Origin of the sequence: Arthrobacter ipis (assembly GCF_014694315.1) — a bacterium.
Taxonomy (GTDB): domain Bacteria; phylum Actinomycetota; class Actinomycetes; order Actinomycetales; family Micrococcaceae; genus Arthrobacter; species Arthrobacter ipis.
Genome location: NZ_JAAOXD010000001.1, coordinates 1 through 57671 on the forward strand (window position 1 = coordinate 1; position 57671 = coordinate 57671).

General features: G+C 66.9%; 46 protein-coding genes and 2 tRNA genes (1 of these 48 running past the window's edge). 29 read left to right on the forward strand and 19 right to left on the reverse strand.

Annotated elements, in window-relative coordinates:
• Nucleotides 1-49: 49 nt before the first annotated feature.
• From G9E11_RS00005 to hemL, 4 genes are read left to right on the forward strand one after another with little or no spacing between them, the layout of a single operon-like run.
• Nucleotides 50-175 carry a hypothetical protein gene (locus tag G9E11_RS00005; protein WP_414635172.1) on the forward strand — a complete coding sequence of 42 codons (126 nt, stop codon included), beginning with the start codon at nucleotides 50-52 and terminating at the stop codon, nucleotides 173-175.
• Nucleotides 176-217: 42 nt separating this feature from the next.
• Nucleotides 218-1198, forward strand: a complete 981-nt coding sequence (gene hemB, locus G9E11_RS00010; protein WP_190601858.1) for a porphobilinogen synthase — start codon at nucleotides 218-220, stop codon at nucleotides 1196-1198.
• Nucleotides 1198-2325, forward strand: a complete 1128-nt coding sequence (locus G9E11_RS00015) for an LLM class flavin-dependent oxidoreductase (RefSeq protein ID WP_190601860.1) — start codon at nucleotides 1198-1200, stop codon at nucleotides 2323-2325. The genes hemB and G9E11_RS00015 overlap by 1 nt, the downstream gene beginning before the upstream one ends.
• Nucleotides 2326-2354: 29 nt before the next feature.
• Nucleotides 2355-3686 (forward strand): glutamate-1-semialdehyde 2,1-aminomutase, encoded by a 1332-nt coding sequence (gene hemL, locus G9E11_RS00020; protein ID WP_190601862.1) that lies wholly within the window; start codon nucleotides 2355-2357, stop codon nucleotides 3684-3686.
• Nucleotides 3687-3776: 90 nt separating this feature from the next.
• On the opposite strand, the gene G9E11_RS00025 is transcribed toward hemL, so the two are convergent.
• From G9E11_RS00025 to G9E11_RS00040, 4 genes are all read right to left on the reverse strand, one after another.
• Complete coding sequence (locus G9E11_RS00025) at nucleotides 3777-4622, reverse strand: MetQ/NlpA family ABC transporter substrate-binding protein (RefSeq protein WP_190601864.1); 846 nt, start codon at nucleotides 4620-4622, stop codon at nucleotides 3777-3779.
• Between the two features lie 97 nt (nucleotides 4623-4719).
• The gene (locus tag G9E11_RS00030; RefSeq protein ID WP_190601865.1) at nucleotides 4720-5391 is read right to left on the reverse strand and encodes a methionine ABC transporter permease; all 672 of its coding nucleotides are present in this window, start codon (nucleotides 5389-5391) and stop codon (nucleotides 4720-4722) included.
• Nucleotides 5388-6458, reverse strand: coding sequence for a methionine ABC transporter ATP-binding protein (locus G9E11_RS00035; RefSeq protein WP_190601866.1), 1071 nt, complete (start codon nucleotides 6456-6458; stop codon nucleotides 5388-5390). Before G9E11_RS00035 ends, G9E11_RS00030 begins: the two co-directional genes overlap by 4 nt.
• A 297-nt stretch (nucleotides 6459-6755) precedes the next feature.
• Nucleotides 6756-7466 carry a 3'-5' exonuclease gene (locus G9E11_RS00040; RefSeq protein ID WP_190601867.1) on the reverse strand — a complete coding sequence of 237 codons (711 nt, stop codon included), beginning with the start codon at nucleotides 7464-7466 and terminating at the stop codon, nucleotides 6756-6758.
• Nucleotides 7467-7610: 144 nt separating this feature from the next.
• On the opposite strand from G9E11_RS00040, the gene G9E11_RS00045 reads away from it, so the two are divergent.
• The 3 genes from G9E11_RS00045 (at nucleotide 7611) to G9E11_RS00055 (ending at nucleotide 14901) form a co-directional block, all read left to right on the forward strand.
• Nucleotides 7611-8027, forward strand: coding sequence for an MGMT family protein (locus tag G9E11_RS00045; RefSeq protein ID WP_190601868.1), 417 nt, complete (start codon nucleotides 7611-7613; stop codon nucleotides 8025-8027).
• A 140-nt stretch (nucleotides 8028-8167) separates the two neighbouring features.
• The gene (locus tag G9E11_RS00050; RefSeq protein ID WP_311764268.1) at nucleotides 8168-11416 is read left to right on the forward strand and encodes an ATP-dependent helicase; all 3249 of its coding nucleotides are present in this window, start codon (nucleotides 8168-8170) and stop codon (nucleotides 11414-11416) included.
• Nucleotides 11413-14901, forward strand: coding sequence for an ATP-dependent helicase (locus tag G9E11_RS00055; RefSeq protein ID WP_190601869.1), 3489 nt, complete (start codon nucleotides 11413-11415; stop codon nucleotides 14899-14901). The genes G9E11_RS00050 and G9E11_RS00055 overlap by 4 nt, the downstream gene beginning before the upstream one ends.
• A gap of 67 nt (nucleotides 14902-14968) precedes the next feature.
• Here G9E11_RS00055 and G9E11_RS00060 read toward each other — a convergent pair whose 3' ends face one another.
• Complete coding sequence (locus G9E11_RS00060; protein ID WP_311764269.1) at nucleotides 14969-16297, reverse strand: macrolide 2'-phosphotransferase; 1329 nt, start codon at nucleotides 16295-16297, stop codon at nucleotides 14969-14971.
• A 164-nt stretch (nucleotides 16298-16461) separates the two neighbouring features.
• Here G9E11_RS00060 and nudC point away from each other — a divergent pair, with 164 nt between their 5' ends.
• The 3 genes from nudC to G9E11_RS00075 all read left to right on the forward strand — a co-directional run bounded on the left by nudC (nucleotide 16462) and on the right by G9E11_RS00075 (nucleotide 20326).
• Nucleotides 16462-17514, forward strand: a complete 1053-nt coding sequence (nudC, locus tag G9E11_RS00065) for an NAD(+) diphosphatase (protein WP_190601870.1) — start codon at nucleotides 16462-16464, stop codon at nucleotides 17512-17514.
• An 86-nt stretch (nucleotides 17515-17600) separates the two neighbouring features.
• Nucleotides 17601-19733, forward strand: coding sequence for an ATP-dependent DNA helicase UvrD2 (locus G9E11_RS00070; protein WP_190601871.1), 2133 nt, complete (start codon nucleotides 17601-17603; stop codon nucleotides 19731-19733).
• Nucleotides 19733-20326 carry a M48 metallopeptidase family protein gene (locus tag G9E11_RS00075; RefSeq protein ID WP_190601872.1) on the forward strand — a complete coding sequence of 198 codons (594 nt, stop codon included), beginning with the start codon at nucleotides 19733-19735 and terminating at the stop codon, nucleotides 20324-20326. Before G9E11_RS00070 ends, G9E11_RS00075 begins: the two co-directional genes overlap by 1 nt.
• 75 nt (nucleotides 20327-20401) lie before the next feature.
• Here the strand turns inward: G9E11_RS00075 and G9E11_RS00080 are convergent, their stop codons facing one another.
• Entirely contained in the window at nucleotides 20402-21832 is a 1431-nt protein-coding gene (locus G9E11_RS00080; protein WP_190601874.1) for a zinc-dependent metalloprotease, read from the reverse strand.
• Between the two features lie 223 nt (nucleotides 21833-22055).
• On the opposite strand from G9E11_RS00080, the gene G9E11_RS00085 reads away from it, so the two are divergent.
• The 5 genes from G9E11_RS00085 to G9E11_RS00105 all read left to right on the forward strand — a co-directional run bounded on the left by G9E11_RS00085 (nucleotide 22056) and on the right by G9E11_RS00105 (nucleotide 27860).
• The gene (locus G9E11_RS00085; protein ID WP_190601876.1) at nucleotides 22056-23216 is read left to right on the forward strand and encodes a YlbL family protein; all 1161 of its coding nucleotides are present in this window, start codon (nucleotides 22056-22058) and stop codon (nucleotides 23214-23216) included.
• A 130-nt stretch (nucleotides 23217-23346) separates the two neighbouring features.
• A complete protein-coding gene (locus G9E11_RS00090) occupies nucleotides 23347-26334 on the forward strand; it encodes a UPF0182 family membrane protein (RefSeq protein ID WP_190601878.1) in 2988 nt (995 codons plus the stop codon).
• A gap of 153 nt (nucleotides 26335-26487) precedes the next feature.
• Nucleotides 26488-26561, forward strand: a tRNA-Met gene (locus G9E11_RS00095).
• 124 nt (nucleotides 26562-26685) lie between these two features.
• A tRNA-Met gene (locus tag G9E11_RS00100) sits at nucleotides 26686-26762 on the forward strand.
• A 162-nt stretch (nucleotides 26763-26924) separates the two neighbouring features.
• Nucleotides 26925-27860, forward strand: coding sequence for a cytochrome b/b6 domain-containing protein (locus G9E11_RS00105; protein WP_190601880.1), 936 nt, complete (start codon nucleotides 26925-26927; stop codon nucleotides 27858-27860).
• A 30-nt stretch (nucleotides 27861-27890) separates the two neighbouring features.
• Here the strand turns inward: G9E11_RS00105 and G9E11_RS00110 are convergent, their stop codons facing one another.
• The 3 genes from G9E11_RS00110 to G9E11_RS00120 all read right to left on the reverse strand — a co-directional run bounded on the left by G9E11_RS00110 (nucleotide 27891) and on the right by G9E11_RS00120 (nucleotide 32381).
• Nucleotides 27891-29318, reverse strand: coding sequence for a cryptochrome/photolyase family protein (locus G9E11_RS00110; protein ID WP_190601883.1), 1428 nt, complete (start codon nucleotides 29316-29318; stop codon nucleotides 27891-27893).
• Between the two features lie 90 nt (nucleotides 29319-29408).
• Nucleotides 29409-30203 carry a PspA/IM30 family protein gene (locus G9E11_RS00115; RefSeq protein ID WP_190601885.1) on the reverse strand — a complete coding sequence of 265 codons (795 nt, stop codon included), beginning with the start codon at nucleotides 30201-30203 and terminating at the stop codon, nucleotides 29409-29411.
• 108 nt (nucleotides 30204-30311) lie between these two features.
• Entirely contained in the window at nucleotides 30312-32381 is a 2070-nt protein-coding gene (locus tag G9E11_RS00120; protein ID WP_190601886.1) for a TPM domain-containing protein, read from the reverse strand.
• Nucleotides 32382-32688: 307 nt separating this feature from the next.
• On the opposite strand from G9E11_RS00120, the gene G9E11_RS00125 reads away from it, so the two are divergent.
• The 4 genes from G9E11_RS00125 (at nucleotide 32689) to G9E11_RS00140 (ending at nucleotide 37077) form a co-directional block, all read left to right on the forward strand.
• Nucleotides 32689-34272 (forward strand): trypsin-like peptidase domain-containing protein, encoded by a 1584-nt coding sequence (locus G9E11_RS00125; RefSeq protein ID WP_190601888.1) that lies wholly within the window; start codon nucleotides 32689-32691, stop codon nucleotides 34270-34272.
• 252 nt (nucleotides 34273-34524) lie between these two features.
• Complete coding sequence (locus tag G9E11_RS00130) at nucleotides 34525-35325, forward strand: electron transfer flavoprotein subunit beta/FixA family protein (protein ID WP_190603515.1); 801 nt, start codon at nucleotides 34525-34527, stop codon at nucleotides 35323-35325.
• Between the two features lie 14 nt (nucleotides 35326-35339).
• The gene (locus G9E11_RS00135; protein WP_190601889.1) at nucleotides 35340-36293 is read left to right on the forward strand and encodes an electron transfer flavoprotein subunit alpha/FixB family protein; all 954 of its coding nucleotides are present in this window, start codon (nucleotides 35340-35342) and stop codon (nucleotides 36291-36293) included.
• A 4-nt stretch (nucleotides 36294-36297) separates the two neighbouring features.
• The gene (locus G9E11_RS00140; protein ID WP_190601890.1) at nucleotides 36298-37077 is read left to right on the forward strand and encodes a PIG-L deacetylase family protein; all 780 of its coding nucleotides are present in this window, start codon (nucleotides 36298-36300) and stop codon (nucleotides 37075-37077) included.
• 19 nt (nucleotides 37078-37096) lie between these two features.
• Here the strand turns inward: G9E11_RS00140 and G9E11_RS00145 are convergent, their stop codons facing one another.
• The 5 genes from G9E11_RS00145 to G9E11_RS00165 all read right to left on the reverse strand — a co-directional run bounded on the left by G9E11_RS00145 (nucleotide 37097) and on the right by G9E11_RS00165 (nucleotide 41135).
• Nucleotides 37097-37870 carry a MerR family transcriptional regulator gene (locus tag G9E11_RS00145; RefSeq protein WP_190601891.1) on the reverse strand — a complete coding sequence of 258 codons (774 nt, stop codon included), beginning with the start codon at nucleotides 37868-37870 and terminating at the stop codon, nucleotides 37097-37099.
• A 78-nt stretch (nucleotides 37871-37948) separates the two neighbouring features.
• A complete protein-coding gene (locus tag G9E11_RS00150; protein ID WP_190601892.1) occupies nucleotides 37949-38839 on the reverse strand; it encodes an anti-sigma factor in 891 nt (296 codons plus the stop codon).
• 2 nt (nucleotides 38840-38841) lie between these two features.
• Nucleotides 38842-39447, reverse strand: a complete 606-nt coding sequence (locus tag G9E11_RS00155) for a sigma-70 family RNA polymerase sigma factor (RefSeq protein WP_190601893.1) — start codon at nucleotides 39445-39447, stop codon at nucleotides 38842-38844.
• A gap of 216 nt (nucleotides 39448-39663) precedes the next feature.
• Nucleotides 39664-40131, reverse strand: coding sequence for a tRNA (cytidine(34)-2'-O)-methyltransferase (locus G9E11_RS00160; RefSeq protein ID WP_190601894.1), 468 nt, complete (start codon nucleotides 40129-40131; stop codon nucleotides 39664-39666).
• Between the two features lie 59 nt (nucleotides 40132-40190).
• Entirely contained in the window at nucleotides 40191-41135 is a 945-nt protein-coding gene (locus G9E11_RS00165) for a J domain-containing protein (protein ID WP_190601895.1), read from the reverse strand.
• 207 nt (nucleotides 41136-41342) lie between these two features.
• Here G9E11_RS00165 and G9E11_RS00170 point away from each other — a divergent pair, with 207 nt between their 5' ends.
• The gene (locus tag G9E11_RS00170; RefSeq protein WP_246468623.1) at nucleotides 41343-41990 is read left to right on the forward strand and encodes a hypothetical protein; all 648 of its coding nucleotides are present in this window, start codon (nucleotides 41343-41345) and stop codon (nucleotides 41988-41990) included.
• Here the strand turns inward: G9E11_RS00170 and G9E11_RS00175 are convergent.
• The gene (locus tag G9E11_RS00175) at nucleotides 41960-42406 is read right to left on the reverse strand and encodes a DoxX family membrane protein (RefSeq protein ID WP_190601899.1); all 447 of its coding nucleotides are present in this window, start codon (nucleotides 42404-42406) and stop codon (nucleotides 41960-41962) included. The two genes, G9E11_RS00170 and G9E11_RS00175, sit on opposite strands and share 31 nt — an antisense overlap.
• A 92-nt stretch (nucleotides 42407-42498) precedes the next feature.
• Here G9E11_RS00175 and G9E11_RS00180 point away from each other — a divergent pair, with 92 nt between their 5' ends.
• Entirely contained in the window at nucleotides 42499-43188 is a 690-nt protein-coding gene (locus tag G9E11_RS00180; protein WP_190601902.1) for a helix-turn-helix transcriptional regulator, read from the forward strand.
• Nucleotides 43189-43223: 35 nt separating this feature from the next.
• A complete protein-coding gene (locus G9E11_RS00185; RefSeq protein ID WP_190601904.1) occupies nucleotides 43224-44453 on the forward strand; it encodes a cysteine desulfurase family protein in 1230 nt (409 codons plus the stop codon).
• A 7-nt stretch (nucleotides 44454-44460) separates the two neighbouring features.
• On the opposite strand, the gene G9E11_RS00190 is transcribed toward G9E11_RS00185, so the two are convergent.
• On the reverse strand, nucleotides 44461-45717 hold the full coding sequence (locus G9E11_RS00190) for an NAD(P)/FAD-dependent oxidoreductase (RefSeq protein ID WP_190601906.1): 1257 nt from the start codon (nucleotides 45715-45717) through the stop codon (nucleotides 44461-44463).
• Between the two features lie 169 nt (nucleotides 45718-45886).
• Between G9E11_RS00190 and mnmA the strand changes: the two genes are divergently transcribed.
• The 7 genes from mnmA (at nucleotide 45887) to G9E11_RS00225 (ending at nucleotide 54555) form a co-directional block, all read left to right on the forward strand.
• On the forward strand, nucleotides 45887-47026 hold the full coding sequence (gene mnmA, locus G9E11_RS00195; RefSeq protein WP_190601908.1) for a tRNA 2-thiouridine(34) synthase MnmA: 1140 nt from the start codon (nucleotides 45887-45889) through the stop codon (nucleotides 47024-47026).
• A 247-nt stretch (nucleotides 47027-47273) separates the two neighbouring features.
• On the forward strand, nucleotides 47274-48908 hold the full coding sequence (locus G9E11_RS00200) for an ABC transporter substrate-binding protein (RefSeq protein ID WP_190601910.1): 1635 nt from the start codon (nucleotides 47274-47276) through the stop codon (nucleotides 48906-48908).
• Between the two features lie 129 nt (nucleotides 48909-49037).
• Nucleotides 49038-50129, forward strand: coding sequence for an ABC transporter permease (locus G9E11_RS00205; protein WP_190601912.1), 1092 nt, complete (start codon nucleotides 49038-49040; stop codon nucleotides 50127-50129).
• A 2-nt stretch (nucleotides 50130-50131) separates the two neighbouring features.
• Nucleotides 50132-51154, forward strand: a complete 1023-nt coding sequence (locus G9E11_RS00210) for an ABC transporter permease (RefSeq protein ID WP_190601914.1) — start codon at nucleotides 50132-50134, stop codon at nucleotides 51152-51154.
• On the forward strand, nucleotides 51151-52866 hold the full coding sequence (locus G9E11_RS00215; protein WP_190601916.1) for an ABC transporter ATP-binding protein: 1716 nt from the start codon (nucleotides 51151-51153) through the stop codon (nucleotides 52864-52866). The genes G9E11_RS00210 and G9E11_RS00215 overlap by 4 nt, the downstream gene beginning before the upstream one ends.
• Nucleotides 52867-53088: 222 nt before the next feature.
• Entirely contained in the window at nucleotides 53089-53511 is a 423-nt protein-coding gene (locus G9E11_RS00220) for a chorismate mutase (protein ID WP_190601918.1), read from the forward strand.
• Nucleotides 53512-53514: 3 nt separating this feature from the next.
• Nucleotides 53515-54555: a uroporphyrinogen decarboxylase/cobalamine-independent methonine synthase family protein gene (locus tag G9E11_RS00225; protein WP_190601920.1), complete on the forward strand. Its 1041-nt coding sequence runs from the start codon at nucleotides 53515-53517 to the stop codon at nucleotides 54553-54555.
• Between the two features lie 31 nt (nucleotides 54556-54586).
• Here the strand turns inward: G9E11_RS00225 and G9E11_RS00230 are convergent, their stop codons facing one another.
• The 3 genes in view from G9E11_RS00230 to G9E11_RS00240 are tightly spaced (at most 47 nt apart) and all read right to left on the reverse strand, a layout consistent with a single transcriptional unit that may run on beyond the window.
• A complete protein-coding gene (locus tag G9E11_RS00230; protein ID WP_190601922.1) occupies nucleotides 54587-55306 on the reverse strand; it encodes a DUF4166 domain-containing protein in 720 nt (239 codons plus the stop codon).
• A gap of 47 nt (nucleotides 55307-55353) precedes the next feature.
• Nucleotides 55354-56646: a DUF58 domain-containing protein gene (locus G9E11_RS00235; RefSeq protein ID WP_190601924.1), complete on the reverse strand. Its 1293-nt coding sequence runs from the start codon at nucleotides 56644-56646 to the stop codon at nucleotides 55354-55356.
• Between the two features lie 4 nt (nucleotides 56647-56650).
• Nucleotides 56651-57671, reverse strand: the 3' portion of a protein-coding gene (locus tag G9E11_RS00240; protein ID WP_194717733.1) for an AAA family ATPase. 35 nt of this gene lie beyond the right edge of the window; only the last 1021 of its 1056 coding nucleotides appear in the window; the start codon falls outside the window, past its right edge; it ends in the stop codon at nucleotides 56651-56653.

The window sequence follows — 57671 nt, forward strand, 5'->3', positions numbered from 1 at the left end:
GGTGCGGCGCATCGGCGCCACGCTGGCGCCGCTCGGCTCGTGCCGCCTCGTGGCCATCGGCCCGGCGACAGCGGCGGAGGCGGAAGCCCTGGGGCTCGTCGTGGCGGCCACGGCCCGGGAGGCCACGCCGGACGGGCTCGTGGCGGCCGTCATCCGGGCCGTTGAAGCCCCCTAAGCATCCAATCATCAACAGCAGGCCCACAGTGAAGGACAGGACATGAGCTTTCCGCAACACCGCCCCCGGCGGCTCCGCACAACCCCCGCCATGCGCAGGCTCACGGCGGAGCACCGGCTTGCCCCGGCAGACCTGATCCTTCCCGCGTTCATCCGCGAGGGGCTGTCGGAGCCCAATCCGATCGCCTCCATGCCGGGCGTCGTGCAGCACACCACCGACACCCTCAAGAGGGCGGCAGCCGAAGCCGTGGAACTGGGCGTCGGCGGCATCATGCTGTTCGGCATTCCCGAGACCCGGGACGCGGAGGGCACCGCCTCGCTGGACCCGGACGGGGTCCTCAACAAGGCCATCCGCGACGTCCGTGCCGAAGTGGGGGACAGCCTCGTGGTGATGAGCGACGTCTGCCTGGACGAATTCACTGACCACGGCCACTGCGGCGTCCTCGACAGCGACGGCTACGTGGACAACGACGCCACGCTGGAGATCTACGCGAAGATGGCGGTGGCCCAGGCCGACGCCGGCGCCCACGTGCTGGGCCCGTCCGGGATGATGGACGGACAGATCGGCGTGATCCGCCAGGCCCTCGAGGACGCCGGGCACGTGAACACCGGCGTGGTGGCTTACGCCGCGAAGTACGCGTCGGCGTTCTACGGGCCGTTCCGGGAAGCGGTGGACTCGCAGCTCAAGGGCGACCGCCGAACCTACCAGATGGACGCCGCCAACCGCCGCGAGGCCATCCAGGAGGTGGAACTGGATCTTGCCGAGGGCGCGGACATGGTGATGGTCAAGCCGGCCATGAGCTACCTCGACATCCTCGCCGACGTCGCCGGGATGAGCCCCGTGCCGGTCGCCGCCTACCAGATCTCGGGGGAGTACGCCATGATCGAGGCCGCCGCCGCCAACGGCTGGATCGACCGGCGTGCCGCCATCACCGAATCGGTCCTTGGCATCCGCCGCGCCGGGGCCAACATGGTCCTCACGTACTGGGCCAGCGAAATCGCCGGCTGGCTCAAGGAATCCTGATGCCGGAGCAAACCCCGGGCCAGACCGCAGAACCGGCCGGGGGACCCACCGCTCCGGTGGGTCCCGGGCAGATCCTGCTGGGCCTGAACACGTTCGGCGACGTCGGAGTCGACGGTGCCGGCGAGCCGAAGCCGCATGCCCAGGTGCTGCGTGAGCTGCTGGACCAGGCGGTCCTGGCTGACGCCGTCGGCCTTCACTCCTTTTGCGTGGGGGAGCACCACCGCCGCGACTTTGCCGTCTCCGCGCCCGAGGTGTTCCTGGCGGCCGCCGCGGCCAGGACCACCAACATCAGGCTCGGTTCGGCCGTGACCGTCCTGAGTTCGGACGACCCCATCCGGGTATTCCAGCGTTTCTCCACCGTGGACGCCCTGTCCGGCGGCCGCGCCGAGGTGATGCTGGGCCGCGGCTCGTTCGTCGAGTCCTTTCCGCTGTTCGGACTGGACCTGGCGGACTACGAGGTGCTGTTCGAGGAGAAGCTCGAGCTGTTCGACAGGGTGCGGGCGCAAAAGCCGGTCCACTGGGAAGGGCGCACCCGGCCTTCCCTTGCCGGGCTGAGCGTGTATCCGCCGCTGGAGAACCACCTGCTGCCGGCCTGGATCGGCGTGGGCGGCACCCCTGAGTCCGTCCTGCGCTGCGCGGAGTACGGCTACCCGATCATCTTTGCCATCATCGGCGGCCAGCCCCGTGCCTTCGCCCCACTGGTTGACCTGTACCGCGAGGCGATGGCCAAGTACGGCCAGCCCATGCAGCAGATCGCCACCCACTCGCCCGGCCACATCGCCGACACCGATGAGGCGGCCCGCGAGGAGCTCTTTCCGCACTGGCTTGCCCAGCGCAACAGGATCGGTGCCGAGCGGGGCTGGGGCCCGGGAAACCGGCGGGAATTCGACGCCATGTGCGGGCCCGAGGGCGCCCTGTACGTCGGCTCACCGGAGACGGTGGCGCAGAAGATCGCGCTGCTCAAGCGGAGCCTCGGCGTCGACCGCTTCGACCTGAAATACGGCAACGGCACGCTGCCGCACGAATCCATGATGCGCTGCATCGAACTCTTCGGCACCGTGGTGGCACCGCGGGTGGCCGAGCTTCTGTCCGGCGACATTAATGACTCCAAGGACACTGTCCGGTGACCCTCCCGCTGACTGAAAGAATGGGAACCATGACTTCCAGTACTCCTCGCAACGAGGAACTTTTCGACCGCGCCCGCCAGCTGATGCCCGGCGGCGTGAACTCCCCGGTCCGCGCCTTCGGTTCCGTTGGCGGCACGCCCCGCTTCATGGTGGCGGCCAAGGGCCCGTACCTGACCGATGCCGACGGCAAGGACTACGTGGACCTGGTCTGCTCCTGGGGCCCGGCCCTGCTGGGGCACGCCCACCCTGCCGTCCTCGATGCCGTGCATGCCGCGGTGGACCGCGGACTCTCCTTCGGTGCCTCGACCCCCGATGAGGCCAACCTGGCGGCCATCGTCAAGGAACGCGTTTCCGCCGTTGAACGGCTGCGCATGGTTTCCACCGGCACGGAAGCCACCATGACGGCCATCCGGCTGGCCAGGGGCTTCACCGGCCGCAACCTGGTGATCAAGTTTGCCGGCTGCTACCACGGCCACCTCGACGGGCTGCTCGCGTCCGCAGGCTCCGGCGTGGCCACTCTCGCGCTGCCCGGCTCCGCCGGTGTCACGGCCGCCACCGCCGCCGAGACCCTGGTGCTGCCCTACAACGACCTCGCCGCCGTCGAGGCCGCCTTCGCCGAGCACGGCCCCAACATTGCCGCCGTCATCACCGAGGCCGCACCCGCCAACATGGGCGTGGTCACGCCGGCCGAGGGCTTCAATGCGGGCCTCTCCCGGATCACTACCGCCCACGGCGCCCTGCTGATCGTCGACGAGGTCCTGACCGGCTTCCGCACCGGCTACTCCGGCTACTGGGGCCTCACCGGCGGCGCCGCCGACGCGACGGAGAAGTGGACCCCCGACCTGCTGACGTTCGGCAAGGTGATCGGCGGGGGCATGCCGACGGCGGCCCTCGGCGGACGTGCCGACGTCATGGACTACCTCGCCCCGCTTGGTCCCGTTTACCAGGCGGGAACCCTGTCCGGTAACCCGGTGGCCATGGCGGCCGGCGTTGCCACCCTGACCCACGCCACCCGTGAGGTGTACTCGTTCGTGGACGCGCGGTCGCTGGAACTGTCCGGCGCCCTGTCTTCGGCCCTGGCTGCGGCCGGCGTGGACCACTCCATCCAGCGGGCGGGCAACCTGTTCTCGGTGGCCTTCGGTACGTCCGAGCAGGGGGTCCACAACTACAGCGACGCACTGAAGCAGGAGTCGTTCCGCTACGCGCCCTTCTTCCACTCCATGCTGGATTCGGGCGTCTACCTGCCGCCGTCCGTCTTCGAGGCCTGGTTCCTGTCCGCGGCGCACGACGACGCCGCCATGAACCGGATCTTCGAGGCATTGCCCGCCGCCGCTGAGGCGGCCGCCGCAGCGAAGGCTTAAGCCGCCGTCGGACTTGTTCCCTGATTAAACAACTCTGGCACCCGCCGCGGCGGGTGCCAGAGTTGTTTTGGTTCTCGGTGTCCTGTTGGCCTAGAAGGCTACGGTCACGTCACCGTTGGGCCATTCCTTCTGGATAAAGGCCTTGACCTCCGCGGAGTGCAGGAGCTCGTCCAGCTTCTTGATGCGCGGGTCGTCCTTGGACTCCGAGCGCCAGGCCAGGAAGTTGGCGTAGGGGTTGTTTTTGGTCGATTCCACGGCCAGGGCATCGGTGGTGCTGAGCCCGGCCTTGAGGATGAAGTTGCCGTTGATCAGGGCCAGGTCCACGGAGGGATCCTTCAGGTCGTTGATCAGCAGTTCAGGCTGGTTCTCGGAAAACTTCAGCTTTTTCGGGTTCTGGGAATCTGTCAGGCTGATGACGGAGGTGTCATCCTTGATGTCCTTGACCAGGCCGGCCTTTTCCAGCACCCGGAGCGCGCGGACCTGGTTGGAGGGATCGTTGGTGATGGCGATCTTGGCGCCGTCCTTGATCTCGCTGATGTTCTTGACCTTCTCGGAGAAGGCGGCGTACGGCTCGATGTGGACGCCGGCGCCGTGGCCAAAGTCGTAGCCCTTGGTCTTGACCTGGTCCTCGAACCACGGCAGGTGCTGGTAGTAGTTGGCATCCAGCGAGCCGTCGCTCAGCGCCGTGTTGGGCGTCTGGTAGTCCTCGATCTCCTTGATGTCCAGCTTGAGGCCGGCCTTCGGGGCGAGGTCCTGGTTGAGGAACTCAAGGATCTTTGCCTGCGGAACGGGGCTGGCGCCGACGGTGAGGGTGACGGGCTTGGCCGGGTCAAGAGCCTGGCTCGACTCAGCGCTGGGGGCGGAGGAACCGCCGCACCCGGTCAGTGCCAGGGCCGCGGCGATGCCGGTGGCGAGGAGGGTGAGTGATTTACGCATGGGATGCGTTCCTTTCGAAATAACCTGGATCCCGACGGCGGCGCCGGGGAGATCCAATTCAGGTGCAGTGAGCGGCTACTCGCTGCCGTGAAGACTTTTAGCGGTGGTCCAGGCTGCGGGAGATCCATTCGCCCGTGAGCTGGATGAGCTGGACGAGGACAATGATCAGCACGATGGTGACGATCATGACCGTGACGTCGAAGCGCTGGAAGCCGTAGTTGTAGGCGAGCTTGCCCAGTCCGCCGCCGCCGACGAGGCCGGCCATGGCGCTGTAGCCCACCAGGGTCACAACAGTGGTGGTCGCGGCTGCAACGAGCGCGGGCAGGGATTCGGGCAGCATCACCTTGCTGATGACCTGCATCCGGGTGGAGCCCATCACCTGGGCAGCGTCGATCTTGCCGTGGTGGACGTCGCGAAGGCAGGCCTCCACCAGGCGGGCGAAGAACGGAATGGTTCCGATGGAAAGCGAAACAGAGGCCGCCACCGGTCCGAGGCTGGTCCCCACGAGGAGCCTGGCGAGCGGGATCAGGGCCACCATCAGGATCGCAAAGGGGATGGATCGGGTGATGTTCACGACGATGTCGCTGACGATCCGGTTGACCACCGGCAGGGGCCGCAGCCCGCCGGGAACGGTGACGTGCAGGAAGACGCCGAGCGGCAGTCCGATCAGCACGGTGAAGAAGGCAGAGATTCCCACCATCTGGAGGGTCTCGACGATGGCCTCCGGCAGTGCCTTGGCCAGGACAGGGTTGCTGAAGATCTCGTTCACTTGGAGTCTCCCGTCTCGGCGGCGAAGTCAGTGTCCGCCGGGGCGAATTCAGCCAGTTCCGCCTCGTTGGCGATGGAACCGGCCAGCTTGACGCTGATGCCTCGGCTGCGGAGGTAGCCCAGGACGGCGTCGCAGTCGGCGTCGTCGCCCAGCTGGACCCGCAGGTGGCCGAACTGCTGGCCGCCGAGGGTTTCGACGCTGCCGGCAAGAACGTTCAGGTCAATGTCGAAATGACGTGCCACTCCCGTGAGCACTGGCTCCTTGGCGCCGTCGCCGGAGAAGAGGATTTCCAGTACCGGCCCGGCCTGGAGCGCACCCTTGATGGGTTCCGACGCCGGCAGGGGCAGAAGTGCACGCGCCAGCTTGCTGTCCAGGTCCGAGGCGACCTCGGCGAGCGGGCCTGACTCGATGACACGCCCCTTGGACAGCAGGGACACGGACCCGCAGACGCGCTTCACCACGTGCATCTCGTGGGTGATGATGAGCACCGTGAGCTGCAGGCGGCGGGTCAGGTCCTGGATCAGGTCGAGGATTTCATCGGTGGTGGCGGGATCCAGTGCGGACGTGGGCTCGTCGCACAGCAGGACGTCCGGGTCCGATGCCAGGGCGCGGGCGATGCCAACGCGCTGGCGCTGTCCGCCGGAAAGCTGGGAGGGGTAGGCATTCTCGAAGCCTTCGAGGCCCACAAGCTTCAGCAGCTCGGCGACCTTGGCCCGGATCTTGTCCTTCGGCGCCTTGACCAGTTCCATGGGGTGGGCCACGTTTCCGGCGGCCGTGCGCGAATCCATGAGGTTCGCGTGCTGGAAGACCATGCCGATGCGGCGGCGGGCGGCGCGGATTTCCGAGTCCCTGACAGAGCTCAGTTCGGTACCGTCAATGTTGACCGACCCCGACGTCGGGCGGTCCAGCAATGTCAGGCAGCGCACCAGGGTGGACTTGCCCGCTCCGGAATGGCCGATAATGCCGTGGATGGAGCCTTTAGGGACAGAAAGCGATACCCCGTCTAGGGCCACCACTTCCTTTTTCCCCTGACGGTAGACCTTGCGCAGGTCGGTGACTGTGATCATTTATCCTCAGGAGGTAGGACTTGGGCAGGGCATAGCACAAGCAGGGTTCTGAACTAAATTATGTCAGCGCAGGGAAATGCCAGCCACTTCCGAACATCGTTCGGCCCTGGCCGCCCTGGTTGCACTATTGACTACTGTTCGCGCCTGCGGACCGCGTGAATGGCGGCCCACAACGGACTTCCTGAATCAGGAGGGCGGCGAGACGGCTTCCCTGGCTTTTGCCGGGTGCTGTGATCTTGGTCCCAGCGGCTTCCGTTCTGTTCCAGCCGTGCTTTTCGGGCTTACGGCCGCCTGGATCTAGAAGCCGCCGCGGCTGGCGTCCTCCGGCGGCAGGACCGGCCAGTCGCCCTCGATGACGGCCGCGGGTTTGGTCTTGCGGAGGTACTGCTGGAAGTCGGCGGCCTGGCTCACGGCCCAGTCCACCTGGAGCTGGTGCAGCTGGCTGGCCGGCATGTTCAGCTTGGGGAACTTGCCGGCCATGGCATCGAGCATGCGCAGCGTTGCCAAGGCGTCCGCGGCCGATGTGTGGGCGTTTTCCAGGTCCACGCCGTACTCCTCGCACAGGGCGGTCAGCGTCCGCTTGCCCTTCCGGTACCGGTCCACCTGCTTGTTCATGATGTACGGGTCCAGGACGGGGAACCGGCTCAGCTGCGGCACGCCGTAGCGGGCCGACTCGGCGGCCAGGACGGTGAAGTCGTAGCTGGCGTTGAACGCGATCACCGGGACGTCGTCATCGAAAAGCCCCTGGAGCACGGCAGCGACTTCCTTGGTGACCTCAGCCGCAGGCCGGCCATGGCTGCGCGCGTGTTCGGTCGTGATCCCGTGGACCTCGCTGGCCTCCGCCGGAATCTCAACGCCCGGATCAGCCAGCCACTCATGCTCCCGAATCACGTTCCCGGAACTGTCGACCACGGTGACAGATGCCGTCACGATCCTGGCGGCACGGGAGTTGCGTCCCGTGGTTTCGAGGTCGAACGCGGCCCGGGGGAGAGTGTTCCAAGTGCTCATGGCTCCAAATTACCCGGAGGCACCGACAGTCAAGGTCCTTGCCCCGCGCGTGTCCGGCAGGGTGTGGGAAGACACGCTGTGGGAAGAGGCACACGGCGCCCGTCCTGGCGGCCGCTGATGCGTGCCGGCCGATAGTCTGAGGGCATGCGGGCGGAGTACGTGGAGGCGGTTTTGGCGGTGGTTGACCTCATTCCGGCCGGTTCGGCGGTGGCTTATGGCGACGTCGCTGAGCTTCTTGGCGCCGGAGGGCCGCGGCAGGTGGGGTCAGTGCTGAGCCATTACGGCAGCGGTGCGCCATGGTGGCGGGTGCTGCGGGCCAGCGGACTGGCCCCGGACGGCCACGAGTCCGAGGCCCTCAACCACTACCTGCAGGAGGGCACGCCCCTGCGCGGGGACTATCGCGAGTTTGCGAGGACGGGCGAAGGACGGTGGCGCGTGGATCTGACCGCCGCGCGGTGGTCGCCGACGGACGCCGACTTCGATGCCCTGGACGTGGTTGCCGAGCGGCTGGAAGCGTCGCTGCGAAAATTGTCAGTCCCGGGTGATGGAATGTCTGTGTGACCGCAACACTCGACCAGACTTCAGCCGATCAGACTTCAGCCGATCAGGCATCCGCACCCACTTCGGAGCGGGGCCACGCGGACTCTTTCTCCGCCGCCCCGCTTCGCCCTGCGGGTCTTCGTTTGCTGCCCCCTCGCCAGGTGCACTCCCGCGTTCCGGTCCTCACAGCGGACCAGCGGGCCGCCGTCGAAGTGCCCCGGGGAGCTGGCCCCGTACTGGTCCCCGGAGCGCCCGGCACCGGCAAATCCACCGTGCTCATCGAAGCGGCAATCCGCCGGGTGGAGGCGGAAGGGGTGGACCCCGAGCGGATCCTCGTACTCGCCCCCGGACGCCTTGCGGCCGACACCCTGCGGGACCGGTTTACTGCCAGGCTGAACCGGAGCCTGAGCACCACCCCGGCCCGCACCTGGGCGGCGTATGCCTTTGACCTCATCCGCCGTGCCAAGGCAGAAGGGCTCCTGCCGCTGTCGAAGGCGCCGCGGCTCCTGTCGGGCCCCGAGCAGGACCTCATCATCAAGGAACTGCTGGAGGGTCACGCCCTGCCGGGCCTCGGGCTGCCCTGGCCCGATGATCTCACGGCCGCCCTGCCTACGCGCGGGTTCCGGCACGAGGTCCGCCAGCTCTTCGACCGGATCACAGAGACGGGCCGCACCGCCGAGGACCTCGCCGGCCTGGGCCACGCCTGCGGACGGCCGGACTGGATCGCCGCTGCAGCACTGTATGCCGAGTACCGCGATGTCCTCGACCTCCGCATGCCGGAGGCGTTCGATCCCGCGGGCATCATCACCGCAGCCCGCCAGCTCTTTCAGGACTTCCCGGACTTCCTTGCGGCCGAACGCGACCGTCTCCAGCTGATTCTTGTGGACGACATCCAGGAGGCCAATCCCGCCGTCTTCGAACTCCTGGCCGATGTGGCCGCCGGCAAGGATGTCTACGTGACGTCCGCACCGGACACTGTGGTGCAGGGGTTCCGCGGAGCGCGGCCGGACCTCGTGGCCGAGCTCCCGGGCCTGCTCGGCGGCGAGGAACGGACGGCCATTGAGACGCCGCTTTCCTGTGCCCACCGCCATCAGCCGGCGGTGGCCCGGGCCTGGCTAGGGGTGGCGGACCGGATTTCCCTCCGGGCCGGCGGCCAGCTCGCCCGCCGTCTGGACCCGGTTGGCTCCGACCATGCTGACAATGCCGGAGAACCGGGTGACGCCACCCCGCCGTCAGGCGGCACCGTGGAAGCACATCTTCTGCCCTCGGCTGTGCATGAGCAGCGATACGTGGCCCAAAGAATTCTCGAGGCGCACCTCAGGGACGGGCGGTCGTTCGAGGACATTGCCGTCATTGTCCGGAACGGCGGCCAACTGAGCCAGCTGCAGCGCTACCTTTCCGGCCAGGGCATTCCGGTGCGGATTCCGGTGGCGGAATCCGCCGTGCGCGATGAAGTGGCCGTCCGTCCGCTGCTCGACGCCTACGCGGTGGCCCTGGATCCGGAAATCCTCACGCCGGAGTCCGCTGTGTCGTTGCTGACATCCCGTATCGGAGGGGCGACGTCCCTCGAACTGCGCCGGCTCCGCCAGTCGCTGCGGCGGGAGGAGCTGCTCGGCGGGGGCGGCCGCTCCAGCGATTCCCTGCTCGTGGAGGCGCTCCTTGAACCCGGCGCGCTCGGCTCACTCGGCATCGAGGGCCGCTCGGCCCGCAGGGTCGCGCGGATGATCCAGGCCGGGCGGAAGGCCGTTGCCGAACCCGGGTCCAACGCAGAGACAGTGCTGTGGGCCCTCTGGCACTCCACCGGCCTCGCGGCGGCATGGACGGCCGCCGCCCTTGCAGGCGGGCTGGTCGGAGCCCGGGCTGACCGGGACCTGGACGCCATGATGTCGCTGTTCCACACGGCCGAGCGCTACGTGGACCAGATGCCCGGATCCGGCCCCGAGCAGTTCCTCGAATACCTGCTCAACCAGGAACTGCCCATGGACACCCTGGCGGCGCGGGCCCAGGTCGACGACGCCGTCGAGCTCATGACCCCTGCCAGCGCCGCCGGCCGGGAATGGCCGTTCGTCATTGTCGCCGGCCTGCAGGAAGGCGTCTGGCCCAATACCCGCCTTCGCGGCGAGCTCCTTGGCAGCACACTGTTCGCCGACGCCGTCGAACATGGCGTGGAGTATGCGCTCCAGCTCGGCCCGCTGAGCCGGCTGCGGGAGATCCGCTACGACGAACTCCGCAGCTTTTCCACGGCGGTATCCCGGGCCAAGGACGTGCTGCTGTGCACCGCCGTGTCGTCGGAAGATGAGCAGCCGTCCTCCTTCCTGGACTACGTCGCGCCGCTGCTGCCGGACCAGGAGGGGCGCGGCTACACCCCCGTGGAACGGCCCCTGACGCTGCGAGCGCTCGTGGCCGAACTCCGCCAGCACGCCCAGCTGGACGGCCGGCTGGCCGCAGAGGCGGACGAGGCCGTTCGTGTCCTGGCCCGGCTTGCCACGGCGGAGCCGCCAGTTCCCGGAGCCCATCCGGACACCTGGTGGGGGCTGGCCCCGCTCACGTCCGTGGACCGTGTTGTGCCTCCTGGCGGGACCGTCTACGTTTCGCCGTCCAAGGTGGAGTCGGTGCAGCAGTCGCCGCTGGACTGGTTCGTCCAGGCCGCCGGAGGCGAGGCGGCCACGGACTTCGCCCGCAGCCTCGGCACCCTGGTGCACGCCATCGCCCAGGACCTCCCCGATGCCAGCGGAGCTGAATACCTTGCCGAACTCGTCCAGCGTTGGCCGGCCCTGGGCATGAAGGACAACTGGGAAGGCAAACTGGACTTCCGCCGGGCGGAAGCCATGGTCCGGAAACTGGCGCAGTACATCCTGGTCATGCGCAGCGAGGGCCGGCGGCTGGCTGGCGTCGAGCAGGACTTCGAAGTGAGTCTGCCCGAGCCTGGGGCTGTTCCCCGCGGGGATGTTCCCACTGATGAAGGGCCCCGGTCAGCCGTCCTGCGCGGACAGGTAGACCGGCTGGAAATCGATGGCGAGGGGCGGCTGGTGATCGTCGACCTCAAGACGGGCAAACGGCAGCCGGGCAAGGCCGAACTGGGCAGGCACCCGCAGCTGGGCGCCTACCAGGCGGCCGTTCTGGCCGGTGGCTTTGGCGCCACCGCAGCATCCGAGGCCGGGCCCCAGCCCGGCGGCGCCGTGCTGGCCCAGCTGGGCACAACCACCAAGAGCCCGGGCATCCAGCACCAGGATCCGCTGGACCCGGCGGACAACTGGGCCATGGAAATGGTGAACGACGCAGCCGCCGTGATGTCCGGCCACGAATTTGAGGCAAGGCACGATCCCGCCAAGGCCGGTTTCGGCGGCCACGGTTGCCGGCTGCCGGAGGTATGTCCGCTGTGTGCGCGGGGAAAGCAGGTTACCGAATGAGCCGGACGGCGGAGCTGCCCGAGCCCAGGTTCAGTCCCGAAGAGTTGACCGTCCTGCTGGGAGAGAAAAACCTCCCGACGGCGGAACAGTCGGCCATCATCTCCTCGCCGCTGGCGCCCCGGCTGGTTATCGCCGGCGCGGGCTCGGGCAAGACCGCCACTATGGCCGACCGCGTCGTCTGGCTGGTCGCGAACGGTTGGGTCAGGCCGGAGGAAGTCCTCGGTGTCACCTTCACCCGGAAAGCTGCCGGTGAGCTGGCCAGCCGCATCCGCGCCAAGCTCAGTGCGCTGCAGCGGACTGCCATAGGTGACGCCGCCGGCACTGGAAACTCTGGTGGTGCCGTGGCAGGGGCGCTGCTCAGCGCCGATGCGCTGGAGCCGAAGGTTTCCACCTACCACTCGTTTGCCAGCGGCATAGTCTCCGACTACGGCCTGCGGCTCGGGATCGAGCGGGACGTGGTGCTGCTGGGCGGCGCGCAGGCCTGGCAGCTGGCAAGTGAGGTGGTTGAAGCGTTCGACGGCGAGTACTCGCACTTCAGGGTGGCCAAGTCCACCCTCGTCAAAGCCGTCATCCAGCTCGCGGGGGAGTGCGCGGAACACCTCCAGGACCCGGACGGTGTCCAGGGCTGGCTGATGCAGCGGCTGGCCGAGTTCGAGGCCCTGCCGTATGCGGCAGGGGCAAAGAAGAACCCCAGCCAGGCCGCGGGCGAGCTGGGAGCCATGCTCCGGACGAGGGCAAGCGTGGCGGAGCTCGTGGGGCGGTACGCCGAAGCCAAGAGAGCACGCGGAGCCCTGGACTTCGGCGACCTCGTGGCGCTCGCGGCCCGCGTGGCCCGCGAGGTGCCCCTGGCCGCCGAGATGGAGCGCCAGCGCTACAAGGTGGTGCTGCTGGACGAATTCCAGGACACGTCGCACGCCCAGCTGGTGCTGTTCTCCAGGCTCTTCGGGGACGGCCACGCCGTTACGGCCGTGGGTGATCCGAACCAGTCCATCTACGGCTTCCGCGGGGCGTCCGCCGGGCAGCTGTTCCACTTCGTCAACGAGTTTCCGGTCTGCGAGGACGGCCCGTCAGGGACGGCGTCCCGGCGTCCTGCCCCCGTTTCATACCTGACCACCGCCTGGCGGAACGGCCGCAACATCCTGGCCGCCGCCAACCTGATCTCGGCGCCGCTCAGCGCCGCCGCGGCCCAGGCCGGACCTGCTGGGCAGCGTTCCTCCAGCGCGGCCGTGGAAGTGCCTGCGCTGCGGCCCAGCCCCGCTGCGGTGCAGGGCCGGGTGGTGATCGGCCGTTTTGCCACCGATGAAGATGAAGCAGCGGCGATCGCCAAGGATCTCCTGAGGTTCCGTGCCACGGATTTCGACGGTTCCTCCTCGGAACCGCGTGTCCAGCCGGCCATGGCAGTCCTGTGCCGCAGGCGCGCGCAGATGGAATGCCTCCGCAAGGAGTTCGAGGCCACTGGGATCCCTTATGAAATTGTGGGCCTCGGGGGCCTGCTGGACACTCCCGAAATTGTGGACCTGGTGTCCACATTGCGGGTCCTGGCCGACCCCGGCCGGTCGGATTCACTGATGCGTCTCCTGGCCGGAGCCCGGTGGCGGATCGGTCCGGCTGACCTCATGGCGTTCCGGGACTGGTCCGCGTTTCTGGCCCGGCGCCGCGGCGTGGCGGATAGCGGCCGCGGCATGGTCGATAGCGGCCGCGGCCCAGGCGGAAACGATCCGTCCGCCCAGGAGGATGCGGAGGCCTCCGACGTCGTTATCGAGGGCGACATTACCGACGCCGCAAGCCTCGTCGAAGCGCTGGACTGGCTGCCCAAGGAAGGGTGGACGTCGGCGCACGGCCGCAGCCTGACCCCTCCTGCACTGGAGCGCCTGCAACGCCTGGGCACGGAGCTGCGGCAGCTTCGGGCGCTGATGGGGGAAGATCTGACCACCCTGCTGGGCGAGGTCGAACGTGCGATGCTGCTGGACATCGAGGTCGCAGCGAGGCCCGGCTTCAGCATTCACCAGGCGCGGCGGAACCTGGATGCGTTCCAGGACGCGGCCGCCGGGTTCCTGCAGACATCGCACCGTGTGGACGTCCTGGCCTTCCTTTCTTGGCTGGAAGCGGCGGCATCGGAGGAGGGCGGCCTGGACGTGCCGCCCGCGGAGGTCAACCACGAGGCCGTGCAGCTGCTGACGGTGCACGCCTCGAAGGGGCTCGAATGGGACGTCGTGTTCGTGCCCGGCCTGAACTCGGGGGCGTTCCCCAGCAGCCGTGACTCGAGGTGGAGCAGCGGCTCCGCGGCCCTGCCCTGGCCTCTGCGCGGGGACCGTGCCGACCTTCCGCAGTGGGATCTGGACCAGCCGGACCAGAAGGGCTGGCTGGACGCCGAGAAGATGTTCAAGGGCGACGTCCAGGCCCACGGGGAGGCTGAGGAACGGAGGCTGGCCTACGTTGCCTACACCCGGGCCAAGCACGTGCTCTGGGTGTCCAGCGGGGCCTGGGTGGGCGGGCGCGGCGGGATGGCGGAGATGTCGCCGTTCCTGGCCGAGCTGGCGCCCCTGGCAGAGCAGGAAACTGCGGAAATCCACCCTGGCTCTGTCGATGAGGAATCCCTGCCCCAGGAAAGTCCCCTGACCCGGGAGCTGGAGGTGGCGGCCTGGCCGTACGATCCGCTGGAAGGACCTGTGGACCCCCGCAGCGGGAACCGTTTGCGGCTAATGCCGGGACGACGGGAAGCGATGGACCGTTCCGCCGGTCGGCTGCTCGCCGAGATCGCCGCGGTCGAAGCCGGTACGCCGGGGCTCCCCGCGGGCCAAGGGCTCCGTCCCCAGGCCGCAGGCTGGGAACGCGAAGCCGCACTCCTTCTGGAACGCCGCTTGAGGCGGGCCCGGAGCCGTGACGTTCATCTGCCCGGGCACATCTCAGCGTCCACTCTGGTGGACCTGGGGGAGGACGCCGAGGCCGTGGTGCAGCGGCTCAGGAGGCCTGTCCCGCGCGAACCGGGGATGTCTGCGCGCAAGGGAACTGCCTTTCATGCCTGGGTGGAAGAGTACTTTGGAACGGCGGGAATGCTGGACCTCGGCGAAGCGCCCGGCTCTGACAACCACATCGACGAGGCCTACGGCCTCGACGACATGGTTGCCACCTTCAAGGACTCACGCTGGGCACACAGATCGCCGGCCTACGTGGAGGTCCCCGTGGAGACCCGGATCGGCGACGTCGTTGTCCGCGGCCGTATTGACGCAGTGTTCCGGGACGCCGACGGCGGCTGGGACCTCGTGGACTGGAAGACCGGACGCCGGCCGTCCGCAGGGCAGCTGAAGACCAAGAGCGTGCAGTTGGCTGTCTACCGGCTGGCCTGGGCCAGGCTTAAAGGCGTTCCGGTGGAGGAGGTCCGGGCTGCCTTCTTCTACGTGGCTGACAACCATGTGGTGCGCCCCCACGACCTCGCGTCAGGCGACGAACTCGAAGGGATCGTGGCTGCCGCCCTCGCCGGTTAGGAAGCGCACCGGTCAGGAAGACTGGCCGGTTGGGATGGACAGGCCGGCCAGGCCGCCCCCGGGAAGGCTAGGTCGTCTTCGCGTCGACCACCGTGAGGGCAACAGTGGAGGTGTCGGCGCCAGAGGGCTTCGGGGCCGGGACGTCGTCCTGGGTCCCGTCTTCCGAACCGGCGGATTCGGCACTGTCAGATGCGCCAGCATCCTCCGCCGCGTCATCATCCGCTGCATCGTGCGAGGCGTCCTGGCCAGACGGCTGGTCGGTGGTGCCCCCGGCGTTCTCCCCGTCAGCCGGGATGGGCGTCACCTCGACGGGGATCGGTGTCACGTCAACAGGGATGGGCGTGACGTGGACGGCGGGCATGGCCTCGGAAACGTCGGTGGCTGCCGGGGCATCCACCAGGCCGGGAGCGGCCGCTGCCTGGCCCGTTGGCGGGGAGTCGGGCTTGGCCGGGGGCAGCGGCTCCACGCTAATGGGCTGGCCGCCGTATTCGGCGATGTCGTCGGCCAGCGTGGAAAGCATGCCTTCAGCCTCGGCGATCATGTCGGCGTCGGCCGCCGCGATGCCCTTGACGAGGTACTGGGCCAGTGCAAACTCCGCCGAGAGCGCGGCGCGGCGCAGCAGGTGGTTGTCCGGCGCGTCGCGGCGTTTCGCGGTGTAGTGCTTGACCACGGCGTCGACGAACTCGTGCTCATTGGATGCCACGAGCCATGCGAGGTCGTCCGCGGGATCGCCGATGCGCAGGTCGGTCCAGCCGGTGACTGCAGTGACGCGGTGGTCCTCGACCAGCAGGTTGTCCTCGTGCAGGTCACCATGCACCACGCAGGGGTTGAACCGCCAAAGCGAGACGTCCTCCATGGCGTGCTCCCAGCGCCGGAGCAGGAGGGCCGGGATCTTGCCCGTGGTGGCGGCCATGTCGAGTTCATTGAGCCTGCGCTGCCGGAACTCGTTCGGGGTGTAACTGGGAAGGTCGGCGTTGCTCACCAGCGCGCGGGGCAGGTCGTGAATGGCTGCCAGCGCGGTGCCGATCTCCTTCGCCAGCTCCTGCGGTCCTGCCGTCAGCTCTTCAACGGTGCGCGTGGTGCCTTGGAGGTGGGAATAAACGAAAGTGGTCAGGTCCTGCTGCCGGACGGTGCCGGCCACGGTCGGCATGAGAAACGGCAGTTCGGCCCGGATGGCGGGCACGAAGGCGCGCAGTACCAGGAACTCGGTCTCCAGCCTGGTGCTTGCTTCCGCGTGCCGGGGTGAGCGGACGCGCCAGCGCTTGCCTTCGGCATCAAGAAGGAGGGCCGAATCAAAGTCTGCCGGGTCATCCGGGGCAGAGCTCACTGCAGTCGGGCTCAGTCCGGGGACTGCCGCGGTGGCCACAGCTGCCAGTTCGATTGGTTCTCTTCTCACGGTTCCACGGTAGATTGAGCGGCGTCCAAGACAACGATGTGTCGCGGCGAGTCTTGAGATCCGCCCAAATATGGGTACCGGGCGGCGAGTGGAAACGCACAGTCCGGGCCTGCCGATGCCCTCCCGAAATGTAAATTGTCACTGCTAGTCAGTACGGTGGATACATGAGTCATGCGGAGGCCGCTGCGCCGGTCGGTCAAGCGGCGGGCGCCACCACGGAAAACCAGCTGCCGGCAGGCCAACTGCCGGCCAACCATCTCTTCGATACCGTGCTGCCGGTTCGGCCCGCAATGGTCAACAGGGGGTCGGTTGAACGGATGAGCCCAGGCCTCATTCCGGACCTGCTTGCCGCGGGAACGGCCAAGGCGATGCTCCTGTCCGGCCGGCACGCGCTGGTGGACGGGGACGCGCTCGTCCTGGCGGAGGCCGGACCACTGCTGGACCGGCTTGAGGGAACGGCGTCCGGCCCGGCGCACGTCATCTATCTCGGCGCGGCCCTCGGCTCGGAGGACCTGCCGGCCGGAACGGGTGTCCTGCTCTTCATTCTGCCGGAACCGGTGGACCCCGGTACTGCCGGCCTGCCCGCCGGCGCCACCTGGGAAGGATTCCGGGACGTCGCCGCGCAACTGGACGCGACGCACACCGCCCTGTTCGTTGAGGCCAGTGCCATTGCCAACTGGCACGCCACCCACACCCACTGCCCCCGGTGCGGCGCCGCCACAAACGTGGAGGCCGGCGGATGGGTCCGGCGGTGCCCGGCCGACAACTCCGAACACTACCCGCGCACGGACCCGGCCATCATCGTCACGGTGGTCGGCCCGGACGGCCGCGTCCTGCTGGGCGGTGGCGGTCCGCTGGACGCGAAGAACTACTCCACGCTGGCAGGATTCGTCGAGCCAGGGGAATCCCTCGAACAGGCCGTCGTCCGGGAAATCCAGGAAGAGGTGGGCGTGCGGGTGAGGGCGTGCCAGTACCTCGGCTCCCAGTCGTGGCCGTTCCCGGCGTCCCTTATGCTCGGCTTTACAGCCGTCACCGACGACACAGAAGCGAAGCCCGACGGCGTCGAGGTCACCAGGGCACGCTGGTTCAGCCGGGAGGAACTCCAGGAGGCAGTGCTCAGCGGCGAAATTACCATTTCCACCAGGCTCTCCATCGCCAGGTCCCTCATCGAGCACTGGTACGGCGGCGTGATCCAGGACCGTCCGGCTGACGACTGACCAGCAGGCCCGGCCGGCAACATGCACACCGTTGACGCCACCATGGCGGACCAGCCCATCCATCCACATGAAGCAAGCAGCAAGAAGTGACGACAGAAAATCCTGATGGCAGCGCCTCCCTGGAGGACCGGATCCTTGGAGGCCTCGACGCGGAGCAGCGGGAAGTGGCCACCACCCTGACCGGCCCGCTCTGCGTGCTCGCCGGAGCCGGCACCGGCAAGACCCGCGCCATCACCCACCGGATCGCCTACGGCGTGCACTCGGGGGTCTACAGTCCGCAGCGGCTGTTGGCGGTCACATTTACGGCACGGGCGGCAGCGGAAATGCGCAGCCGGCTCCGCGATCTTGGGGTTGGGAACGTCCAGGCCAGGACGTTCCACGCTGCCGCGCTGCGGCAGCTCCAGTTTTTCTGGCCGCAGGCGGTGGGCGGAGCGCTGCCCAACTTGCTGGACCACAAAGCACAGATGATCGCCGAGGCCGCCCGGCGGCTTCGGCTGAGCACCGACCGTGCTTCCATCCGAGACCTGGCGTCGGAAATCGAGTGGGCCAAGGTATCCATGCTGACGCCCGCCAACTATCTGGAAAACGCGCAGGACAGGGGCGCGCCGGGAGGCTTTGACCTTACGGCCGTGGCCCGCGTGTTCCAGGCCTACGAGGACGTGAAGACCGACCGCAACGTTATCGACTTCGAGGACGTCCTCCTGATTACTGTGGGCATCCTGCAGGAAGACCCCAAGGTGGCGGCGACGGTCCGGGAACAGTACCGGCACTTCGTGGTGGACGAATACCAGGACGTTTCCCCGTTGCAGCAGCGCCTCCTGGAGCTCTGGCTCGGCGGCCGCAACGAGCTGTGCGTCGTGGGTGACGCCAGCCAGACCATTTACTCGTTCACCGGCGCATCCCCGAAGCACCTCCTCGGGTTCAAGGCCCAGTACCCGGACGCGAACGTGGTCAAGCTGGTCCGGGACTACCGTTCCACTCCGCAGGTGGTCAAGCTGGCCAACGATCTCCTCGCCTCGCGCCGGAGCGGCGGACCGGCGGCCGATGCTGCCTGGGCCGCGCCGCTGAAGCTCGTGGCCCAGCGGGACCCGGGACCCCTGCCCCAATTCACGGAATGCACGGATGACGAGGCCGAGGCTGCAACCGTCGCCGGCAAGATCCGCACACTCCTCGACGACGGCGTGCCGGCGAGTGAGGTCGCTGTCCTGTTCCGCACCAACGGCCAGTCGGAGGCCTACGAGCAGGCTCTGGCGTCGGCCGGGATCGGCTACCAGCTGCGCGGCGGCGAGAGGTTCTTTGCCCGGAAGGAGGTCCGCGACGCGATCCTGCAGCTCCGTGCGGCCACCCGTGCCGTATCCGAGTCCGATCCCCAGCCGCTGGGCCAGCTGGTGCGCGACATCGTCGCGTCGCTGGGTTACACGGACACCGCCCCGCACAGCGGGGGTGCCCTGCGGGAACGCTGGGAATCCCTGGCCGCGCTGGTGGCTCTGGCGGACGAGCTGGCGCAGAACCGGGGGCCGCAGTTCGGCCTGGCTGACTTCGTGAACGAACTTCAGGAACGCTCCGTTGCCCAGCACGCCCCCACCGTCCAAGGGGTCACGCTGGCGTCCCTGCACGCGGCGAAAGGCCTTGAATGGGACGCGGTTTTCCTCGTGGGGCTTAGCGAAGGGCTCATGCCCATCTCCTTCGCGGACGATCCTGCCGCGGTGGACGAGGAACGCCGGCTGCTCTATGTCGGCATCACGCGGGCCCGCGAGCACCTGTCCCTCTCGTGGTCCACCGCCCGGACCCCCGGCGGGCGTGCCAACCGCAAACCGTCCCGCTTTCTCGACGGGCTGCGCCCGGACTCCGTGGCCAGTTCGAGCGCACGGGGGAGGGGACCCGCGCCGCGCCGCAAGGCGGCCGCCCCCGCATCCTGCCGGGTCTGCGGCAGCATGCTGGCCAGCGGAGCCGAACGGAAGGTTGGCCGCTGCAGCCAGTGCCCGCCCAGCTATGAAGAGCAGACGTTCAACGCGCTCCGTGAATGGCGCAAAGAAGTCGCACATTCCGCCGACGTCCCGGCCTTCGTGGTTTTCACCGACGCAACCCTGACTGCCATCGCCGAAGCCCGGCCGTCCTCGCTCGAGGAACTGGCCCGGCTCGCGGGCGTAGGTCCGTCCAAACTCGAGCGGTACGGCGAGGCAGTCCTCGCGGTGCTGACGGAAAGCAGCACATTCTGATGCGCGGAAACCAAGAGACCGGCAGGCCACTGACCACCCATGACGGGGCTCCGGTTGAGATCCGGCGCTCTGCCCGCCGGCGCCGCACGGTCGCAGCCTTCTGGGAGAACGGCACCGCAGTCGTCGCCATCCCCGCCCACTTCAGCCGGGCGCAGGAGGCGGACTGGGTTCACCGGATGCTGGAGAAGCTCCGGACCCAGGGGGAGAAGCGTTCCAGCGGTGCGGGGCGGCGGCCTTCCTCGGACGCGGCGCTGGCCGCGCACGCTGCCCAGCTCTCGGCCAGGTACTTGGGCGGCAGGTCGGCCCCGACATCGGTCCGGTGGGTCAGCAACCAGAACTCCCGCTGGGGTTCAGCCACCCCCTCGGACGGATCCATCCGGCTTTCGGACAAGCTCCGGCCCATGCCGCAGTGGGTCATCGACTACGTGCTGCTGCACGAACTGGCTCACCTGCTGGTGGCAGGCCATAACGCCGCGTTCTGGAAGCTGCTGGAGGCCTACCCCGAAACGGAGCGGGCCAAGGCTTTCCTGGAGGGCGTGTCGTTTGCCACGTCGCGCGCCCTGCCGGCAGGCGAGGCTGAACCGGCTCTCTAAAGACCGCGGGTTGAGCAGGCCCCGCTGGTTGAGCTTGTCGAAACCATTCGACGAGCTCAACCAGCGGGGTTTCGACTAGCTCTTCGGCGCGGAGCCGTCGTCGCCGGACGGCTTTTCGCCTTCGTCCTCATCGGTCTTTTCCCCAGCGCCCTCGTCGGGGCTGTCAAATCCGCCGTTCAGCAGCTTCTGAAGGGCATCGTCCACTTCGCTGTCACTGGCCTCGGCGAGCTTGCGGCGTTCGCTGAATCCCTTGGGATCGTCAAGGTCCTCGGCGGTGGGGAGCAGGTCCGGATGCTTCCAGATGGCGTCGCGGCCGTCGATGCCGCGCTCGGCCTTGAGCGACGCCCACAGCGTGGCGGCTTCGCGGAGGCGGCGGGGCCGCAGCTCCAGTCCGACGAGGGAAGCGAACGCATGTTCCGCGGGACCGCCGGTGGCCCGGCGGCGGCGGACCGTTTCGCGGAGCGCTGCGGCAGAGGGGAGGACCTTCTCCGTGGCGGCAGCGGTGAGCTCGTCCACCCATCCCTCGACGAGGGCAAGGGCCGTCTCCAGCTTCTGCAGGGCCTGGTCCTGTTCCGGCGTGCGCTGCGGCATGAAGACGCCCTGTGAGAGGGCCTCCTGGATCCCCTCCGGGTTGCTGGGATCAAGGTCCCGCGCCAGCTCCTCGATCCGGGACGTGTCAATGTGGATGCCGCGGGCGTAGGCCTCAATGGCACCCAGCAGGTGCCCGCGCAGCCACGGAACCTGGACGAACAGGCGGGCATGGGCGGCCTCGCGGACGGCGAGGAAGAGCCGGATGTCGTTTTCGGGAAGGCTGAGCCCCTCGCCGAATTTGGCCACGTTGCCGGGAAGCAGCGCCATCTCCAGATCGGCCAAGGGAACTCCGATGTCCGTGGAGCTGACCACATCGGTGGACAGGGCTCCGATGGCCTGGCCCAGCTGCATGCCGAAGATGGCACCGCCCACGTTCTGCAGCATGGACGAGGCGCCGCCCATCATGGACTTCATCTCCTCCGGCATCTGCTCCGTCATGGCGGTGGAGAGGGCGTTGGCCACACTGTTGGCCACGGGCTCTGTCAGCCGCTTCCAGGTGCCGAGTGTCTCCTCCACCCATTCGGCGCGGGACCACGCCTTGCCGATGAGGCCTGTAGCGGGCAGGTCGGTGACCTGGTCGAGCCACAGTTCGGCGAGCCGCAGCGCCTCATCCACTTCACGTGACTGCGCGGGCGTGACCGAGGGGTCGGAGCTGCCCGCGGCGACGCGGCGGGCGTTCTCATGGGCGAGCTTCCAGTTGACCGGGCCCTCCGAGGGCGCGCTCATCATGGCCTGCACCTGTGAGAACATCTGGGCCAGCAGGTTGGGATCGTTCGGCAGTCCGGCTGCTTTGGCCAGTTCTGCGGGGTCAATGTCACCCAGGCCCTTGCCGCCCATGAGGTTCTGCAGCATCTCTGCGAGCGGATCCTTTGGATTTTCGTCGCCATTGGACGGATTGAGTGGATTGGAGGTCATGATCCCGCCGATCGTCGGTGTGACTATTAATCAACTTCACGCTACCCCTGTGCGGGAGCGGCTGTCTGCCGAAAGCGGGGACGTTCGCTGTAGGCAAAGAGCTAACGGCAGGCCCGGACGCGTACTGTTAGAAGCCGGAACGTATGTAGGCTGCGCCCCGGGCCGTTCGCCGGGCTGCGGCCGCGGTGCAGCGCTGAACGACGCGGTGCGGAGAGGTCCTTCAGTGACGATTACCAAGGGCGGCCAGCCCGCAGAGGAGTCCCCGGCGCCCGCCGCCGGTGGCAGGAATGCCGACGGAACCGGGGACACCCGCCGGTCCGGGCGTGCCCGGGGCAGGGATCCCCGCATCTCCGCCATGACATTGTCCGGGCTCCTGGCGCTCGGGCTGGGCGTGACGGCCGCAGTCCTTCCGGTCCCGTATGTGGTGGAATCGCCGGGGCCGACGTTCAACACCCTGGGCACGGAGAATGCGACGCCAGTGATCAGCGTTTCCGGCCGCGAGACGTTCCCGGCCAAGGGGAACCTTGATCTGACCACTGTCTACGTCGACGGCGGCCCCAACGGTCCCGTAAGCGTCTTTGAGGCGTTCTCGGCCTGGCTGGACGGCTCCAAGTCGGTGTATCCCGAGGAACTGATCTTCCCGGCGGGTGTGACCAAGGAAAGCTCCCAGCAGGAGAGTGCCGTGGCCATGGCCACGTCGCAGGAGAACGCGGTGGCGGCGGCCCTGAAGGGGCTCGATATCGCCTACACGCAGAAGCTCGAAGTGGCGGACCTGTCCGAGGGGTCGGCCGCGCAGGGCAAACTGCTGAAGGGTGACATCTTCACCTCCATCAACGCCAAACCTGTCACCTCGCTGGAGGTGATCCAGGACGAACTGGCCGCTGGAAAGGGGAAGCCCGCCGTCGTCGTCGTAAGCCGGGACGGCAAGCAGGTCACGGAAACCGTGACGCCGGCGAAGAACCCGTCCGGACGGTACATCCTGGGCGTGCTGCTGCAGTACCGCTTCACCTTTCCGTTCGACGTGAAGATATCCCTGGACAAGGTGGGCGGCCCGAGCGCCGGGATGATGTTCGCCCTGGGAATCATGGATACCCTGACGCCCGGGGATCTCACCGGCGGAAGACACATCGCGGGGACCGGCACCATCAGCCCCGACGGCGTGGTGGGCCCGATCGGTGGCATCGCGGTGAAGATGCACGGTGCCCGGGACGACGGCGCCACCATGTTCCTCGCCCCGGCGGCGAACTGCGCAGAAGTTGTGGGGCATATTCCTGACGGGCTGCAGGTGGTCAAGGTGGAAAACCTGGACGAGGCAAAATCGGCCGTGGAGCTGGCCGCCAAGGGCGCGGACACGTCGGGTCTTCCGGGCTGCACCAACAACTAGACTAAATCGAGGAACTAAGGCCCCGGTCCGCTCGTGGCACTTATTGACAGCCGGTGCCGGCGCTATGCAGGCGTTCCACTGAAAACTTAAAATTAATACCAGCAACTGACAAAAGCTATGAGGTACGAGTTTGTCCCGTCCTGCCAGCCCCACCCCGCCCGGAAAACTCCAGACAAGGCGAGGTGCCTTGACGCCCACGCTCATCGTCGTTGCGCTGGTTGTTGTCGGGTTCATCTTCTTCGCCAATGTATGGACGGACGTCCTGTGGTACCAGCAGCTTGGCTACTTCGAAGTGTTCCTGACGGAGAACCTGGCCCGGATCGGCATATTTGCCACCGGCTTCCTCCTCATGTTCGCGGCCGTGTTTTACGCGATCCGCATCGCCTACCACGCCCGGCCCGTCTATGCGCCGGACTCAGAGATCCGGGATAACCTCAACCGCTACCAGGCGCAGCTGGAACCCGTACGGCGTGTGGTCATGATCGGGCTGCCTGTGCTGTTTGGGCTCTTCGCCGGCAGCGCCGCCTCCAGCCAGTGGCAAAAGGTCATGCTGTTCTTCAACCAGGAGTCCTTCGGCCAGAAAGATCCGGAGTTCGGACTGGACATCGGTTTCTATCTGATGACGCTGCCGTTCCTGGGCTTCGTCACCGGGTTCCTGATCAGCGTGGCCATCGTGGCCGGCATCGCGGGCATCCTCACCCACTACCTCTACGGCAGCATCAGGATCATGGAACGCGGCATCTTCACCAGCCGCGCCGCGCAGATCCACCTCGCCGTCACCGGCGCTTCGTTCCTGATTCTGCTGGGCATCAACTTCTGGCTGGACCGCTACTCCGCACTGCAGAACAGCGGGGGCCGCTGGGCCGGCGCGCTGTACACCGACGTCAACGCCGTCATTCCCACGAAGGCGATCCTGGCCGTGGCGGCGGCACTGGTCGCCATCCTCTTCATCATCGCAGCCGTCATCGGCAAGTGGCGGCTTCCGGTCATCGGCACGGCGATGCTGGTCATCACCTCCATCCTTGCCGGCGGCGTCTACCCGTGGGTCATCCAGCAGTTCCAGGTCCGCCCCTCCGAGCAGACCCTTGAACGGAAGTACATCGAGCGCAACATCGGCATGACCCGGGCAGCCTACGGCCTGGACCAGGTCAAGGTGGAGCGGTACAACGCCACCACCACCACGACCGCCGGCGCCCTGGCTCCGGACGCCCAGACCACAGCCAACATCCGGCTCCTGGACCCCAACCTGATCTCGGACGCCTTCTCGCAGCTCGAGCAGTTCCGTCCGTACTACCAGTTCCCCAAGGCGCTCAACGTCGACAGGTACATGGTGGACGGCAAGATGCAGGACACCGTCATCGCGGTGCGCGAGCTGAACCCGGACGGCCTCGCCGCCGACCAGCAGTCCTGGCTGAACCGCCACATCGTCTACACCCACGGCTACGGCGTGGTCGCCGCGAAGGGCAACAAGTTCACGGCCGACGGAAAGCCAGAGTTCCTGCAGTCCGGCATTCCGTCCACCGGCGTCCTCGGCAATGACCAGACCTACGAACCCCGCATCTACTTCGGGGAGGACTCGCCGGAGTACTCGATCGTAGGTGCCCCGGAAGGCGCGGCGCACCGTGAGCAGGACCGCCCGGCGTCCAAGGAAGGCGGCGAGACCCAGTACACCTTCACCGGCAACGGCGGGCCGAACGTCGGCAGCTTCTTCAACAAGGTCCTGTACTCAATCAAGTTCCAGTCCTCGGACCTGCTGCTGTCCGACGGCGTGAACGACGCCTCCCAGATCCTGTACGAACGCAACCCGCGTGAACGCGTGCAGAAGGTGGCACCCTACCTGACGGTGGACGGCAATGCCTATCCCGCCGTCGTTGACGGCCGGGTCAAGTGGATCGTGGACGGCTACACCACGAGCCAGTACTACCCCTACTCGCAGCAGGAACAGCTCTCCGACGCCACCACGGATTCGCAGACCACCGCCGGCCGCAACGTGGCACTGCCCAACAGCTCCGTCAACTACATCCGCAACTCGGTCAAGGCAACCGTTGACGCCTATGACGGCTCCGTGACTCTCTACGCCTGGGACGACCAGGACCCGCTCCTGAAGGCCTGGCAGAAGGTGTTCCCTTCCACGCTGAAGCCCTATTCGGAGATGTCCGCCGCTGTCATGAGCCACGTCCGCTACCCGGAGGACTTGTTCAAGGTGCAGCGTGAGCTGCTGGGCCGCTACCACGTGACGGACCCCGTGAGCTTCTACAAGAACGACGACGCGTGGAGCGTTCCGAACGATCCCACCGTGTCCGAAGAGGTCAAGCAGCCGCCGTTCTACATGTCACTGCAGATGCCGGACCAGAAGGCCCCGGCGTTCCAGCTGACGTCGTCCTACATTCCGCAGGTGGTCAACAATAACGCCCGCAACGTTCTCTACGGCTTCCTCGCGGCGGATTCCGACGCGGGTTCGAAGAAGGGCGTCAAGGCGGACAGCTACGGGCAGCTCCGGCTGCTGCAGGTTCCGCCCGAAGCCCAGGTGCCCGGCCCCGGCCAGGCACAGAACAAATTCAACTCGGATCCCACCGTCTCGCAGGCGCTGAACCTGCTGCGGCAGGGCGCATCGGATGTGCTCAACGGCAACCTGCTGACGCTTCCTGCCGGCCGGGGCATGCTGTACATCCAGCCGGTGTACCTCAAGTCCACGGGTGAAACGTCCTATCCGACGCTGCAGAGGGTGCTCGTGGCCTTTGGCGACAAGATCGGTTTCGCGCCCACCTTGGACGAGGCTCTGAATCAGCTGTTCGGGGGCCGGTCCGGAGCGACGGCCGGTGACTCCGACAACAATGGGCAGACGCCCGCAACGCCGGGCGGCGGAGGCGCCACACCGGCCCCCGCGGCAGACGCCAAGGCGGCGCTGAAGGCCGCGCTGGATGAAGCAAACGCGGCCATCAAGGCCGGCCAGGACGCGCTGGCCAAGGGCGACTTTGCGGCGTACGGCGAGCAGCAGAAGAAGCTGTCGGCGGCACTGAAGAAAGCGCTCGACGCCGAGGCCAGGATTGGCAGTACCGGCACGGCCAGCAGTCAGACCTCGCCGTCCGCGACGCCGACGCCGACACCCAGCAGCTGACTGAAGGCAGCTGAGTAAGTGAAAGGCCGGCCCTCCCCGCGACGGGGATGGGCCGGCCTTTCGTGCATTAGCCGGGCCCAGGGTTCCCGAGACGCAGATCACGTCGTTTGGATTTGGCCTCCTGTTCACCGGCCGGTAGAGTAGTTCTTGCGACGCGGGGTGGAGCAGTTCGGTAGCTCGCTGGGCTCATAACCCAGAGGTCACAGGTTCAAATCCTGTCCCCGCAACTGAAGAAAAGACCCGGATCACCGCATGGTGGTCCGGGTCTTTTGTTGTCCGGAGAGTTTCTGGCCCAAGCGAAACAGCAGTGGTCAAAGCCTCCGCAAAAGTAGGGTATTGTTGATCAAGCGACGCGGGGTGGAGCAGTTCGGTAGCTCGCTGGGCTCATAACCCAGAGGTCACAGGTTCAAATCCTGTCCCCGCAACCAGAAGGAAGCCCTGGCCACAATGTGGCCGGGGCTTTCTGCATTACCGGAGCATTTGTTCATGTGCTCGGGGTTCCTAGTATTCTCTTTCGCAGGGCCCGGAATTCCTGGCCGCCGCAGGGCGCCTACACTGGTCAGTCATTCTCGAGAGGAATGGATAGCTCGATGTCCACAACGAAGAACAAGTCCGGCACTGCCAGGGGCAAGCGCGCCAGGCTGTACTGGGCGGTGCCTGCAGCGCTCGTGGCACTGGTGCTGGTGGTGCTCCTCGCAAAGTGGATCACGGGACTGCCCGCCGTTGCCTCCTTCATGGAGGACTACCCCGGACATTCCGAGCTTCCCGCCGGCGCCCCCGTGGGCTTCCCGGCCTGGCTGGCCTGGCAGCACTTCCTGAACGCCTTCTTCCTGCTGCTCATCATCCGTTCAGGCTGGCAGGTCCGTACCACCACCCGCCCGGGCGGCTACTGGACCCGGAACAATAAGGGCCTTGTCAGGACCCGGACGGCTCCTACCAAGATCAGCCTGGAGCTATGGTTCCACCTCACCCTTGATGCGCTGTGGATCCTGAACGGGATCGTCTTTGTGATCCTGCTGTTCGCGACCGGCCAGTGGACGCGGATCGTTCCCACATCATGGGATGTTTTCCCGAACGCCGTCTCGGCCGCCCTGCAGTACGCTTCGCTGAACTGGCCCACGGAGGACGGCTGGGTCAACTACAACGCCCTGCAGCTGCTGACCTACTTCGCCACGGTTTTCATCGCCGCTCCGCTGGCCTTCATCACGGGCCTGCGGATGTCGGCCGCGTGGCCCAAGAAGGCCGCCGGGCTGAACAAGGGCTTCCCCATCGAGGCCGCCCGCGCAGTGCACTTCCCGGTGATGATCTACTTCGTGGCCTTCATTGTGGTGCACGTGTTCCTGGTCCTGGCCACGGGCGCGCTCCGCAACCTCAACCACATGTACGGCGGCAGCGACGACGTGAGCTGGGTCGGTTTCTGGTTCTTCGCGGCATCAGTTGCGGTGATGGTTGCGGCGTGGTTCCTGGCGCGGCCTCTGTTCCTGCGCCCGATCGCGTCCCTCATGGGCAAGGTCACCAGCCGCTAGCCCGCCGGCATTGCTGCCCGCCGGGGCAGCTCACCTGTCCTTGAGCCGCTGGTAAGTGTCCAGCGCCCTTTCACGGGATTCCTGCAGGCCCATCAGCGGTTCCGGGTAGCCCGGAGCCGCCGCTGCGTTCTTCCACGGCTCGTGCACCGTCCGGTCATCCAGGTCGGCGAGTTCCGGTATGTAGCCGCGCAGGTAACTGCCTCCGGCGTCGAACTTCTTGCTCTGCGTCACCGGGTTGAAAATGCGGAAGTAAGGCGACGCGTCCGCGCCCGAGCCCGCCACCCATTGCCAATTGGCCGGGTTGTTTGCCGCGTCGGCGTCGACCAGGGTGTCCCAGAACCAGGCCTCGCCCACGCGCCAGTCCGCAAGCATGTTCTTCACCAGGAACGACGCCGCAGCCATCCGCACCCTGTTGTGCATCCACCCGGTCTGCCACAGCTGCCGCATTCCGGCGTCTACCAGGGGATAGCCTGTGTGCCCCTGCTGCCAGGCCTCCAGTTCGGCGTCCGACGGCGTTTGCCAGGCGAAGTTGTCGAACTCCCGGCGGTAGTTTTGCGTGGCCAGGTCCGGATTCTCGTACAGCAGCTGCCAGCAGAACTCACGCCAGCCGAGCTCGCTGCGGAAGATCCCGACGCCGGCCGGTGCGTGCCGGGGAAAGCGTTCCCGCAGGGAATGCCAGACACGGAAGGGACTAATTTCGCCAAAACGCAGGTGCGGCGAGAGGCGGCTGGTTCCCTCGACGGCCGGCAAATCGCGGCCCCTGCCGTAGTCCTCCACGGGCCCACCGAGAAAATCTTTCAGCCGGTCGTGGGCGCCGTCTTCGCCGGGGGTCCACGTCGCGGCGAGACCGCCGCTCCAGTCGGGCTTGCGGGGGAGGAGCCGCCAACCGTCCAGCCGGTCACCGGCCGGCGGGCGTCCGGACGTTCCGGCTGCTGCGGGCTGCGGCAACTGGTCCGGGGCATCGGTGGGAAGGCGCGGTTCGGCACCGGCCAGGCAGGAACGCCAGAACGGTGTGAAGACCTTGTACGGCCCGCCTGAACCGGTGCGCACCGTCCACGGCTCGAACAGCAGGTTTGCCTGGAAGCTGGTGCTCTCAATGCCCTGCCCGGCGGCCCACTCCTCGATGCCTGCGTCGATGGTCCGCTCCGGCAGGCTGTAACGCCGGTTCCAGAACAACCTGCCGGCGCCGGTCGCAGCCGCCAAATCCTCGATGACCGAAGCGGCGGCGCCCCGGCGCAGCAACAGCCGTGACCCGCGCGCCTCGAGGCTGGCGGCGAGGGCGGACAGGGAGTGGTGGAGCCACCATTTCGCTGCCGCGCCCAGCGGGCGGATGCCGGGGGAGTCCTCGTCGAGGATGTACACCACCGTCACCGGATCCGGCAGTGCAGCCGCGGCGGCGAGGGCGGGATTGTCGTCGAGGCGGAGGTCGTCACGGAGCCAGACAATGGTGGAAGCCATGGATTCACGCTACAGGTCCTGGAGACGGCAGGGGCCGGGATCCATGTGGATCCCGGCCCCGTAGCGGTGCGCCCAGGTTTGAGTGCGCGACTACAGCTTGTCGAAGTCCGCCTCGTCCACCGTGTTCGCGGATGCGGATGCCGCGGTGCCTCCTGCTCCAATGGCCGGCTTCGCGTTCCCAGACTTCAGTGCCGCCAGGCGGGCCTCGATTTCCGTCTGCTCGCCGAGGTCCTCAAGCTGGTTGAACTGGGCGTCAAGGCTCGACTCCGCGAGCTCCTGCTGGCCGCGGACTTTGGCTTCCTCCCGCCGGATCTTCTCTTCGAACCGGCCAACCTCGCTTGTCGGGTCCATGATGTCGATGCTCTTCAGCGCATCGTGGACCTGGGATTGGGCAGCCGCGGTCTTGGAGCGGGCGACCAGTTCATTGCGCTTGCTCGTGAGCTGGTTCAGCTTGCCCTTCATCTGGTCGAGTCCGGTCTTAAGGCGGTCCACCACGTCGGCCTGTGACGCGATGCTCGGTTCCGCGGCCTTGGCCTCGCTTTCGGAAGCCATCTGGCGCTGCAGGGCAACCTTTGCCAAGTTGTCGAACTTTTGGGCATCAGAGGCGTTGCCATTGCTGCGGTACTCATCGGCCTTGCGTGAAGCCGCAAGAGCCTTGTTGCCCCAGTCCTGGGCGTTCTTCACGTCCTCGTTGTAGTCGTCCTGCAGCATCCGCAGGTTACCGATGGTCTGCGCCACTGCGGACTCGGCCTCGGCGATGTTGTTGCTGTAGTCCCGCACCATCTGGTCGAGCATCTTCTGGGGGTCCTCGGCCTGATCGAGCAAGGAATTGATGTTCGCTTTAGCGAGCTGCGCCATGCGGCCAAAAATGGACTGCTTAACCATGGTGTTACCTTTCGTCCTGCTCCGTGTGTGCCACTGAATACAGTGAACTGTTGTTATACCGCTTCTATCCGCCGGCCCGGTGGCCGGGCCGGCCCTTAGTAATGCCGGTTAGAAACTTCCCGAGTCCCCGCCGCCGAAGTCGCCCCCGCCGAAGTCTCCTCCGCCAAAGTCCCCGCCGAAACCGCCGGAGTCGCCGCCCCAGCCACCGCCGTCACCGTGTCCGCCGCCCCAGCCGCCGCCGCTGCCGCCGTTGAGGATGGAGTTGATGAGGATGCCCCCAAGGATCGCGCCGCCCAGGCCGCCGCCTCCGCCGCCGCCGAACATGCCGCCGCGGCCGTATCCCTGGCCGTACCCTTGGTTGGCGTAGCCGAAGCTGTCGACGTCAGACTGTGCCAACTGGGCCGCCTGGGCAGCCAGCGCATGCGCCTGCTGCGCGTAGGTCAGCGCGGTCAGGGGGTCATTGCGGGAGATGGAGAGCGCGTAATCGAGGTTGCGCTGGGCCTCCGCCAGCCGGGTCCGGGCCTCGGTGCCGACGCCGCCGCGGCGGGCGGTGATGTAATCCGACGTGGCGCTGATCTGCGCCTGCGCCGACATGATGGTCTGCTGCAGGGACGCCTGAGCCCTGCGGGCCTGTTCCTGCTGGTCCCGGATCCCGCCCAGGGCTTGGTCGAGGGCCTGGTGCGCCGACTCAACCCGCTCCAGAGTGGCAATGGGGTCGATCTTGCCGCTCTGGATTTCGCTCTTTACCCGGGCAAGGGCTGCTTCCACTCCGGCAACAGGTCCCTCAAGTTCGCGGTGGGCGCCGGACTGGATCATGGCTCTCGCCTGGGCAAGGTCCTGGGAGGTGTCCACAACAGCGGATTCCAGTCCCTGACGGGCCGAGTCCAGGTTGCCGGCCACCTTGGAGATTGCATCGAGCAGCACGTTCGTCTGGTGCAGGCTCTCCTCCGATGCCCGGACGGCCACGGCGGCGAGGCTTCCCTCTCCGGCCGCGAGCTTTTCACGTGCAGCGGCGCTGGCGTTCTGCACGAAGGCCAGCCGTTCCTTGGCCTGGCTGATGTTGTCCGACACCTGGGCCAGAGCGCTGTCCGCGTACTTGCCGCGCAGTTCGGCCAGGGTCAGGTCGGCCCGGGCGATCTTTGCGTCCGCGTCCGTGGCGCCGGCGTCCACTGCTGCGAGCGCCTGCGGCGCGTTCTTCTCGAGTTCGCGCAGCGAGTCGAAGTCGGCCTTCTGCTCCTGCAGCGACGCCAGAGCCGCTTCCGACCTCCTGATGATTTCGCCGAGCCAGCTGCGCTGCTGTTCTTCGGTGTCGGGGATGTGGTCGTCCAGCTGCTGCTGCAGCTTGAACGACTCAGACATGTGCGCCTTCGCCTCCTGGAGAGCTTTGGTGAAGTTGCCCACGGCCGCTTCCCCGTATTGCGCCTCGGCGAAGCCCAGTTCCTGCTCGCTCGACTTGATCGCGTCGTCGGCTTCAATCAGCAGGGAGCCGCTCTTCCGGCGCAGGTCGTCGATGCTCATGCCAGCTAGGGGATCGAGCTCCGCGCCCTGCGGGCCGTAGCTTGCGCTGGACGCCTGCCCAGCCTTCTTGCGCCTGTTGCGCAGGTAAAGGTACGTGCCCGCGCCACCGGCGGCCACGATGCCGGCGCCCACCAGGACGGCCGTGCCTGCACCGGCGCCCGAAGGTACTGTTCCGCTTCCGCCGCCTGCCGCGTCTCCGATGGCCCCCGCAGTATCAATGGCAGCCTGGGCAAAGTCCCTCTTGCCGCCGCCGAGGTTGGCCGCAATGGCGTTCTGCGTGATGTTCCCGGTCTTCGACGCTATGGAGCTCGCCGAGTTGGGGGCGAAGTAATAGTGCCCATCGGTGGAGATAGCCAGCAGAACGTCTGCCCTGCCCATGCCCTTTTTGGTGGCCACAGCCTGTCCCCATGATTTGCCATCAGCCGGATTTTCGAATGACTTCACGGTGACCACGTACAGGTTGTACTTGTGGTCCTTGAGGAGCTTCTGGATGGAGTCCTCAACTTCGCCCTTGCGGCTGCCGAGGACGTTGGCGTCGTCGACGATGTTTTGGCCGGAGGGGATGGTTACCGGATCGTCCGCCCAGGCTGCCGCGGCCGGAGCCGCCAGCATTGCCGTCAGGCCGATCACGGCGAGAACACGTTTCAACATTGACCGCATGGCAACCCTTCAGCACGCCGCGGCTGGTTCGGGACGAACAGCCGTCATAGAATGCAGCAGCGCCCCCACGCCGGGTGTAAAGCCGCAGGTCGCTGTGGCAATTCTTCTTGATTCTATGGTGCACTAGCGGGAGCGTCCACGGCGGGGAATATGCCACCAGCGAAAAGCGCCGGAGACCTTGGTGGTGTCCCGAACACTGGTCAGGTACACCATCCCGGCGGCCATTCAGGAACCTCCCAGCAAACGTCGGTTTTAGTTTCAGTCGGATCGTCCATAGTTAATGCAGACGAGGATGAAAGGAAGTCCAATGACTGAGCACCCAGTACCGGGCGCAGCACCTGAGAACCGAGATCCTTCAGGGCGGCCTGTTGATCCGAACCCTCGGCCTGAGCCCGCTGAGGGTCTCCAGCCTCCTGCGCAGCAGGACGGCGGGCACGGCACCGCCAACGCTTCGGAAAACCCCACGGTGCGCCTGGACTCCGAAAGGAACCCCACCATGCCGCTGTACCGGCCCGCGCAGGACCCAAACCAGCAGCAGCGTTCCGACGGCCCGCACCCCGTCTACCCGCAGCATGCCCCCTTCTACGGGCAGCAGTCGGCTCCGGGCACCCAGCCGATCGGTACCCAGTACTCCCAGCACAACCCGCATTCCCCGTACCAGGACACTCGTGGCAGCCAGCCCAAGCGCAAGGCGACGTTCGGTGTGGGGACCCTCGTGGCCAGTATCCTCGCCGCGGGCCTCGTGGGCGGCGGTGTTGCAACCGTTGGCTCCGGCAACCTGTTCGACGCCGGCGGCACCGCACCGGCCGTCAGCTCCGGCAGCCAGCCCGGCACCGTGATCGTGAACAACCAGGACTCGGTCAACGAGATCACGGCAGCGGCCGTCAAGGCGTCACCGAGCGTTGTGACCATCAAAGCCACCAGCGGCAGCGACGGCGGCACGGGCTCGGGGATCATCCTCGACGACCAGGGCCACATCCTCACCAACACCCACGTGGTGACGCTGGACGGCGCCACCGCCAACGCGGAAATTCAAGTCCGCACGAACGACGGACGCGTCCTCAGTGCCAAGGTGGTTGGTACGGACCCGCTTTCCGACCTCGCGGTCATCAAGGTGGACGACCCGTCAGGGCTCACGCCGGCAGCCCTGGGCGATTCCAGCAAGCTGAACGTCGGGGACACGGCTGTTGCCATCGGTTCGCCGCTGGGCCTCACCGGCACGGTGACGGACGGCATCGTCTCCACGCTGAACAGGACCATCAGCGTCGCATCCTCGGCAGCCCCGAAGCAGGGGACGGACAACTCCCAGGGCGGGGGCCAGGGCTTCGAGTTCGCTCCTCCGGGCCAGGGGCAGGGCCAGAGCTCGGCCAGCAAGGGATCGATCTCCATCAATGTCATCCAGACGGATGCGGCCATCAACCCGGGCAACTCCGGTGGTGCCCTGGTGAACAGCAAGGGTGAAGTGATCGGCGTCAACGTCGCGATCGCCTCCGCGGGTGGCAGCTCCGCTGCAAGCGGAACAGGCAACATCGGCGTCGGCTTCAGCATCCCGATTAACAGTGCAAGGCGCGTGGCGCAGGAAATCATCGACAACGGCAAGGCCACGCACGGCCAGCTGGGCGTGAGCGTCCAGCCGAAGGCGGAATCGGAGGCGGGCTTCTCGACGGGTGCCGATGTGGCCTCGGTGGAGCAGGGCTCCGCGGCGGCCAAGGCAGGAATCAAGGCGGGCGACGTGGTGACGCGTTTCAACGATCTGGTGATCAGTGACCCGAACCAGCTGACGGCAGCCGTCCGCGAGCAGCCGTCCGGCTCGTCAGTGAAGATCACGGTCCTGCGCAACAATCGCGAACAGCAGCTGGACGTCACGCTCGGCGCAGCCGCAGAGCAATAGGCAGCAGAGCAATAGGCGGCAGAGCAGTAACTGCGCCCAGCACGACGGCGGGCCGCACTTGGGGTGCGGCCCGCCGTCGTCGTCCCTGCCCTTGGCTCTGGCCTTTGACACAGGCGTTAACGGGACGTCATATGACGGGCCCAATATGGTTAGCTAGGAGCTACCCGTATCCCGGGCGTTCCACGGCCACGACCTCACCCGGCTGGCTATCCACAAGCACGGAAGGCTGCTGTAAACACAGTGGAAGAGACATTGAAGATCGTCGTCCTGGTCAAGCATGTGCCGGACGCCCAGTTCGACCGGCACCTCACCGGCGAGGGCCACACCACGGACCGCGACGAAAGCATCCTGTCTGAACTGGATGAGTACGCCCTGGAGGCCGCGCTTCAGCTGGCCGAAGCCCGCGGCGGTGCCAAGGCCGGCAACAAGGTGATCGCTTTGAGCATGGGTCCGGCGGGCGCTGTGAACGCCATCAAGAAGTCCCTGCAGATCGGTGCCACCGAAGGCGTGCACCTCACCGACGGGGCCCTCGCCGGCTCTGATGCGGCCGCCACGTCCCTGGCGCTCGCGGCCGCCGTCCGCCACCTCGGCGCGGACACCCCCGTGGACCTCGTGCTGACCGGCATGGCCTCCACCGATGGCGAGACCTCCCTGGTGCCTGCGCAGCTCGCCGAGCGTCTGGGGCTTCCGCAGGTTACGTTCGCGTCCTCCCTGGAGGTCGACGGCGGACGTGTCTCGGCACGCCGCGATGCCGACACCCACTCGGAGACCGTAGAGGCGTCGCTTCCCGCCGTGGTTTCCGTGACCGACCAGATCAACGAGCCGCGCTACCCGAACTTCAAGGGCATCATCGCGGCTAAGCGCAAGAGCATCACCACCCTGTCCCTGGCTGACATCGGAGTGGATTCCTCGCAGGTGGGCCACGCCGGGTCCTGGACCCGCGTGACGGCGGCCGAGGAACGCCCGCCGCGCACTGCCGGCACCATCATCACGGACGAAGGCGACGCCGGCATCAAGCTGGTTGACTTCCTGGCCGCCCAGAAGCTGCTCTAAGGGGATTCCACAACATGGCAAACGTACTGGTATTCATTGACAACCCCGGGCAGGCTCTCAAGAAGAGCAGCCTGGAACTCCTCACCATCGCCCGCTCCCTCGGGGAAACTGCCGTGGCGGTCAACGGCGAACTGTCCGACGACGTTGCCGGCACCCTGGGCGCCTACGGTGCGGCCACCGTCTTCCGGCCGTCCGCAGCGGACCTCGACGATTACCTGGTCGCGCCGAAGGCCGCCTTCCTGGCTGCCGTAGCGGACAAGTCCGGTGCCACCATCGTCCTGCTCGAGAACTCGCCTGAGGGCAAGGAAATCGCGGCACGGCTCGGCATCCGTCTGAGCGCCGGCGTCATCACCGACGTCGTCGCGGTCGACGCCGACGGCACCGCCCACAAGTCCGTGCTGGCAGGTTCCTACACCACGACGGCGAAGGCCACCACCCCGGTCACCGTGCTGTCCGTGAAGGCCAACACCGTGGACCCGGAACCCGCGGCGGCTCCCGGCGCACCGGAAACCCTTACCGTTGATGTCCCTGCCGACGCAACTGCCGCGGCAGCCCGCATCACGTCCCGGGAACAGAAGGTCGCCAGCGGCCGCCCGGACCTCACCGACGCACGCATCGTGGTGGCGGGCGGACGCGGCCTCGACGGCGATTTCGGCCCCGTGGAGGAGTTGGCGGATGCACTGGGTGCGGCCGTGGGCGCCTCCCGCGCGGCAACTGACGCCGGCTGGATCAGCCATGACGCCCAGGTCGGACAGACCGGCAAGACCGTTTCGCCGCAGCTGTACATCTCCGCCGGAATCTCCGGTGCCATCCAGCAGAAGGCGGGCATGCAGACCGCGAAGGTGATCGTCGCCGTGAACAAGGACGCCGAATCGCCGGTGTTCGAAATCGCGGACTTCGGCATTGTGGGCGATCTCTTCCAGGTGCTGCCGCAGGCAACTGAAGAAATCAAGAAGCGCAAGGCCTGAATCCTTGACCCCAAACGCTGCATCAGCGCAGAGCCCGTTCAATCCGGAACAGCACCGGATTGAGCGGGTGCTCTGTTTCTCAGCCCATCCCGACGACATCGATTTCGGCGCAGCCGGCACCATCGCCGGGTGGACGGCGGCCGGCGTCCAGGTCAGCTACTGCATCATGACCGACGGCGACGCCGGCGGTTTCGATCCCCGGCAGCGCGCCGAAATCATCGCCCTCCGCGCGGCCGAGCAGGAGCGTGCTGCGGCCCTGGTCGGCGTCACGGACATCCACTACCTGCACCAGCGGGACGGGTACCTTGAGCCGAATCACGAGGTGATGCGCGGAGTAGTGAAGCTGATCCGCGAAATCCGGCCCGACGTCGTGCTTTCCATGCATCCGGAGCGCAACTGGAAGCGGATCCAGAAGAGCCATCCTGACCACCTGGCGGTGGGGGAGGCGGTGACCCGTGCCGTCTACCCTGCAGTGGAAAACCCGTTCGCTTACCCGGACCTCGCCGAGGCCGGCATGGAGGCCTTCAAGCTTCCGTGGCTGTGGCTCTACGCCGGTCCGGAGGAGCGGGAGAACCACGTTGTGGACGTCACGGACCATGTGGAGAGCAAGCTCGAGGCGATCCACGTGCACGTCAGCCAGCATCCCGACGCCGAGGCCATGGAGGCAACGGTCCGGCGCGGCATGCAGGTGAACGCCGAACGCTCCGGCCTCCCCACTGGCCGGAGCGCCGAGGCGTTCCACGTGGTCATGGTCAACGGGCCGGGGACCATCGCCGGCTTCTAGGCAGACCTCTGGCGTGCCGTCACCCTCCGGCTGAACTGAGCTGCGACGCCGCGTAGACCTTGATCCCCTCCAGCAGGTAGGGGGCGAGGCCTGCGCGGCTCTTGTCGTAGAAGGCAGTGAACCGGGGATCCTCGACGTACATCCGGCCCAGGCCAACGTACCTGTCCGCATCCGGGGTCCAGCTGACGCAGACCCAGCGGTAGTGGCGTTCGACGGCGGCCTGCACCCGGGCGTCGTCCGGCGGCAGGCCGGCGTCCAGGCACCGGGCCAACTCCTCGTTGATTGCACCGGCGTCAGCCATGAAGGCCTCCTTGTCGGCAGCGCTGAGCGCGGCGTGGCGCGCCTTGCTGTCCTCGACTGCGTTACCGCCCCACCGCTGGCGGGCCTCCTCCTCGTAGGGGTTGGTGTCAAAGTCCTTGAAAATTTCCTCGCCTGACATGGCGTCTCCTCGCTGCAGTGCCGATATGGTGGCGCCGACGGTCCTGGCCATGCGGTCCAGGCGGTCGCGCTCGGCCAGCAGCCATTTCCGGTGCACGTTCAGCGCATCCAGCTGGTCTGCCTTGCCGTCCAGAACCTGGCCAATGGTTTCCAGGCCAAGGCCAAGTTCGCGGAGAAGCAGGATCCGCTGAAGACGCAGCAGTTCAGGCTGCGTGTAGTAGCGGTAGCCGTTGTGCCCGGTGTAGGCAGGCGGCAGCAACCCCACCTGGTCGTAATGCCGGAGGGTCCTGGACGAGACCCTGCTCAGCTTCGCCAGTTCGGCGGTGGACCAGCTCCGGAGTTCTTCCTGCTTCATGCCTCCAGCGTAGAAGTTGACGCAACGTCAACGTCAAGCCTGCATGAAGTAGCTCTGGTCCAGGTGCGTCGGCCGGGCTCAGGTGTTCAGCGGAGCGGCAGCCACAGTGGGGAGCGTCGGCGTAGCGGACCCGCCGACGGGTTCGACCGTGATGCCGAGCGCAGCCGCGGAGCCGATGCCCTTGACCAGGGCCGGCTTCGACAGTGCCTCCGCGTCCATCAGGCCCTGCGAGACAGGGGTGGAGCCGTCCTTGGGAATCAGCCACATCTGGTAGACCTTGCCCGCGGGCGGCGGCGGCACATCCTTCATCCGCACCACCAGCGCATCATGCGACTGCGAGATCGAAACGGTCGCCGTCCCTCCGCCATTGACGTCGACAGTCGCCTGCCGCGCGTCCTGTGCCTCGATGACCTGGTTGAAGGGATCGTTCTGGTTGGCCAGGTAGGCCCCGATGCCAACACCGCCGAGCGCGATCACGGCAGCAGCCGCAACACCGATCAGCCAGTTGCGGAGCCCGGACTTCCGGCGTCGTACTTCACGGCGTTGGCGTGCAGCGGAAAGTTCGTCGGCAGCGTGGGCGGGCTCGGCCGCAGGCAGGGCAGCCGGCGCGCCGGCGACGGTGGTTTCCGCCGTAGCGGCATGTGGCCTGGCCTGCCCCTCCGCCGGTGCAGCGGCGGGAAGCTGCGCGACAATCCGGGCGAACAGGTCCGCAGGAGGCTCCTCCTCGGCCGTAAAGGACAATGCCAGAGTCTCCCTGGCTTGGCGGACGCGGTCGTTGAAGGAGTCGCGTTCAGCCTCGGGAGCGCCGCTGACGTAGGCGTCGATGGCCTCCCGCTCTGCGTCGCTGATGGCGTCCAGGGCGTAAATTTCGGCCAGTTCCACTGCCCGGCCGGCCGCCAGGTCGGTGGGAATATCGGCAGCAAATGCCCTGGGCAGCTGGCGACCGCGGGAATCATTCGTATCGGTCATTGTCAGCTCACCCCCAGGCAGGTCTTGAGTCGGATCAGTCCGTCACGGATGCGGGACTTGATGGTCGGAATGGCCGCGTTCAGCTTTTCAGCCACTTCACGGTAGGTGAGGCCGCCGTAGTAGGCGAGCCGCACGGATTCCTGCTGCGTCTCGGTCAGCGTCTCCAGGCAGCGCACCACGGCTTCGGCCTCCAGCCGGCTGTCCACCTCGTCCGATACCGAGTCATGGTCGATGTCCTGGCTGTTGGCGCCGTACCTGGCCTCGCGGTCGCTCGCGGACTGCGAGGACCGGACCTTGTCCACGGCCCTGCGGTGCGAAATGGTCATGAGCCAGGCCAGGGGACTTCCGCTCGCGGGATCGAACTTGGCGGCGTTTTGCCAAACCTGCAGGAAGACCTCCTGCGTGGTGTCCTCGCTGAGCTCCGGGTCGATCAGCACCCGGCGCGCCATGCCGAACACCCGCCGCGACGTCAGCCGGTAGAACTCGGCGAAGGACGCCTGGTCGCTGTCGGCAATCCGCCCCAGCAGCTGTGCCAGCTGCTGGTTAAGGTCGACGGCGGTGCCGGGCGGCGCTGGAGCGTCAAAGTTCGGCGCGTTGGGAGTTTCCATCACTCTCAAGCATAGGTTGCCTGCCGGCGGGTGCTGCACACGGGTTTGGGCTGTGGCAGCATCGTGCCGGGCAAAACGGAATGCCGCGTTGCCCGGTTGGAGTGTTTTCACCTGCCGCTCCTTACGCCCTGTGGATGTGCGCGCCCTTTGGGCGTGCTCAGGAGGGATTCGGTGCGGCACCGGCTTTGGATGGGTGCCCGTGCGCGCGGGCCGCCCTCAGAGCTGTGCGCCGCTGAAACCCTGCTGGCGCCAGGCCTCGTAGACGGCAATGGATGCCGCGTTTGCCAGATTCAGCGACCGCAGCGACGGCAGCATGGGCAGGCGGACCCGGGACGTGACGTGGGGATCGCGCTTCACGTCATCCGGCAGGCCCACCGACTCCGGGCCGAACAGCAGGACATCGCCCGGCACGTAGGCGATGTCCGTGTAGGACACCTCGCCGTCGGAAGTGAAGGCGAAGACGCGCTCCGGCTGCAGCGCCTCCCAGGCGGCCTCGATGTTGGGATGGACGGTGACCACCGCCAGGTCGTGGTAGTCCAGGCCGGCGCGGCGGAGCTTGGCATCGGAGAAGTCAAAGCCCAAAGGCTCCACGAGGTGGAGTTCGGCGCCGGTGATGGCGGCAAGGCGGATGGCGTTGCCCGTATTGCCGGGAATTTCGGGCGTGTGGAAGAGAATGCGGAACACGGTTCAATCCTAGCGTCGGAAAATCCGGCACTCTTCGGGCAGGACCTCAGTGCACGGCTTTAGTGCATGCCCCTGAGCAGCCTGGCGAGTACTTGGACATTGACGGTGTTCGGCGCCGGACCGGAGGCCAGGAAATCCTTGAGCCCGCGGGACAGGCCGGCGGCGTTGACCACCTGGACGACGTCGGAGCCGCCGCGGGAACGGCGGTGGCGGTCGATGACGGGTTCGTGGAGGTTGCCGTCCGCGCTGTGGACCACGGTCCACCCGGTCACATTCAGCTCGGGGAAAATGTCCTGCATCTGCCAGACCACATGGGCCAGCTGCGGCGGGGCGACCGACCGGCCGCCGTGGTTCAGCGTGCTTCCGTCCCAGGCGTAGGCCCCCTTGGGCAGCAGCATGGAACCAATCAGCGCAAGCCGGTAGCCCGAGAGCAGCGCGTGGTCAATGTGGCTGTTGTCCGCCGGGGCCTGCAGCCCGTTGATCAGGCGCGCCGCCGGGATCGCCGGCAGGACCTGCCTGCTGATCAGCTGTACCGTGCGCAGCTCGCGCTGGATCCTGGCTTCAGCGCCGAAGATGCCACGCTTTCGGGGCATGCCGTGGACCTGCTGGCTGGCCAGCTCCAGCGGGAGGAGCGGAACAGCGCCCGGCGTGTCGAAGGGCGGCACATAGACAGGGGCATCGCCGGAGGTGTTCCGGGGCGTTCCCGGCTTGTGGATGGTCGCCGAGGCGTGGCTGCCGGCGGCCGGGGCGTCGAAGTGGGCTTCGTCGCCTTCTGCGCGGCTCCGGCGCGGGCCGGCCGCGTAGGAGCGGTCGTAGGCGGCCCGCCGCTGGGGATCAATGAGCGTCTCATATGCAAGGGTCACCTGGCGGAACGCCGCGGCGTCGCCTCCATGATCCGGATGCGAAACGCGGGCAGCCTTGCGGTAGGCCACCTTGATCTCGCGCTCCGTCGCGGTCACCGCCACGCGGAGCACTTCGTAGTGGGAACTGCTGCCCTTGGTCAAGCATGGTCCTTAAGTCGTTGTTGCCGGCGTGCATGCGCTGCCCGGTGTGCCAAGCATATAAGCCGGTCTTGACGGTCTTCTGGAACAACGACCGCAGCAGGGTTGCGGGTTCCCGCCGGTGGAAAGCTGGGGGAACGCAGGGCGTCTAGACTTTTCGGAATGGGAGTTCGGACAGGTCGCGGTGATGCCCGCCGTATACACGTGGTGATGGCAGCCGTTGGGGCCGTTGCCCTTCTCGGGGGTTGCAGTGTGGGTGTGCCGGATCCGGCTGCCCCGAGTCACCGGCCTGTCAGCAGCGGACCGGGCACCCCGACCATTACCCCCGGACACGACGCCGGTGCAGTGGCCGCCCGCGACATGCCGTTCTCGGCAGGGGCCACGCTGGCACATGGGGTTCCCGTCGGGCTGTCGGAGGACCTGGCCGAAGCGCCGCAATGGAAACAGGTGGTCAGTAACGCGGGTGGCGCGAGCCGCTATCAAAAATCCGACGGCTGCCAGGTGGCGGCCGAGGTGCGCCAGGACCAGTGGCCCCTGGTGGCGGCTGATGACAGGGAATCGACGGCGGCGCTGTTTGCCTATCTGGACCCCACTGTCCTGCCCGCCTATTTGAAGCCGGCATCGCTGCGGTGGGGCGGTGAGCAAGGCAAACCTGGGCCGGCCGTGGATGTACTGGTTCTGGAACGTGCCGCCAAGCCAGCAGGTCAGAAAGCCGGGAAGGCCACGGCGGTGCTGGCCCGGGTTTTCGGTACGGCCGGCTCGTCTGTCTATGTGTCGGCGTCGTGCCCGACGGCGGCGGCGCTCGCCGCCGCCCGGGCAGACATTAGTCAGTGGCTGACGGTGGTTCCGCCCGGCTGATGAGCCGCTGCGGCGGTGGCTAGCCGGTTGAGGGCCAGCGCACCCACGAACAGGCCGAAGTCGCGCAGGGCGACGTCGTAATAGGCCCCGAGGATGAGCAGGTTCACAATGATCCCCAGGAGCCAGGCAGCCACCACATGCGAACCGATCCGCGGCCGGAGGGCTACCAGGATTCCCGCAATTATCTCGACGACGCCGACGGCGTACATCACCGTCTGCGCCGGCAAGTGCAAGGTATCCGGAACCACCGGTGCGAGGTAGCCGGTCCAGTCGGTCAGGAGGTTGGTGAACTTGTCCAGGCCGAACAGGATGGGCGCGACGGTGAACGCGGTGCGCAGTAGCAGGAACGCCTGGCGGGCCGGATCCGCCGCGAGCGTTCGCGGGTTTGCAGACTCCTTCAGTGCCGTAGATTTCATGGCGAACTCCTTTCTAAAAGTAGGTAGCTTGATTTTAGAACCATCATCCCTTCTTTAGCAACGGATCTTGATTTTAGAGTTACGCTGGATCCATGAGCCGCCCAACTGAGCACCGCGAATCCAAGACCGCTCTTCCGTGGACCGGCCGCCTGGCAGCCCTGGCCTCGCTGGGCGACGCCAGCCGGCGGCGCCTTTTTGAGTACGTCGCAGGCCAGCCGTCGGCGGTGGGGCGGGATGACGCTGCGGCCGCGCTGGGCATGCCCAGGTCTACGGCGTCCTTCCATCTGGACAGGCTGGTCCGCGACGGATTGCTCGCCGTCGAGTTCCGCAAGCTCGGCGAAAAGGCCGGCCCGGGGTCGGGCCGTCCGGCGAAGCTGTACCGCCCGGCGCTGGAAGAAGTGGGTGCGTCGGTACCGGACCGGAGCTACGACCTGGCCGGAGAGCTGATGGCCACCGCGATTGAATCCTCCATGGCCGCCGGGGGAGGGGTGCGCGAGGCACTGGCTGACGCGTCCTACTCCCGGGGCCGCGCACTGGGCGGTAACGGATCATCCCTGGATGAAGTGCTCGGGAGCATTGGCTACATGCCCGAACAGGACACCGAGGGCGGCACCATCCTGATGAACTGCCCCTTCCATCGGCTCGCGGACGGGCACGCGGACGTGGTGTGTGCCATGAACGGAGCGTTTTTGAGTGGCGCCGCCGCTGCCTGCGGGGTGCCGGAGGAGAAAGTGGTGGAAGACAGGACGGCCGGGCGCTGCTGCGCCAGGATCAGGCCCTGAGGCGGCTGAAACGTGGCGGCGTCTAGAATTTAAGCGTGCCTGTTTACCTGGACCATGCCGCCACCACGCCCATCGCAGCCGAAGCCCTGGCTGCACTGACGCGCGAGCTGTCCCGGACCGGGAACCCCTCGTCCCTCCATGGCTCCGGCCGCCGGGCGAGACGCTCCGTGGAGGACGCGCGGGAAACCCTTGCCTCCGCGGCAGGCGCCCATCCCTCGGAGGTCATCTTCACCTCGGGCGGCACCGAAGCGGACAACTTGGCTGTCAAAGGCCTGTATTGGTCCCGGCTGGCGGAAGACCCACGCCGGCGCCGGATCCTGTGCTCCGCCGTCGAGCACCATGCCGTGCTGGACACCGTGGAGTGGCTCGAGCGTCACGAAGGTGCGGAAGTGTCCTGGCTGCCCGTCAGCCATGACGGCGTGCTGGACCTCGAAGCGCTGCAGGCAGAACTCGCGCGTGACCCCGAGTCCATTGCCTTGGTGACGGTCATGTGGGCCAACAACGAGGTGGGCAGCATCCAGCCCGTCCATCGGGTGGTGGAGCTCGCGCACGCCGCTGGCGTCCCGGTGCATTCGGACGCGGTGCAGGCGTTCGGCTCTGTCCCGGTGGATTACCGGGCCTCCGGGCTGGATGCCATGTCCATCTCAGGCCACAAGATTGGCGGGCCGGTCGGCGTCGGTGCCCTCATCTTGGGGAGGTCGGTGAAGCTCACGCCGGTACAGCACGGCGGCGGCCAGGAGCGCGACGTCCGCTCGGGGACGCTGGACACGGCGTCCATCGCGGCCTTCGCCGCCGCAGCCGACTCCGCAGTGAGGAACCTCGACGCCGAGGCAGGGAGGATTTCCCGGCTGCGGGACCGTCTGATCGCGGGAGTCCGTGACGCGGTTCCGGCGGCGGTGCTGCGCGGGCCGGCGGGCGACGGGCGGCTGCCCGGCAATGCCCATTTCACCTTTCCCGGCTGCGAGGGTGACTCCCTGCTGTTCCTCCTGGACCTCGCCGGCGTCGAATCGTCCACCGGCTCCGCGTGCACGGCAGGTGTTCCGCGTCCGTCGCATGTCCTCCTTGCCATGGGCCTGGACGAAGAAACGGCGCGCGGTGCACAGCGCTTCACCCTGGGGCATCCTTCAGCGGAAGCGGACGTCGACGCACTCCTCGCGGCCTTGCCCGGCGCTTACGCCCGGGCGCGGCAGGCCGGAATGGCCGGTCATGAATCCTCCATTCAGACGGCGGCCACCGTTGCCCGGCAGGGTTCGGGCATCAGCTGATCCGGTATCAGCTGGCCTCCGGCACCAACTGGTCGAGCGGAACCGTCTCATCGGCCAGCCGCTCGGCAGGCACCTCGGTCCGGCCGTTGATGAGCGCCTTGATGGTCTTCTGTGCACTTGGCTTGACGGACCTCGGCCAATTAACGCTCATGCCGGCCACGACCCGCCCGTCCTGCTGCCAGAACGCCACGAACTCCTTGCTGTCCAGCGAGCCGCGGATGACCGGAACCGCCTTTGCTGCGAGCGACGGGAACCCCGAGTACTCCATGCTGACGTCGAACTGGTCGGTGTAGAAGTAGGGGACCGTGTCCAGGGCAACGTCCTGGCCCAGCATGGCCCGGGCCGCCACCTTGCCGCCGTTGAGCGCGTTGGACCAGTGTTCGCTGCGGTGGTGCTCGCCGGTGAATGGATGCAGCGCATTGGCGGCGTCGCCGGCGGCAAAAATATCCGGGGCACTGGTCCGCAGTGAAGCGTCCGTGAGGATACCGTTGCGGACCTCCAGCCCGGCCGACGTGGCGAGTGCTGTTTCCGGTACCACTCCCACGGCGATCACCACGATGTCCGCGGGCAGGAGTTCGCCGGCGTCGGTCAGCACGCCCGTCACCCGTCCGTTTTGTCCGGTGATTTCCTTGGCGGAGGCGGGTAGCCGGAAGCGGACTCCGTTGTCCTCGTGCAGGGCACGGAAAAAGCTGCCCAGCTCCGGGCCGATCGCCGCGGCCAGCGGGATATCCTCAAGCCCGAGCAGTGTGACCTGGTTGCCGTAGGTGCTTGCCGCCGCGGCCAGTTCCATCCCGATCCAGCCGGAACCGATGAGCACAACGTTCCGTCCACCTGACGGCAGCTGTTCCCGCAGGCGGCGGCTGTCATCGAGCGTGCGGAAGGTGGTGACGCCGTCCAGTTCCGCGCCGTTCAGCGGCAGCGCCCGGGGCTTTGCGCCGGGCGCCAGCAGCAGTGCCCCGTATCCTTGGATTGTTCCGTCGGCGAAGCGGACGGTGTGGGCTGCCGGATCAACCGATGCCACAGGGTTGCCCAGCCTGAGGCTGACCTTGTTGTCCGCGTACCAGCCCTCCGGTGCGACCTCGACGGCGTCCTCCCCGGCTTTGCCGAGCAGGTATTCCTTGGAGAGTGGCGGCCGAAGATAGGGCCGGTGCGGCTCGGTCCCTGCGATGGTGATGTTCCCGGCGTACCCTTCGGCGCGCAGGGTGCGGGCCGCCGTCGCTCCGGCCAGTCCGGCGCCCACGATGATGATGCTTTCAGGGTTCATGGCTACTCGATTCGCCCGGCAGGCCAGTGGCCCACATTCTAAAAATGGTACTCGTGACTTTAGAAGGGCGGGCTGGAACCGTCAAGGAAATTTAGGCCCTGATTCCGGCAGCAAGTAGAATAGTCCGGCAACCCGTGCGTCATGGGTCCAAATCCAACAGAAAGCCATAATGCGAGTTCTAGCAGCCATGAGCGGCGGAGTTGACTCCGCCGTTGCCGCCGCCCGCGCCGTCGAGGCAGGGCACGACGTCGTTGGCGTTCACCTCGCGCTGTCGAGGATGCCGGGCACCCTGCGCACCGGCAGCAGGGGCTGCTGCACCATTGAAGATTCGCGCGATGCCTGGCGGGCCTGCGACGTCTTGGGGATTCCCTACTACGTGTGGGACTTCTCCGAGCGGTTCAAGGAGGATGTGGTCCAGGACTTCATCGACGAGTACGCCGCAGGCCGCACCCCCAACCCCTGCATGCGCTGCAACGAGCGCATCAAATTTGCCGCCCTGCTCGAAAAGGCGATCGCCCTCGGGTTCGATGCCGTGTGCACGGGCCACTACGCCAAGGTGATCGAGGACGCCGACGGAAACCGCGAGCTGCACCGTGCCGCCGACTGGGCGAAGGACCAGAGCTATGTCCTCGGCGTGCTCACCCACGAGCAGCTCAAGCACTCCATGTTCCCGCTTGCGGACACCCCGTCGAAGGCTGAGGTGCGGGCGGAGGCCGAACGGCGCGGACTGTCAGTGGCCAACAAGCCGGACAGCCACGACATCTGCTTCATTCCGGACGGTGACACCGCCGGGTGGCTCGCGGAAAAGATCGACATGACCACGGGGGACATCGTTGACGAGACCGGCGCCAAGGTGGGCGAACATCCCGGAGCGAACGCATTCACCGTCGGGCAGCGGCGGGGGCTGAAGCTTGGCCGGCCCGCCGCGGACGGCAAGCCGCGGTTCGTGCTGGAGATCCGGCCGAAGGAAAACAAGGTGGTGGTGGGGCCTGAGGCCCTGCTGGCCATCGACGAAATCCGCGGCATCAAGGTTTCCTGGGCCGGCCTGCCCATCGATGAGGTTGACTCCGGCGCCGACTTTGACTGCCATGCGCAGGTGCGCGCACACGGCGACCCCGTTCCTGCCACGGCGCGTATTGAGCGGGTTGCCGACGACGCCGGGATTGCGCGGGACAGCCTTGTGGTGACCCTGACGGACCCGCTGCGCGGCGTTTCTCCGGGCCAGACCGTGGTGCTCTACCAGGGCAGCAGAGTCCTCGGCCAGGCGACCATCGACGCCGCGCGGTCCCCGCAGCGGGCGCAACTCTGACCGTGCTCCGGTCTCCGGAGTGAGAGCGGCCGGCGGATATCCGCCGGCCGTTTTTTGTTGCCATTTCCCGGTTTCCGACCGTTCGGTCAGCGGACCGCAGTTCATTCTGGTAAATTTTGTGTCTCAACTCACACGATGCAATGTTTCACCGGGCAACCTTCTGGTTGAATCAGAGGCATCAGCGGGCTGCCCGCACACGAGTCGGATCGGGCACCCCGCGCGTACTCATCGAACAGAAAGTTCACAGATGGCAATGAATCAGAGGGCCTTGAAGAGCGCTATCGCGCTGGCAGGCGTTTCCGCTTTCGCACTCACAGCCTGCACCGGCCCGTCCGGAGGCGGGGGAACGTCCACCGGCGACGCCGGCGGAGGGACCATCACCTACGGCACCACGGACAAAGTTGTCACCCTGGACCCCGCCGGCTCCTATGACGCCGGCTCGTTCATGGTGATGAACCAGGTCTATCCATTCCTCATGAACTCCAAGCCCGGATCAGCCGAGGCCAGCCCGGACATCGCGGAATCCGCCTCCTTCACGAGCCCCACCGAATACACCGTTAAGCTTAAGCCGGGCCTCAAGTTCGCCAACGGCCACGCGCTGACGTCCTCGGACGTCAAATTCTCCATCGACCGCGTCGTCAAAATCGCGGACCCCAATGGACCGGCGTCACTGCTCGCGAATCTGAAATCGGTGGCAGTCAAGGATGATTCCACAGTCGTCTTTACGCTTAAGGCGGCGAACGACCAGGTCTTCCCGAGCGTCCTCGGTACCAACACCGGTCCCATCATCGATGAAGAAGTCTTTCCGGCGAACAAGATCATGAGCGATGACGAGATCGTCAAGGGCAAGCCCTTCGCGGGCCAGTACACGATCGAGAGCTACAAGAAGAACGAACTTGTCAGCCTCAAGGCCAACCCGGACTACAACGGCGTGCTCGGCAAACCCGCCAACGACGGCGCCAACATCAAGTACTACGCCGACTCCAACAACCTGAAGCTGGACGTGCAGCAGGGCAACATTGACGTTGCCGGCCGCAGCCTGACAGCCACCGACGCCGCGGACCTTGAAAAGGACTCGAAGGTCAAGGTGCACAAGGGCCCCGGCGGCGAACTGCGCTACATCGTCTTCAATTTCGACACCATGCCCTTCGGCGCGAAGACGGCCGACGCCGACGCCAAGAAGGCGCTCGCCGTCCGGCAGGCCATGGCCGACATTGTGGACCGGGATGCCATCGCAACCCAGGTCTACAAAGGCACCTACCTTCCAGCCTTCTCGGTCGTTCCGGATGGATTGCCAGGTGCAGCGCAGCCCCTCAAGGAGATGTACGGCGACGGCAACGGCAAGCCCGACCTTGACAAGGCCAAGAAGGCGTTCGCCGACGCCGGCATCACCGGCACGGTCAACATCAAACTGCAGTACAACCCGGACCACTATGGCAAGTCCTCCGGCGATGAATACGCCATGATCAAGGAACAGCTGGAGAAGTCGGGCCTGTTCAAGGTGGACCTGCAGTCCACGGAGTGGGTGACCTACTCCAAGGCACGTACCGCGGACGCATATCCCGTCTACCAGCTTGGCTGGTTCCCGGACTACTCCGACGCGGACAACTACCTCACGCCGTTCTTTATCCCGGGCAACTTCCTCAAGAACCACTACGAGAACCCGGCTGTCACTGACATCATCAAGAAGCAACTGGTCACGGCTGACAAGACCGAGCGCGAAAAGTCTCTCGGCGACGCGCAGACGGCGGTCGCCAAGGACCTTTCCACGTTGCCGCTGCTGCAGGGCGCACAGCTGATGGTGGCCGGCGCGGATGTCAAGGGCGTAGAACAGACGCTGGACCCGTCATTCAAGACCCGCCTCGGAGTGATCTCGAAGTAGGGCTCCACCCCATCAGGTCCTGACCAGCCAAGGAGGCGGGACGCCTTCCGGGCGTTCCGCCTCCTTGCTGGCCGGTGAACAGCCGATTCCGGATCCGTGACGGACCCGGAAACACAGAATCAGGCAGTAATGACAACTCTTATTGAGGCGCCGCCAAGCGACGCAGACGGCCTTTTGCCGACAAAGAAAAAGAAGTCCGGCGGGGGACTGGGCCAGTACATCCTGATCAGGTTCCTCCTGATCTTTCCAACCATCTTCATTCTGGTCACCATGGTGTTCTTCCTCATGAGGATCACCGGCGACCCCATCACGGCTGCCATGGGCGGCCGCCTGCCTCCGGACCAGCTGCAGCAGCGGATTCATGACGCCGGATACGACCGGCCGCTCCCCGTCCAGTACTTCGAATACCTGGGCCAGTTGGTGACCGGCAATTTCGGCACCACCCTCTCTGACAACCGCCAGGTTACGGAGATGCTGGCAACCTATGGTGCGGCCACGCTCGAACTTACCGTCAACGCGCTCATCGTTGCGCTTCTGGTGGGCATTCCATTCGGGATGATCGCCGCCCACCGCAGGGACCACGCACCGGACGCGGTACTGCGGGTCTTTGCCATTCTCTGCTACGCCACACCCGTATTTTTTGCCGGGCTGCTGCTGAAGCTGACCTTCGCAGTGTGGTTGGGCTGGCTGCCCGTGGCGGGGCGGGCGAAAACCTCCAGCGAACTTGCCCTCACGGGACTGCAGGCACCAACTGGGATTTATTGGCTGGACGCGCTCAGAAGCGGCAATATGGCCGCCCTCGGCGACGTGATGGCGCATGCCGTCCTGCCCGCTGTTGCCCTGGGCCTGCTGACAGCAGGAATCTTCCTCCGGCTGGTGCGCACCAATCTCATCGGCACGCTGGGCCGCGACTATATCGAGGCGGGCCGCTCGCGCGGCGTCAGCGAATTCCGGCTGGTCACCAAGCACGCCTACAAGCCTGCCCTGATCCCCATCATCACTGTCATGGGCCTGCAGATCGCGGTGATGCTCGGCGGCGCCGTGCTTACGGAAAAAACCTTTGAGTGGAAAGGGCTGGGCTTCCAGTTGGCCAACTACCTAACGGCCCGCGACTTCGTGGCCGTCCAGGGCATCGTGGTCCTCCTGGCCGTCATCGTCGCCATCACCAACTTCATCGTGGACATCGTGGCCGCGCTGATCGATCCCCGTGTGAGGTACTGACAATGAGCCGCAACCCTCCAATGGAAGCCACCATGCACCACAAGGCACCGCTTCTCAAACGGCTGCCAGTCATTTCCCACTTCAACAAAAGCGTCGGACTCCAGCGGGGCATGCTCGTCGCCGGCCTCGTCCTGACCGCCACGTTCCTCCTGACGGCCATTTTCGCCCCGCTCCTCGCCCCCTACGGATATGCGCAACTTTCCGACTCCGACGGCAGCTTTCCCACGCAGCAGCCTCCCGGCGGAAAGCATCTGCTGGGCACCACCGTGGGCGGCTATGATGTCCTGTCCCGGGTCATCTGGGGCTCCCAGACCGCCATCCTCGTGATCGTCGTGGCCGTGGTGCTGTCCATCTTCGCGGGCGTCATCCTCGGCCTGGTGAGCGGATACCTCGGCGGCTGGCTCGACCGTGTCCTCGTGGTGGTGGCAGACGCCATCTACGCATTCCCGTCACTGCTGGTGGCCATCGTCATGGCCATCGTCATCAGCGGCGGCGAGTCCAGCCTCTTTGGCGGCGTGCTCGCCGCGGCGATCTCCATCACGGTGGTGTTCATTCCGCAGTACTTCCGGGTCATCAGGGCGGAGACCATCAGGCTCAAGGCGGAACCCTTCGTCGAATCGGCTAAAGTGGTGGGCGCCTCCAGCGTCCGCATCATGGGCCGGCACATCTACCGGAATGCCACCCGCACACTTCCGCTGATTTTCACCCTGAATGCTTCCGAGGCGATCCTGACCCTCGCAGGCCTGGGCTTCCTGGGATTCGGCATCGAGCCCTCGTCCGCCGCCGAATGGGGCTTCGACCTCAACAAGGCGCTGGCGGACACCACCTCGGGCATCTGGTGGACCGGCGTGTTCCCGGGCCTCGCCATCGTCTGGACGGTGCTTGGCCTGACGCTGGTGGGGGAGAGCATTAACGACCTCAACGATCCCCGTCTCCGCGGGCGCAAGCGCGCCGGTAACAAGGGCGGACCGGACTCGGCCGCGGCGGCCCAGGCAGCCATTTCAGCAGATGTGAGAAGCTCATGACCATCAATATCGGATCTGTTTCTGACCGGCACGCAGCCGGCCCCGTACCGGTGCTGGACATCGACCATCTTAAGGTCACGTTCGCCACCGACGCCGGGGACGTCCACGCCGTCAAGGACGTGAGCCTCGAAGTGAACGAGGGGGAAGTGCTCGCTATCGTCGGCGAATCCGGCTCCGGCAAGACCGTGACGGCCAAGACCATCCTCGGCCTGCTGCCGGAAACCGCCATCAGCTCCGGCGCCGTGGTGATCAACGGCAGCAACGTCATCAGTGTCAGCCCGGGGAGGCTCCGCCAGATCCGGGGACGGGACGTGGCCATGGTCTTCCAGGAGCCGTCCACGGCGCTGAATCCCGTGTTCACCGTCGGCTGGCAGATCGCCGAAGGGATCCTCGCGCACGCAGGGAGGGACGGCGGCAAGCGGGTCAGTGCGAAGGAAGCGAAGGCCCGGGCCATCGAGGCCCTACGCAAGGTGGGCATCCCGGACCCTGAAACGCGCGTCAACTACTACCCGCATCAGTTCTCCGGCGGCCAAAAGCAGCGCGTGGTCATTGCCGCCGCGCTTGCCCTGAATCCGGGGCTGATCGTGGCGGACGAACCCACCACCGCCCTGGATGTCACCGTGCAGGCGGAAATCCTGGAGCTCCTGCGGGACCTGAGGGACAAGTACGGGACGTCCATTGTGCTGATCACGCACAATATGGGCGTGGTGGCCGACCTCGCCGACCGAGTCGTGGTGATGTACCAGGGCGACGTCGTCGAGGAAGCCAGCGCGAAATCCCTCTTTGCCGAGCCGCGGCAGGACTACACCCGGAAGCTGCTGGCCGCCGTCCCGCACCTTGGCCGGCACTCGGCGTCCGAAGGAATGACGGAGCGCGCGCACCAGGGCGGGCAGGTGCTGGTGGAGGCCAAAGGCCTCACCATCGAGTACCCGGGCAGGCTGGGCAGCCCCGCCTTCAAGGCCGTCGACGGCGTCAGCTTCACGGTATCCGAGGGCGAAGTGTTCGGACTCGTTGGTGAATCCGGTTCCGGAAAGACCACCATCGGCCGGGCCATCGCCGGCCTTAACCGGACCACCGGCGGAAGCCTGAACGTCCTGGGCTACGAGATGCTGAACTTCAAGGAACGGACCTTCAAGCCGCTCCGCAAGGAGATCGGGTTCGTCTTCCAGGACCCGGCAGCGTCCTTCAACCCGCAGCTGACCATCGGCGACTGCGTCGCCGAACCGCTGGTCATCCACACCAACCCTTCACCGGCGCAGGCGCGCAAGCGCGTGGGTGAGCTGCTGGAGTCAGTCCAGTTGCCGGCGTCGTACGCTGACCGTTTTCCCCATGAGCTCAGCGGCGGGCAGCGCCAGCGCGCATCACTGGCGCGTGCGCTGATCCTGAACCCGAAATTGCTCATCGCCGATGAGCCGACGTCGGCACTGGACGTTTCGGTGCAGGCGAAAGTCTTGGAGCTGTTCCGTGAAATCCAGCAGGAGTTCGGGTTCGCGGCGCTGTTCATCAGCCACGACCTTGCGGTGGTGGACATGCTGTCGCACTGGGTCGGGGTGCTGTACAAGGGCAAGCTCGTTGAGCAGGGAATCGGCCACCACGTCATGGGCTCCCCGCAGCATGACTACACGAAGCGGCTGATCGCGTCGCTGCCTGTCCCGGACCCGGCCGAGCAGGCCAAGCGCCGGGAGGACCACCGCGCCCTGCTGGGCATCTAGAACGTTGGGCATCTAGGTCCGCACGGCAAACTTGCGTCCCCGCCCTCCGCAGAGGGCGGGGACGCAAGTGTCCGCTGGTCTAGCCAGAGACCACCTTGGTGTTGAACACGCTGTTCCCTTGCTTCAGGAAAATCCGCAGCCACAGAGGCAGCTAACACTTACATTCTCCGCCAGGATCCTTAACACGGGCAGGGAGTCCTGCAGTGCCCATAGACTGGAACCATGACCGAGCTGAACCATGATCTGCCTGACACCGACTCCTACGATCCTGCCGCCAGCTCCCTGGCCGGGCATGTGGATCCTGCGGTGATGGCGGAGCTGCTATCGATCCGGTCAAGCATCGACAACATTGATGCAACCCTCGTCTACCTTCTCGCGGAACGGTTCAAGGCGACACAGAAGGTGGGATTCCTCAAGGCTGCGCACCGCCTCCCCGCGGGGGATCCCGGCCGTGAAACCGCACAGATTGCCCGGCTCCGACGCCTTGCCGAGGATGCCCAGCTGGACCCGGCGTTCGCGGAAAAGTTCCTGAACTTCATCATCGGCGAGGTGATCCGGCACCACGAGGCGATCGCCGAGGACCACAACTCTGGGGGCGGAACGGCCAACGGGTCGGCCAGCCCCTCCGCACCGCTTACCGCCTAAGCCGTGCCGGACCCAGACTTCCAGCTGCCCGCCCAGGTAACCGCCACCGCCCTGGGACCCTGGCCGGGCCAGGACCCGGTGGAGGCCAACCGCATCATCCGCGGTGAGCTCGGCAGCCCGCACCTGCCCTTTCTTGCTGAACTGCCTGACCGTGGCGTCGGTGCCGACGCCATAGGCCGCACCGCCTCACTCCTGGTGGACCTGGCAGTGGACGTCCAGCCGCACGGCTGGCGGATCGTTGACCGGCCCGGGCGAGACCTTGTCCGGGCAAGGTCCGCCCTCTCCACGGACATCAACGTGCTGGCCGACATCGCCGGCGAAGAGGACAGCGCCGCCGACGAATTCAAAGTCCAGCTGCGCGGCCCCTTGAGCCTGGCCGCCGGCCTGCACCTCCACAACGGCGAGCGGGCCCTGATCGACTACGGCGCCCGCCGCGACATCGCTGCTTCCCTCGCCGCCGGGGTCGGCGCGCACTTGGCCAAGGTGTCCGCCGCCGTTCCCGGGGCCAGGCTCGTGGTGCAGCTCGACGAACCGGACATTGCCTCGGTCCTCGCCGGCACCATCCCCACTTCCAGCGGCTACCGGACCCTGCGCTCCGTCTCCGGACACGAGGTCACGGAGCTCTGGCGCGTGCTGGTTGACGCCCTCCGCGAGGCCGGCGCAGCCGAGATCGCCATCGCAGTGCCGGAGATCGAGGCCCCGTTCGAAAGGATTGTGGCTGCCGGCGCGGACGCCATCGCCGTTCCACTGCGGGCCCTGACCACCCGGCAGTGGGAACAGCTCGCGGAGGCAGTCGAAGCCGGCAAGCGGCTCTGGGCCGGTGCCCTGCAGGCTGACGGGCCGGGCGGCGTGCCGAAGGCATCCGACGTTGTCGAATCTGTCCGGCGTCCGTGGCAGCAGCTTGGACTGCCGCTGGCGTCGCTCGGCACGCTACGGGTCACGCCGTCGGGCGGCCTTGAAAGGCAGTCACCAGCCGCCGCGACGGAGGTCCTTACCCGCCTGACCCAGGTTGCCGACGGCCTGAACCAGCTGGCGCTCGGCTGATCAGCGCCAGGGTGAGCAGGCTGGTGCTTCCTTAGCTTCGTCGCTCCCAGCGGTCGGGCCTGGCATACGCCGGAAGGAAACCTGCTGAAGAACTTCCGGACGGATAGGGTTCCAGGCGGTAGTCGAAGTGGCCGGCATAGACCAGGACGAGGCCGAGCTGCGGCTGGATCACCTTCACTTGGATCCTGTGCCGTCCGGTTTCCCCCGCGGCCGGGTCCCACCACTGCTCCGCGTACGCTTTCGCGTCAAGGGCGGCCGGCAGCGGCAACCGGAGCGGGCCGAGGAACAGCCGCGATACTTCGGAGACCCCGCGCAACCTACCCTCCGCTGTCACGTCGAGATTCAGGTCCGTGACCAGCCGGCGGTACCGGCCCACGTAGTCCACGAGGCGTGCTTGGCCATCGCCGCCGCCCGCTTCCACACTGGTGGTGTCCTGAAAGATCCTGGTCCTGGCAGGGAAGAATATTTCGCGCCGGGCAGTCAGGCTGGAGCGGCCGAAAGGATCGAGATGTGCATGGTTTTCGATCCGGAACGGCACGCCCTCGCCGTACTCCGGAAAGAAGGCCTGCTCACCGGCGGCCAGCCGAAGCATCGGCCGCAGCCACTGCTGCCTGCAGCCCACCACGTCGAAAACGCCCTCGCCGACGCCGAAGCTGCCGGAACCCGGGGCGAGCGAAAAGTACTCCTGCAGTTCCGGCTGCAACCGGAAGAAGGCGGCGCCCAGCGCCTGGCGGTAGATCGCGGCGTTCACGGCGGCTCCTGATATGTTGTCTGACGATTCTGCATTCCGGCTGATACTCACAGCCGCCCCGCCGCCTTGAGCCGGATATAGGCATCGGCCAGCGCGGGCGGCAGCTGGTGCGGCTCGGCGTCCACCACTTCGACGCCGAGCTGGCGGAGCTGGGCACCCACGGCTTCCCGCTCGAGGAGCGCCCGTTCCGCGGCCGCCGCGCGGAAAACCTGGGCCGCCGTCGTCCTGTCCTGGAGCATCTCGCCAAGCAGCGGGTCCCGGACCGACGCCACCACCACTACGTGCTGCTGGGCGAGCCGCGTCACCATCGGAATGAGGCCCTCCTCCGGCGCGCCGCCATCCAGGGCGGTCAGCAGCACCACGAGCGAACGGTGCGCCGACACCGCACGGACCTGGGCAGGCACCTGTGCCCAGTCCAGTTCGATGAGTTCTGCCTGCAGCGGCACCGCCGCCTGCACCAGTTGCCCCAGCAGGTTGCCGCCCGCCGTCGTGCCTGCCCGGGCGCGCATCCTCCGGTCGAAGGCGAAGAAGTCGACGCGGTCCCCGCCGCGTTCGGCAAGGACGCCCAGCAGCAGCGCGGCCTCGATGCCGGTATCCAGCCGGGGCTCGTCGTTCACGCGCGCAGCGGCGGTCCGAGACGTGTCCAGCATGATCACCACACGCCGGTCGCGCTCCGGCCGCCAGGTGCGGACGACGACGGCGGACCGCCTCGCCGTCGCGCGCCAGTCGATGGAGCGGACGTCATCGCCCCGGACATAGTCGCGCAGGGAGTCGAATTCGGTTCCGGCGCCTCGGATCTGCACTGCCGCCTTACCGTCGAGTTCCCGCAGCAGGCGCAGTTTTGATGGCAGGTGCCGCCGGGAATTGAAAGGCGGCAGCACCCGTAGCGATCCGGGAGCGTGCACCGTTTTCTGACGGGCCGCCAGCCGGAGCGGTCCGAAGGAGCGGACGGTGATGTGGGGCGCCTTGAGGTCACCGCGCCGGACCGGCCTGAGCCTGACGCCGAGGCGGCGCCGTTCACCGGCCGGAACTTCTGTGGCCTGGACCGGGTTTTCAGCCCCGGCGGAGGGCTGCCAGGCGTCGCGCACGACGGCCCTGAGCCTGCGCCTGCCACGGTTATGCACCGTCAGCACGGAGTCCGCCGTGCCCCCGAGTGTGACGTTGGCGGGCGCTGACCTTTCCACCGAGACCTGCTGCAGTGCCGCGGCCAGCAGTACGTCCAACAGGATCAGGACGCCAAGAACCAGAAGCACGCCAAGCACGGTCAGCCAGCCGGGAAAGAGCAGCACCGGCGCCAGCCCGGCTGCCGCCAGGAGTACCAACCGTCCGGAAATGGCCATGGGATCAGCGGGGGACCGGCACGGAGGCCAGGATGCTGCCCAGCACGTCGTCCACCTGGACACCGTCCATCAGGGCTTCGGGCCGCAGCGCCACGCGGTGCCGCAGGCACGGCTGGGCCAGCGCCTTGACGTCATCCGGAGTGACAAAGTTCCGGCCTGACAGCCAGGCCCAGGCCCGCGAGGTGTTCAGCAGCGCTGTGGCACCGCGCGGCGAGACGCCAAGTTGGAAGGACGGGGCGGCGCGCGTGGCCCGGACCACGTCAACGATGTAGCCCAGCACCTCCGGCGCCACTTCGACGCCGGCTACTGCCCTCCGCGCCCGTTCCAGTTCGTCAGCGCCCGCCACCGGGCGGATGCCGGCCGCGGCGAGGTCACGGGGATCGAAACCGGCGGCGTGCCTGCGGACAACCTCGATTTCGGCGGCACGGTCAGGCAGGGGCATGGTCAGCTTGAGGAGGAACCGGTCCAGCTGGGCCTCGGGCAGCGGGTAGGTGCCCTCGTACTCGATTGGGTTTTGCGTGGCCGCCACGATGAAGGGCACCGGCAGCCTGCGCGACACACCATCGACGGACACCTGGCGTTCCTCCATGGCTTCCAGCAGTGAGGCCTGTGTCTTGGGCGGCGTCCTGTTGATTTCGTCGGCCAGGAGCATGTTGGTGAAGACCGGGCCTTCACGGAAACTGAAGTCCGAATTGGCGGCGTCGTACACCTGGGACCCCGTGACATCGCCGGGCATGAGGTCCGGTGTGAACTGCACGCGCTTGGTGTCCAGGCTCAGGGCAGCGGACAGGGCGCGGACCAGGAGTGTCTTGGCCACGCCCGGCACGCCTTCGAGCAGCACATGTCCGCGCGACAGCAGGGCGATCAGCATGCCGGTGACCGTGGAATCCTGGCCCACCACTGCCTTGGCCACCTCATGCCGGACGTCGAGCAGCGCCTGCCGGACCGGATCCGGGGCATGGTCCGGGGTGTGCGGAGCGGCCACGGTGCCCACCGGCGCTTCGCCGTAGGTCCCGTTGCCGTAG

Bases quoted from the DNA above. Each gene is read 5' to 3' on its own strand.
- G9E11_RS00170 (WP_246468623.1), top strand. From the start codon at position 41,343: ATGGCAGCCGTTGGGGCCGTTGCCCTTCTCGGGGGTTGCAGTGTGGGT.
- G9E11_RS00075 (WP_190601872.1), top strand. From the start codon at position 19,733: ATGCGCGGAAACCAAGAGACCGGCAGGCCACTGACCACCCATGACGGG.
- G9E11_RS00120 (WP_190601886.1), bottom strand. From the start codon at position 32,381: ATGCGGTCAATGTTGAAACGTGTTCTCGCCGTGATCGGCCTGACGGCA.
- G9E11_RS00040 (WP_190601867.1), bottom strand. From the start codon at position 7,466: ATGAGCACTTGGAACACTCTCCCCCGGGCCGCGTTCGACCTCGAAACC.
- G9E11_RS00200 (WP_190601910.1), top strand. From the start codon at position 47,274: ATGGCAATGAATCAGAGGGCCTTGAAGAGCGCTATCGCGCTGGCAGGC.
- G9E11_RS00150 (WP_190601892.1), bottom strand. From the start codon at position 38,839: ATGACCGATACGAATGATTCCCGCGGTCGCCAGCTGCCCAGGGCATTT.
- G9E11_RS00220 (WP_190601918.1), top strand. From the start codon at position 53,089: ATGACCGAGCTGAACCATGATCTGCCTGACACCGACTCCTACGATCCT.
- G9E11_RS00210 (WP_190601914.1), top strand. From the start codon at position 50,132: ATGAGCCGCAACCCTCCAATGGAAGCCACCATGCACCACAAGGCACCG.
- G9E11_RS00110 (WP_190601883.1), bottom strand. From the start codon at position 29,318: ATGGCTTCCACCATTGTCTGGCTCCGTGACGACCTCCGCCTCGACGAC.
- nudC (WP_190601870.1), top strand. From the start codon at position 16,462: ATGAGTCATGCGGAGGCCGCTGCGCCGGTCGGTCAAGCGGCGGGCGCC.
- G9E11_RS00145 (WP_190601891.1), bottom strand. From the start codon at position 37,870: ATGAAGCAGGAAGAACTCCGGAGCTGGTCCACCGCCGAACTGGCGAAG.
- G9E11_RS00135 (WP_190601889.1), top strand. From the start codon at position 35,340: ATGGCAAACGTACTGGTATTCATTGACAACCCCGGGCAGGCTCTCAAG.
- G9E11_RS00115 (WP_190601885.1), bottom strand. From the start codon at position 30,203: ATGGTTAAGCAGTCCATTTTTGGCCGCATGGCGCAGCTCGCTAAAGCG.
- G9E11_RS00055 (WP_190601869.1), top strand. From the start codon at position 11,413: ATGAGCCGGACGGCGGAGCTGCCCGAGCCCAGGTTCAGTCCCGAAGAG.
- G9E11_RS00180 (WP_190601902.1), top strand. From the start codon at position 42,499: ATGAGCCGCCCAACTGAGCACCGCGAATCCAAGACCGCTCTTCCGTGG.
- mnmA (WP_190601908.1), top strand. From the start codon at position 45,887: ATGCGAGTTCTAGCAGCCATGAGCGGCGGAGTTGACTCCGCCGTTGCC.
- G9E11_RS00175 (WP_190601899.1), bottom strand. From the start codon at position 42,406: ATGAAATCTACGGCACTGAAGGAGTCTGCAAACCCGCGAACGCTCGCG.
- G9E11_RS00080 (WP_190601874.1), bottom strand. From the start codon at position 21,832: ATGACCTCCAATCCACTCAATCCGTCCAATGGCGACGAAAATCCAAAG.
- G9E11_RS00205 (WP_190601912.1), top strand. From the start codon at position 49,038: ATGACAACTCTTATTGAGGCGCCGCCAAGCGACGCAGACGGCCTTTTG.
- G9E11_RS00045 (WP_190601868.1), top strand. From the start codon at position 7,611: ATGCGGGCGGAGTACGTGGAGGCGGTTTTGGCGGTGGTTGACCTCATT.
- G9E11_RS00215 (WP_190601916.1), top strand. From the start codon at position 51,151: ATGACCATCAATATCGGATCTGTTTCTGACCGGCACGCAGCCGGCCCC.
- G9E11_RS00025 (WP_190601864.1), bottom strand. From the start codon at position 4,622: ATGCGTAAATCACTCACCCTCCTCGCCACCGGCATCGCCGCGGCCCTG.
- G9E11_RS00235 (WP_190601924.1), bottom strand. From the start codon at position 56,646: ATGGCCATTTCCGGACGGTTGGTACTCCTGGCGGCAGCCGGGCTGGCG.
- hemL (WP_190601862.1), top strand. From the start codon at position 2,355: ATGACTTCCAGTACTCCTCGCAACGAGGAACTTTTCGACCGCGCCCGC.
- G9E11_RS00190 (WP_190601906.1), bottom strand. From the start codon at position 45,717: ATGAACCCTGAAAGCATCATCATCGTGGGCGCCGGACTGGCCGGAGCG.
- G9E11_RS00015 (WP_190601860.1), top strand. From the start codon at position 1,198: ATGCCGGAGCAAACCCCGGGCCAGACCGCAGAACCGGCCGGGGGACCC.
- G9E11_RS00155 (WP_190601893.1), bottom strand. From the start codon at position 39,447: ATGGAAACTCCCAACGCGCCGAACTTTGACGCTCCAGCGCCGCCCGGC.
- G9E11_RS00105 (WP_190601880.1), top strand. From the start codon at position 26,925: ATGTCCACAACGAAGAACAAGTCCGGCACTGCCAGGGGCAAGCGCGCC.
- G9E11_RS00125 (WP_190601888.1), top strand. From the start codon at position 32,689: ATGACTGAGCACCCAGTACCGGGCGCAGCACCTGAGAACCGAGATCCT.
- hemB (WP_190601858.1), top strand. From the start codon at position 218: ATGAGCTTTCCGCAACACCGCCCCCGGCGGCTCCGCACAACCCCCGCC.
- G9E11_RS00035 (WP_190601866.1), bottom strand. From the start codon at position 6,458: ATGATCACAGTCACCGACCTGCGCAAGGTCTACCGTCAGGGGAAAAAG.